Consider the following 46114-nt stretch of genomic DNA (forward strand, 5'->3'; position numbering starts at 1 on the left):
CTCCGTCCCGCTAACGCGAATGGAAACAAACAGAATGCTATCGCTGCATAGTTGAACAGTGATGTTCAGCAGTGTTCAGCGTAAATGTATCAGGGACTTCCCTTAGGGCCAATCCTGAACGCAAACCACCTGCTGGGTTTGGGCAGATCGCTCGGCTGCCTCGGCCACCGCCAGGGCGTGGAGCATGTTTTCAGTATGGATATAGAGGGGTCTGCCGTGGCGCAGGTGATCCAGCACCATGCGGGTGTCTTGCTCGAACAGGCCGTGGCGGGATCCCGTCTCTAGAGGGTGGGCGCTGCCGGGCCGCAGCAACGTTGCCTCTTCGCCGTTGATCAATAGGCCCCCCCGTTGACCGTGGAACTCCAGTAGCCGCTGCGAGCACCACAGGGAATCCCCCTTGCCATAGGTCAACACCGCCAGCAACCCACTGGCAAAACTCAGCTGGGCTGTGCAGTAGCAACTGCTGTAGCGGTGGGGCAGATCCGGCCCGTCGTAGCGCAGTTGGCAGCTCACCCGTTCTACCCTGCCCAACAAGTCCACCAAGCGGTGGATGCGAGAAACGGCCCCCATGAGGGGGAAGCCAAACAACTCAGGCCGATAGGTCCAGCGATCGGGAGCGGGGTGGGTGGCGGTGAGAGTGATGTAGCGAACGGCAAACAGCTTGCCCAACCCTTCCAGCTCTTGTTTCAGCAACCGGTGAACGCCGCTAATTAGCTCGATGTGTTCGACGTGCAGCAGCACTTGCCGCTCGGCTGCCAATTGCACCAAAGAACGTGCTTCGGCAGCGCTCAAGGCGAGGGGATATTCCACGACGGTGTGGATCCCTGCCTCCAGAGCAGCACGGGCAATGGCGGCATGATCCCGATTGATGGTGCTGACAAAAACCAGATCCAGCCGCTGCTCGCCCAACAGAGAAGACCAGTCCGAATAGGCGACGGCCCCCAACTCGGCGGCAAAAGCATCGCTCCGGTCGGGAGCTCGACCGGCAACAGCGACAATCTGCACTTGCCCATCTTTGCGCAAGGCCTCGGCCCGTGAGCGAGCTGCGTAGCCGGTGCCGATGATCCCCACCCGCAAGGTTTGTTCCCTCCCCTAGCCTGCCTCTGTCTGTAGCATCACACAGGAGGGATCCTTTGTACCACCCGGCAATCCGGATCTCGCTCCGCCTAGGTTTGCCGGAAAACTCCTGCTGCACCCTTTGATTTTGTGCCTACCTCACAGAGCTGTTCGCCGGTGGGGATCCCATGGGCGTTAGGAAGAAGCTGCTGCTTCAACCTCTTGGGGTTGCGGCGAGGAAAGCGGAAAATGCCGCTCCAACAAAGCCGGGATCCCCTGGGGGGAAACGCCGCTATAACGAGCCTTGTCGGGCATAAACACCACATGGGGGCCCCGTTTGCAATCTTTCATGCAGCCCACCCCCTGCACGCAAATCGAACCAGAGTAGGCGGCCAAGTGGGCGTTCAGGGCTTGCATCACCGCTCCGGCCCCACGCCGATAACAGTCGGATTTCTGGCAGACCAGCACCTTACCTTTGATGTCTGTACCTTTGATATCTCCTTTGATATCTGTGATGTTTGGAGCAACCGGTTCGGAAGCTGCCTCAGCCCCAGAAGCCGAAGACATACCCCCCGCCCTCTCTCCGAGGGGAACCACCCGGTAAAGCACCCACTTCTCTCGCCCTTTGTGCGGATCCACCTCCCGCTCCCCACAGATCTGCACGGTGTCTCCAGGTTTGAGGGTGCGGTAGAGGGCAGAGCGCAGAGACTTGGGGATCTTGCCGGAAAAAATGTCAGCCCCAGCCTGCCAACGCAGGTACTTGAGCTTGCCATCCTTATCGGGAAGAAATCCCAAAAACTGGCCCTCCGACTCAAACGGGATTCCTTGCTTAGGGAACTTGCTCATCTTGACCCCCAGCCTCTGTGTTGAGCTGCCAACAAACCTCTAGGCCATCCAATAACTCCTGTCGCCGCGCTGTGTGCTGACGGATCACGCTGCGCACCTGTAGAACAGCCAACGGAGTACTCACCTCCACCCGCAGACGACCATCTCCCGTACAAACTGCCGGGATCCCCAATTCCACTAACCGCCGACCGATGCGCCAGCGCTCGCCCAGAGGAATGTTCAAGAGATAGCCGCGCTCAGAGTCCAGAAAGACGGGGTTCATGGCCGGGATCAGCACCTCAGAGTAAAGAAGAATAGTGAAGAGATGAAACAAATTCTCAATAGCCTTCCAAAAAAAAGCCAGAGGTCGGAAACCAGGCAGGCTCAAGCCCACCTGTGGACCTTCTGGCTAGGCTCTGCCGTTCATCAAGCCGAACACCAGGCTGTCGTTGGCCAGGAAGTGATGGAGATGGAAGGCGCGATCCTCTGTCTTCAACAGGATCTGCTCGTAGAGGTAGCGAGTGGCCCGATCCCCAAGGCTCTCCGCCTGGGCTGCCTGCCGCCGCAGCAGATCGATGATGGCCTGCTCTGCCGCCAGGTCGTTCATCAACATTTGCCGCGCCCCAAAAGCTCCATCCGGCTCAGGGGTAAAGCAGCAAAGCTGGGCCAAGGTGGCAAAGCTGGCTACCGGCACACCTCCCAGCCCTTCTAGGCGTTCTCCCAGGTCGTGGACATGCTCCCTCGCCTGCTCGTAGTGATCTTTGAAGAGTTGGTGCAGCGGATAGAACTCAGTGCCTTCTACCACAAAGTGATGCTTCTGGTACTGCAAGTACAGCCCCTGGAAGCTGGCCAGCAGGGCGTTCATCCCCTCGCAAACCGGCTGGGTTATCTCAGTGCCAAGCAAGACAGAATTGTCGCGCACGCTGTTGAAAGACTGGCGCAGGGTTGAAGTTTCGGACATAAAATTCTCCAGCACAAGTTAAAAGGAGCTGTGAATCCTAGAGCGCCCGCCACAACGGGCCTGGGATCCCTGGGTATTTGCCTCCAAGTCTAGCATAGTGCAGAAAATGGCTCTTGTGAATAACTCTCAATAAGCCCGTTGTTGCAGATCCCTTTGGAGTGGGATCAGGGCGCAGACAGATTGGCCCTTGGCTAGGTCAGTCTCCGGTATCGGAAGAAACTTGGCAGTAGGATCCGCCCTGAACTACCTTTGTGGGGCTATCGGCCTTAGGGGAAGAAGCAAGAAGCATGTCTCAGAAAAGCCCATCCTTCTTAGAGAAACTGACTGACCTAACCCGCCAAATTGTTGACCGTGCCCGAGGCATCCCAGAAGCTTCTGAATCTCTCGAGAAGCCAGAAGCCTTTAAGTCTTTCTGGAATTCGGTGTCTCAGATACTACAGAAGGACCTCCCAGAGGCGCAGACAGAGTTGGGCCACTGCAACATCCTGGTCATTGGCAAAAACGGGGTGGGCAAGAGCACCTTGGTCAATGCAGTGTTTAGAGATGAGCTGGCCCGTACCGGTGTTGGCAGCCCCGTCACCCGCCACATTCGTCAGTATTCCAAGCCAGGTTGCCCAATCACCATCTACGATACACCTGGCATGGAACTAGACGGTGAACAGAATCAGCAAGTTCGCCTGGAGGTTTCCCAGCTTATCGAGGAGCTGCGCTTTAAGGATCCTGAACATCACATCCATGTTGTTTGGTACTGCCTCCACCACGAACTGAAGCGGTTGGAGGAAGTTGAACGCAAATGGCTAAAGGAGTTGGAACTCAAAGACGTTCCCGTCATCTTGGTCTTAACCCAATGCTTGGAATATCCCAATCCTGAAGAGAGCGAGTTTTTCCGGTATTTGCAGCATCAAAATTTGCCTGTCCGCTACATTGTTCCCGTTTTGGCCCGCAACAAGGCGATTAACCGGCAAATTACCATTCCTGCCCACGGGCTGGAGCACCTAATTGGCTGCACGCTAGAGCTTTTGCCGGAAGTGGCTCGCCTTGCCTTTATCCGCCAGCAATTGCTGCGGGTGGATCTCAAAGCCGAGGCTGCCTTTAAGTACGTATCAGGCTATGTGGCCAGTGCAGCGTTTATCGGGGCAGTGCCCCTTCCCTTTGCAGATGCCCCTCTGTTGGTTACAGCCCAAGCAGGCATGATTGCCAATATCAGCTTTATTTTTGGCTTCGAGGCTTCCCCTTCTTTTTACTACTCTTTGATAGCCGCTTTGGCAGGCACTACAATTACAACAGCAATCGGGCGAACGATTGTGTCCAACTTGCTGAAGATGATTCCCGGCCCGGGGATTGTAGGCAGCGCTATCCAATCCACTACGGCAGCCACCCTCACTCTCTCTCTGGGCCTGGCCTATATCGAGCTGATGAAGGCCATCGCCCGCGCCAAAATCCAAGGGATCCAGCTATCTCCAGAAGAGATGAAAGATATCTTTATACGCGAGTACCAAAGTTATGTTGCCTCGGGATCCAAAACTCTGAAAGATGACTTTTCATCCTAGCTTTTGCGTAGGTACTGAATCTAGGGCAGGGGAAGGTCGTGGGGTCTCAAACCCAAAGGTGCCATCGACCAGGTAGAGGGGGCGGCCTTTCACTTCTTCAAAAACGCGGCCTAAATACTCGCCAATCACGCCCAAGCTGATCAGCTGGATCCCGCCCAAAAACAAGATCATCACCGCTAAAGAGGCATAGCCAGGTACATCGGAGCCAAAGAGCAAGGTGCGGATGATGAGAAAAAGGCCATACAAAAAGGCTGGAACCGAGATCGCCAACCCTATGTAGCTCCACACCCGCAACGGCCAAGAGCTAAAAGAGGTGATGCCTTCTATGGCTAGGTTCCACAGCCGCCAGTAGTTCCACTGGGTTTTGCCGCGAAAGCGGGGGGCGCGATCGTAAAAAATGGCCGTTTGCCGGTAGCCCACCCAGGCAAAGATCCCTTTCATAAAGCGGGTGCGCTCTCGCAGCTGTTTAACTGCCTCCACCACCTGCCGATCCAGCAGTCGAAAATCCCCCGTATTGCGCGGGATCCGCACCTGGCTGAGTTGATCAATCAACCAATAGAAGCCGTTGGCTGTAAAGCGTTTTAGCCAGCTCTCCCCGCGGCGGCTGCGGCGCACCGCATAAACCACCTGATAGCCCTGCCGCCACTGCTGCAGCATCTCCGGGATCAGCTCCGGCGGATCTTGCAAGTCGGCATCGATGGGAACAACAGCTCGACCAGAGGCGTGATCGAGGCCGGCAGTAAGGGCGATCTCCTTGCCATAGCAACGGGAAAGGTTCACCACTTTGATACGGGGATCCCGACGATGGAAGGCAATGAGCTTTTCCAGCGTGTTGTCTTGGCTGCCATCGTTGACGCAGATAATCTCGTAGGGGATCCCCAGCGGCTCCAAGGTAAGTTGCAGGCGTTCGAACAGGTGTTCCAGGTTGTCCGCCTCATTTTTGCAGGGGACAACAACCGATAATTCAACCAACTCAACCGGGGGCTCAGACAACATCGAGAGGTGTCAGAATCGGGATCCCGTAGTTGGCCATCATTGTGCCATCAGGGGGTGGCCGACATCTCCGCCACAATCGAGCGCAGCTCGTCTTCCGAGATGCGGTAGACCTCGTTGCAGAATTGGCAAACCGCTTCTGCCCCCTTGTCGGTGTGGATCATATCGAGCAACTCGTCCCGCCCCAGCATGCGCAGGGCCCCCTTCACTCGGTCGGAATTGCACTTGCAGTAGAAGCGGATGGTGCGCATTTCCGGCGCAATTTTCAGATCCAAGTCGCCCAGGCAGATTTGCAACAGCTCCCGCAAGCCGCCGCCGCAAGCCAACATCGGGCTAAACTCTTCCACTTTGGCCAAACGGGCTTCCATCTCCGGAATCAGACTGGCCGGCGCCCCTGGCATCAGTTGCAACAACACTCCGCCGGCGGCGCGTACCCGCTGTGAGTCGAGATTTACTCCCAGAAGGACTGCCGAGGGAATCTGCTCTGAGGAGGAGAGGTAGTAGGTGATGTCGTCTCCCACCTCTCCCGAAACCAGCTCCACCGCGCTGGTGTAAGGCTGGCCATACCCCAGATCCCGCAGCACATGGAGGTAGCCATAGCGCCCAACGGCTTGGCCCACATCCAACTTGCTCTCGGCAGTGAGAGGAAGCTCAATGGCGGGGTTGCTCACATACCCGCGTACCGTGCCATCCAAGCCGGCATCTACCCAGATGTTGCCCAAGGGGCCATTTCCTTTCAGTTGCAGGTTAATCCGCGCCTGGCGTCGCTTCAAGTTGGCCGCCAGCAACAGGGCTGCGCTCATGGCCCGCCCCAGAGCCACCGTCGCGACATAGGAGAGCTTGTGCCGCTCCCTTGCCTCTTGTACCGCCTGGGTGGCCACCAAGCCCACCACCCGAATTTTGCCTTCTGCCGCCGTGGCCCGGATGAGGTGATCCGGCAGAGATGAGGGCGTACCCTCAGAAATACCTTTCGCTCGCTTCAATCGTTCTGACCCAGAGGCATCCGTCATCGCAACCTCAACGCATGTCTTAAACCAAGCCTGCAGGGATCCCCTGGCAACTCAGCCTTCATTCTAAGTGAGTCTAAGTGAGATTGTAGCCCCTCTCTTGCCGGACTTTGGGGAGGGAACTGCCCTGTCGGGGCGGGAATGGGACTGTCCCTTTTCTGGGAGAGATTTTAAGAAGTGTGAAGATCTGAGATGGCAGACGGCAAGCATATCGGAAAATAGCTTGCGGGTATGCTCGTCATACTCTTTAAAAAATCGACTTGAGGATGGATATCCATGAGTGTTGTTACGAAATCGATTGTGAACGCGGACGCGGAGGCCCGCTACCTCAGCCCGGGGGAACTGGATCGGATCAAGTCCTTTGTTGCCTCGGGTGAGAAGCGGTTGCGCATTGCTCAAGTCTTAACCGAGTCTCGTGAGCGCATCGTCAAACAAGCTGCCGACCAACTCTTCCAGAAGCGCCCTGACATTGTCTCTCCGGGGGGCAATGCCTACGGGGAAGAGATGACGGCGACTTGCCTGCGGGATATGGACTACTACCTGCGCCTGATCACCTATGGTGTCATTGCCGGCGATGTCACCCCAATCGAAGAGATCGGCCTGGTGGGTGTCCGCGAGATGTACAACTCCCTGGGCACACCCATTCCGGCGGTGGCCGAGAGCATTCGTCAAATGAAGCAGGTGGCCATGGGTCTGCTCTCTCCTGACGATGCGGCTGAAGCCGGCTACTACTTCGACTTTGTGGTGGGGGCAATGAGCTAATCCCTCATTGTTTTTGCCGCACAACCTTTTGCTGTTCACCGATTTGGATTTAGGAAGCTCATCATGCAAGACGCAATTACTGCTGTAATCAACAGCTACGATGTTCAAGGCAAGTATCTGGACAGCTCGGCCATGGAGAAGTTGAAAGCCTTCTTCGCCACAGGCGAGCTGCGGGTGCGGGCGGCTGCCACCATCGCGGCCAATGCCTCCACCATCGTCAAGGATGCTGCTGCCAAGGCGTTGCTGTACTCTGATCTCACCCGTCCTGGCGGCAACATGTACACCACCCGTCGCTATGCTGCCTGCATCCGCGACATGGACTACTACCTGCGCTACGCCACCTACGCCATGCTGGCCGGGGATCCCTCCATTCTGGACGAGCGGGTGCTGAACGGGCTCAAGGAGACCTACAATTCCCTGGGAGTGCCCATTGGGGCAACCATCCAGGCCATCCAAGCCATGAAAGAGGTAACTGCCGCTCTGGTGGGTGCTGAGGCCGGCAAGGAAATGGGGGTGTACTTCGATTACATCTGCTCTGGCCTGAGCTAACTCCCGGCGTCATTGCCTCAGGGGAGGTGCATTCTTCAACGAGCACGGCGGGCGATTTGCCACAGGGATCTGGTGTGCTAGCTGAAGTACGCGAGCTTTCTGGGGTGAGTCGCCTGTTTTGCTGGTCAAGATAGCCCATTTTGTTGTTGAGCGGGGATCCCATATCATGCGCATGTTCAAGATCACGGCCTGTGTGCCCAGCCAAACCCGAATTCGCACCCAGCGGGAGCTGCAAAATACCTACTTCACCAAGCTGGTGCCCTATGAGAACTGGTTTCGGGAACAGCAGCGCATCCAGAAATCGGGTGGCCGCATCCTGAAGGTGGAGCTGGCCACGGGTAAGCCTGGGATGGACGTAGGACTGCTGTAGTTCCCCTATTCGTTCGTTGCTTTCCCTCGGATACTGAGAAATAGCCCTCTGCAGATCCGGTATGCCCAGCTCTGGAAGCTCTGTTCTTGGGGTTGGGGTAGCGGATCTGGCCGTTTTGTAGGGGTGGGGGTAGATGTTGCCTGATGTGCCGACCCGGTTGGAGCCAATCATCGCTGCCCACAACCTGAGCAAGGTTTACCCGGTGGCCGTCAAGGATCCCGGAGTGGTTGGCACCCTGCGCCACTTTTTTCGTCGCACCTATCGCTACATCCCGGCGGTGCAGTCCGTGAGCTTTCAAGTTCAGCCGGGGGAGATGGTGGGATTTTTGGGGCCCAACGGGGCGGGCAAGACCACTACCCTCAAGATGTTGACCGGTTTAATCTATCCGTCCGGCGGCACGGTGCAAGTGGTGGGTCATGTGCCTTACCGCCGGGAGCCGGCGTTTTTGCGGCAGATCACCCTGGTGATGGGGCAGAAGCAGCAGCTCATTTGGGATCTGCCGGCAATGGACTCTTTGCGCATCAACGCTGCCGTTTACGAGATCCCTGAGAAGGAGTTTCGGGAGCGGGTGGGGGAGCTGGCGGAGCTGCTCGACCTAGAAAGCAAGCTGAAGCAACCAGTGCGCAAGCTTTCCTTGGGGGAGCGGATGAAGGCGGAGCTGTTGGCGGCTCTGTTGCACCGCCCGCAGATCTTGTTTTTGGACGAGCCCACCTTGGGGTTGGATGTCAACGCCCAGGCCGGCGTGCGGCAATTTCTGCGGGATTACAACCGCCGCTATGGAGCAACGGTGCTGTTGACCAGCCATTACATGGCCGATATTACTGCGCTGTGCCAACGGGTGCTGGTCATCAACGCGGGGCAGCTCATGTACGATGGCGACCTCGAGGCATTGCTGGAGCGCTTTGCCCCCTACCGAGAGGTGAGGTTGAAATTGGCTCGCCCTTGCCCTGTTGCCCAACTGCAGCTCTATGGAGAGGTGCGCACGGACGGGGATCCGGGCAGCTGTGAGGCGCGGCTGTGGGTGCAGCGGGAGCAGCTCACCCAAACGGTGGCCAAGCTCTTGGCAGAGCTGGATGTGCTGGATCTAACGGTAACCGACCCGCCCATCGAGGAAGTGATCGGGCGGGTGTTTGCGGATGGGATCCCTTCGGCCAGCCCATAGGGTCATTTGCAACAGGGTTAGGTTGAGCGTGGGCTCCCTTCTTCCCCAAGAGGAGAGGGGCTGGGGGTGAGGGTCAGCAGCGAAGGATCCCAGCTTTGTTGGAAACGACTGGGATTCCCTAACCCTTCCCTCAGATCTTCTGGGCAGCAGCCTCGCGCTGGTCAGCCGTCGAGCGTGCCGCGTGCAGCGCAGAGTAGAGCTTGTTGAGGGCATTCATGTAGGCTTGGGCCGAAGCGACGATGATGTCGGTGTTGGCGGCATGGCCGGAAAAGATGCGGTCTTCGTGGCGCAGGCGGATGGTGACTTCCCCAATGGCGTCGATGCCAGCGGTAACCGATTGGACGGAAAACTCGATCAGCTTGTTGGGGATATTGACGATGCGGTTGATGGCCTTGTACACCGCATCCACCGGGCCTGTGCCCACAGCAGCGTCCACCCGCTCTTCTCCTTCCGGGGTTACCAGCCGCACCGTGGCAGTGGGAGCCTCTCGATTGCCACACACCACTTGGACATGCTCCAGGCGGTAGAGTTCGGGCACCGGGCGAGTTTCGTCGTTAACAATCGCTTCCAGATCCAGGTCGGAGATTTCTTTTTTCTTGTCAGCCAGCTCTTTGAAGCGCAAGAAGGCCTTGTTCAGATCCTGCTCCGACAGCTCGAACCCCAGTTCTTTGAGGCGGGTGCGAAAGGCGTTGCGGCCCGAGTGCTTGCCCAACACCAAGGTGCTCGATTGCAGGCCGATGGTCTGGGCATCCATGATCTCATAGGTCTGGCGGTTCTTCAACATGCCGTCCTGGTGGATGCCAGATTCGTGGGCAAAGGCGTTGGAGCCGACGATAGCCTTGTTGGGCTGCACCAACATGCCAGTGAGGTTGGAGACGAGGCGCGAGGTGCGATAGATCTCCTGAGTTTTGATGTGGGTGAGGGGCTTCTCGGAGTCCACCGGCAGGCCGAAGTAGGGGTTGAAGTAGCTGCGCCGCACATGCAGGGCCATCACCAACTCTTCCAGGGCTGTGTTGCCGGCCCGCTCACCAATGCCGTTGACCGTCACTTCCACCTGACGGGCGCCCTGCTTAATCGCTTCCAAGAAGTTGGCCACCGAGACGCCCAGATCGTCGTGGCCGTGCACAGAAAGGATCGCTTGCTTGATGTTGGGCACGTTCTCGCGGATGCCCTTGATCAGTTGGCCGAACTCCTCCGGCATGACGTAGCCGACGGTATCGGGGATGTTGATGGTTTTGGCCCCTGCCCGAATGGCCGCCTCGATGACCTGGTATAGGAACTCTGGGTCAGAGCGGGTGGCATCCATCATGGAAAACTCCACATCCTCCACGAAGGACTTGGCGTAGGCCACCATCTCTTCGGCAATTTGCAGCACCTCAGCGCGGGTTTTGCGCAACTGATACTTCAGGTGAATGTCGGAGGTGGAGATGAAGGTGTGGATGCGGGGCTTGGCAGCGGGCTTTAGGGCTGCAGCGGCTGCCTCAATGTCCGGCTTGAGGGCGCGGGCCAGGCTGCAAATCACAGGGCCATCGGGGGTTCCCACCTGCTCGGCCACCTTCTGCACGGCCTCGAAGTCACCAGGGCTGGCATAGGCAAATCCCGCCTCGATGATATCGACGCCCAGCCGGGCCAACTGCCGGGCAATGGCCAGCTTCTCTTCGGTGTTGAGGGTGGCGCCGGGGCACTGCTCCCCGTCTCGCAGGGTGGTGTCGAAAATGAGTACATGATCCAAAGCTTGGCCATCAAACCCGGCGACCGCGGCAGCATCCATAACGGTTACTGGGATAACGAAACACTACCTCATTATTCTGACATTAACTGGGACATTAACTGGCAGGGGTTCTAGCCTTGTTTGGGGAAGATTTGGGTGGGCTCTGTTGAGACGTCATTGGGCTTGGGTCTTGCAACCTTTCCCCTGGGATCCCCAGCGGCGGCAGGAGATGGGGGAAGGCAGATCCCGAAGGCGCAGGCGAGCAGTTGTTCATACTCTTTCTCATCCCTGAGAGGGCGTTCCCAGCGGCCTTCTGGGGTGGTCTCGATCCACTTAAAAGAGCCATTGGCGCGGGCGGTGAGGGTGACCCGTCCGGTCGGAGTGGCCAGGGTGCAAAGGCGCAGCCGGGTAAACATCGATTCTGGCGAAGTTTGGTGAAAGTGGCACATGGGCTCGAACTCCTGCAGGGAGCGTGGGATCCGATCCAGAAGAAACAGAGTTTTCCAGGTGCGATCCGGCTGTTCCTGCTGAATGAGCCAATAACGGCAAGCAGTGGGATCCCCTGGCCAAGGGGTGAGGCGGTAGCGTCCTTCAGCCTGGGCTTGAATCCCGGGATCCCCCAGCCGCAGCGGCTCGCGAAAGGCCTCCCCATACCCCACATCTGCCAGCCAGGCTGTATCGCCAATGTTCACCTGCACAGCCAAGTGGTCGCACTCAGGTCCAAAGCGGACATCGGACTCCGTCGGAGTAGCGCGAACGGCGCGGCTCACCTGTCCTGAGAGCAGGTGTACCGAAAACCCCATTCCCTGCAAGGCAGCGGCCAGCAGGCTGTTCAGCTCAAAGCAAAAGCCGCCCCGCCGCTCTCGGACGATTTTTTGGAACAAGAAATCCCGCTCCAGGCGAATGGCACGACCCCGATGAATGTCCAGATTTTCAAACGGCACCCGCAGCAGGTGGGCTAGGTGGATCTGGCGGAGGGCTTGCAGGGTGGGCTGGGTGGGGCCAACGTAGCCGATCCGATCCAAGTAGGCCCTGATTTGGGAGGGGGTCAGTGGCTCTAGCATCAGCACAGAAGCCGGTTGGCTGCCAAGCAAGCTTTTGGCCTACCCTAGCCTTGCCCCGGATCCCCGGCCAGAGCCAGAAGAACAGTTCACTGGAATCTGAAAGACGGCATCTTTTCCCCGGAGCCGATTTTTCTGTGGCTGTAGGGATCCCTGATGAGTAGGAGATGGGCAGAGGATTCTGGTGGACGGCCAGGCCCAAGCTTGCCCAAGATGGTTTACAAGACCGTCCAAAGCAGGTGGGAGCGCTACCGATGGCTGCTGCCCAAAATTTGCCCTCCGATGAGCTTTTTCCCATCACGCTGAAGCTCTTTGCCGTCTATCAAGAAGTGATCGGACAAACCGAGATGCGCCTGCAGGTGAGCCCTGGTACCACCGTCGGGCAACTGTGCGATCAACTGATCCAGCGCTACCCCAGCTTGTCTCCTTGGCGCTCCCAAACGCGCTTCGGTCTCAACCTCAATTTTGTAGCTGCCGACACTCCCCTATCGGCGGGAGACGAAGTCGTCCTGATCCCTCCGGTCAGCGGGGGCTGAAAAGGCACAGAAGGAGAATGCTACGATAGCGGCAAGAAAAAAAGAAGGCGAAGCGTTACATGGCAGAATACACTCGGTCGATTTCCTTTTATGGGCGGGAAATTGACATCAATATTGGGCTGATGGCCCCCCAGGCAGGGTGTGGGGTTTGGCTGACTTCGGGCGAAACCTCGATTTTGGTTACCGCCACACGGCAGCCAGGCCGGCCTGGCGTTGATTTTATGCCCCTGTTGGTGGATTACGAAGAGCGCCTCTACGCAGCGGGGCGGATCCCAGGGGGATATCTGCGGCGAGAAGGCCGGCCACCGGAACGGGCCACTTTGATCTCTCGCTTAATAGACCGACCCATTCGTCCGTTGTTCCCGGAATGGCTGCGGGATGATGTGCAGGTGGTGGCCACCACCCTCTCGGTGGACGATACGGTGCCGCCCGATGTGTTGTGTATTTTGGGAGCCTCGTTGGCCATTCACGGCGCTCGCATCCCCTTCAATGGCCCGGTGGCGGCGGTGCGGGTGGGCTTGGTCAAGGATGAATTTATCCTCAACCCCACTTATGCCGAAATTGAGGTGGGCGATCTGGATCTGGTGGTGGCCGGCTGTGCCGATGGCGTGATCATGGTGGAAGCCGGGGCCAACCAACTGCCGGAAAAGGACGTGGTGGAGGCCATCGAGTTTGGTTTCGAGGCCATTCAGGAGCTGCTCAAAGCCCAACAGCAAGTCCTGGCGGATCTCAACATCACCCCGGTAGAGCTGCCCCCTCCCCCCAAAAACGAGGAGCTGATTGCCTTTGTAGAAGAGCAGGCTCAGGAGGGCATTCGCTCCATTCTCAGGCAGTTTTTGGACAAGACCAGCCGGGAACAGCAACTGGAGGAGCTCAAGGCCAAGCTGGAGGCCCAAATCCAGGAACGGCCAGAGGGGGATCCCTTGCGGCTCTATCTTCTGGAAAACCCCAAAGAGTTGGACAACCAGTTCAAGGCTCTGCTCAAGAAGCTGATGCGCCAGCAGATCCTGCAAGAGGGGGTGCGGGTGGATGGACGCAAGCTGGACGAGGTGCGACCGGTCTCTTGCCGGGTGGGTTTGATCCCAAGGGTGCACGGCAGTGCCTTGTTCAATCGCGGCCTCACCCAAGTCCTTTCCATCACTACCCTCGGCACCCCCGGCGATGCCCAGGAGCTGGACGACTTGCACCCGGTGGATGAGAAGCGCTACATGCACCACTACAATTTTCCGGGCTTTTCAGTGGGAGAAACGCGGCCTTCACGCTCCCCGGGGCGGCGGGAGATCGGTCATGGGGCGCTGGCGGAGCGGGCCTTGGTGCCGGTGCTGCCCAAGGAAGAGGAGTTTCCCTATGTGGTGAGGGTGGTCTCGGAAGTGCTCTCCTCCAATGGTTCCACCTCGATGGGATCCGTCTGTGGCTCTACCCTTTCTCTGATGGATGCCGGGGTGCCGATCAAAGCGCCGGTCAGCGGGGTGGCCATGGGTCTTATCAAGGAGGGGGACGAGGTGCGCATCCTCACCGACATCCAGGGGATCGAGGACTTTCTGGGCGACATGGACTTCAAGGTGGCCGGTACGCGGGCGGGGATCACCGCTCTGCAAATGGACATGAAAATCACCGGCATCACCGTTGACGTGGTGGAACAGGCCATCCGGCAAGCCAAGGCCGGACGCGAGTTCATCCTCGACAAGATGCTGGAGACGATTGCTGCGCCTCGACCCCAGTTGGCCAAAACGGCTCCTCGTCTGCTCACGTTCAAGGTGGATCCGGAGGACATCGGCAAGATCATCGGCCCCGGTGGCAAGACCGTGCGCGGCATCACCGAAGCGACAGGGGCCAAGGTGGACATCAGCGACGACGGCACAATCACCGTGTCTTCCTCGGTGGGCGGCCAGGCGGAGGCGGCGCGGGCGATGATCGAAAATCTGGTGCGGCGGGTGGAAGAGGGGCAGGTGTATTTGGGCAAGGTGACCCGCATCATCCCCATCGGCGCTTTTGTGGAGTTTTTGCCCGGCAAAGAGGGCATGATCCACATTTCGCAACTGGCGGAGTACCGCGTCGGCAGGGTGGAAGACGAGGTGGCTGTGGAAGATGAGGTGGTGGTCAAGGTGCGCAGCATCGATCACAAAGGCCGCATCAACCTCACTCGCCTCGGCATTAGCCCTGAGGAAGCAGCGCGGGTGCGCAACCATCACCACTGAGGCTGCGGTTTTCCCCCAGCAACGGGGGGGCCAGGGATCCCCTCGACAGCCGCCGGCAGCGGCCAAAATGGCAGAGAAAACTCCATCGCGACAGCGGTGCGGAGCGCTTTTTAGCTGGCTCGCGTCTGCACTGCCGTTCGTGTGGTCGCGTCAGCGGTGCAAAGCCCTTTGCAATATGCCGGATCCCGTCCCTCCCTTTCTCGTTGGCCAAGGCTATACTTCTCCAGCTCGACTGTCCCCCTCCCGGCGGCGGCTGGGCTGGGCGTTGGCTTGGGGCTTGGGTTGGGCTGCTCTGCTTAACCTTTCCGCTCAGCATCCTTTGTTGGTGCGGATGGAGAGCGACGCCCAGGAGTGGCTGTACGCTTGGCGTGGCCCTCAGCAGCCTTCTCCCGAGGTGGTGATCGTCGGCATTGATGGTCGTATAGGACTCGATCGCGACAGCGGTGCGGAGCACGTTCCCGCTAACGGGAACAGCGGACAGGGGGAAAGCAATGGCCGCACCAGTGGTGCAGAGCACCTTGGCCAACATCAAGTTGACTTCCTTCTGGAACGGGCCAACTACGCCGGCCTGACGTTGCGTCTACTGGAAGAAGCTGAGGCCAGGGTGGTGGTGCTAAACCTGCCCAGCAGCTTTGTGGTACCTCAAAACCTGGGCAACGAGAACTTAGATGCCCCTCTGCGTCAGGTGGTGCAGCGCTACCCAGATCGCTTGGTCCTGGCCACCCGCAGCAGCGAGAGCTTTGGCCGCTCCGAGATTAACATCTACAACCATTTTCTGCCCTTCTCTTCTCTGCGGCTGGAGTACTTGGTGCCGCCAGAACATGTGCAGGGGGTGGTGCAATATCGGGTGGATAGGGCCGGGATCCTGCGCCAGGCCCAGCTGCGGGGGCTCTACCTGCGCCGCGACAGCCAAGAGGAGCAGATGTTCGCCTCGGTCGAGGCTCTGGCTTTTGCCAAATACGACCCGGAGCGGGCCAGCCGCTGGTTTCGAGAACGGGGTTTGCAGCCGATTCAATTCAACCCCCTCGGCTCCCAGCACGGGATCCCCATCATCCCCATCGAACGGGTTTGCCCTCCAGCTGTTCTCCAGGCAGGATCCGGGTCTGTTGCCCCGATGATCAACCCCAGCCAAGCCTGCCGCGGCCAAGAAGGGATCCCTCCCCTCGATCCCGAAGTTGCCGACCAATTGCGGGACAAAATTGTCCTGGTGGGTTTTGTGGGCGGCTACCCCGAAACCTTCCCAGTGCGGACTGCGGATGGATCCCAGATTGCGGCGGTGGAGCTGCAGGCGCAAGTCCTCTCCAGCCTGCTCACCGGGGAGGTCTACCAATCCGTGCCGGGGGGGGTGGCGGCTGCGGTGGTTTTGCTGCTGGGAGTGGGAACGGGACTGCTTTTGGTGCTTTATCGTCCCCCCCTACGTTCGCGTCAGCGGTGCGGAGCACTTTTGAGCCATTGGGGCTGGAAGCAACAGCAGTTTCTCCTGCGACCCATGGTAGGGCTTGCCGTTTACGAAGGGTGGGCTGTGGCCCAGTTTCTGCTGTGGCGTTGGGTTTGGCCTCTCGTCTTGCCGGCCCTGGCCAGTGGGCTAACGGGGGTGAGCCTGCTGCTCACTTTGGTCATTGTGGAGAATCAAGAACGGCTCTTGGCCCAGCAACAGGAACTGGAGCGCCTGCGCCGAGCCGAACAGGAGGCCGCCATTGACCAGGCTCGCAAGCTGCTCTACCGAGTAGCCACCGACATTCACGATCGCGAGCTGCAGGAGTTGAAGGTGGTGATGGACGACTTGGAGAGCTTGCAATGGCAGCAGCAGCAAGGCAGGTCGCCCGACCCCGCCGTCTACGATCACCTGCTCGAACAACTGGAGAGGATCGGACGCGGGATCCGGAATCAGCTCAACGATGTGCGCACCCTAGCCGCCAAGCTGCGCATCTCCCCCAGCTTGCGAGAGGGGTTGCATCGCGGCATCGAGATCTATCTGGACGAGCTGATCCAAGCGGGCAGCCTGACGCTGTCTGTGGAGCGCCAACTGCAACCTCTGCAGGAGCCCAACACCGGTGAGTGGTTTGATCAGCGAGAAGACATCTTGCGCTTTTTGCGGGAGGCCATCGGCAATGTCATCGCCCATGTACAACCCCCCAAAGGCAATGCTTCCTTTGTCAAGGTGTCGCTGGCCCAAACGGAGCGCCACTGCTGCCTTTCCGTGGTCAACGATGGTATCGAGTACGCTCCCGGCCTCAGCGGCGGCTACGGCAGCAAGGCCATGAACACCATCGCCCGCTATCTACCCAAGGGATCCTGGCATCGCACCCGCACCCCAGAAGGCCATACCCATGTCGAGCTGCACTGGGAGATGCCACTCTGAAAGACCTACACAGCACTGAACAGAACAGATTTTTGCTCAGCGCTGTTGCTTTCTTCCTGCTTCAGCAACCCTTGACTAGCGGTAGGTTTTAGACCTACCACCCCGCCAGAGGAGTCTCCACAGGCGTTAGCTTGTCGGGGTGTGGGGTTAGCTAAGCCCCGCACTGTACCCGTAGCGTCAGTGTCGGGATACAGATACCCCCACATGGTGTATGGTGAGAGTAGTTGCACAAAACGGCTTTTGCCGGAATCTGGTGCAGCTACGCGGTGGGACATCCCGTGTCTGCTCGCAGAGGGTTCTTGCGTAGGCTCCCCAATGAAGCGAGAAGCCCACACTGTACCCGTAGGGTCAGTGATGGGAGTATGTCACTTCCCCCAGAGCTTGGGGTACATTTCAAACGGTAGCTGGGGTCTAGAAACATAAACCTAACCACCCGCTCCCTGCACACTCGCACAACTGCCTAGCGTTTGCACATCAGGTTGTAGAGAATTGTGCAACAAAGTGAGGACTCCGTCCCACTATCGCGAACAGTCAATCGGCGATTAGAGACAGCCCTCTTCCTAGGAAGCGTTCTTTGGCTTATCGGCCCAGGGATTGCAGCCAGCCGAGCAGGGTGGTACCGGACAGAGCTTCAAACAGGATCAGGGCAACAAAGCCGATCATTGCCAAACGCCCGTTCAAGCGCTCTGCATATTCGGTGAAGCCCACGCGGGGGGTGCTGTCCACATACATTTCCGGCTCGATGGCGTAGTTGTTCAGCCGACCACCTTCTTCGACGACAACGGAGCGATATCGGGTCATAGGGTTCTCCTTGTGCTTTCTTCACCAGCGTAGCTCGCTTTGCATAGGATTGTAAAGTTTTATTTACAACGTTGTTGACGCCCAATGTTCCGAGCTGCCGGGCAGAGTTCAACCAGGCCAGGAACAGCCTGTAAGCAGGGTTGTGGCTCTTGTCCCAGTACAGGGGAGCTGATAATAGCAAGGGGACTGGAGGACAACCATGTCGGTGCTGGAACAGTTAAATATGCTGCTGGATGGCCAGCCGGTGGCCAGCTTGGCGGTGCTGGAGCAGGGATCCCCGGCGGTGTCGTTGGTGCCTTTTGTGGTGCAGCGGGATCCCTTGCGCTTTGCCATTGTCATCAGCGATCTTTCTGGCCACACCCAGGCTTTGCGGGCGGATCCCCGGGCCGCGCTACTCATCCACGAGCCGCCTACGCCAGGGGATCCCCGCAGTAACCACGCCCTGCCGCGGGTGATGGTGAGCGGAGAAGCCCAGTTTCTCAGCCGCGAGGAGGCGCAGGCGCAGGGGTTTGAGGCCCTTTATCGCGCCAAGTACGAGATTGCCGAGATGATCCTAAGTTTGGCGGATTTTCACTTCTGTCAGATCATCCCCAAAGCTGGCAGCTTCATCCAGGGGTTTGGCCAGGCATTCCGGCTGAGCGGCCCCAACCTGGATCAACTGGAGCACCTTGGTCGGGCGTAGATTATGAGAATTCCAAGGGCAGCCCGCGCCATCCTTGAGCCCAGGGAAGCTCTTGCTGCGCCGCTTCCTAGCTCCCCTCTTCTGGGGGGAGAGAATGGGGTCCTTTCTCAGGTTTTCGGGTGGGATCCCGGATCCAGTCCAACAGCAGCGGGTTGACCAGCTCGGGGGCTTCATCCTGGGGGCAATGGCCGACCCCCGGCAATGGGATGAACCCCACCACGCAAGGAAACTCTGCCAGGGCCCGCCCCAGAGCAATGGGTTCCCAGGGATCCGCTTCCCCCCACAAGATCAAGACGGGACAGGTGAGCTGAGGCAAGAGATCTTCAGCCAAAGGCCCCTGAGAGTAGCGCACAAAGGCCAAAAAGACCTCTGCCGCCCCCGGCTCCAAAGCGGGTTTGAGCAAAAGCTGGATCAGCTCCTCGGTAACCGCTTCTTTGCGCCCGTAGGCTTGGAGGAGGATATTGCGAATGGCCCTAGCCTGGGCCACCTGAGCAAAGAAGAAACGACCAAAGGGGGGCCACCCCAGCAGGGATTGCAGCAAAGGGGTAAACTGGCGGCGCAGCCAGGAGACCTGGCCCCGTTTCCGCTCGTGCAATAGCCGCAGCGAGGGATCCAACATCGCTACCCCTAAAACCTGGGCTGGATCCAGAACCGCCGCCTGCAAAGCCACAATGCAGCCAATCGAGTTGCCCACCAGATAGACTGGCTGGCCCACCACCTCTCGGACAAAGTCTGCCACCAGGGATCCCCAGGTCTCGAAGGTGTAGGGCAAAGGGGATCCCGGCAGAGGCTTGGCGGATCCCCCAAACCCCAACAAATCGACCGCATACACCTGACAGTGCTGCCCCAGCTCCGGCAAATTTTTCCGCCAATGGTCGCTGCTGGCCCCAAAGCCATGGATGAGCAACACGGCTGGGCCTGTGGATCCCGACTGTTGGTAGCGAATGGGCTGGTCACGCCAGAGCCAGCGATGCTCTGTGTTCGCGTTGGCGCTGCATGGCAACATGGGGGTGCAGTGTAGGTTTGAGTCAGCGTTGCGATCCTAACCGTTCGCGACAGCGGGACAAAGTCCTTGTGATCGGGGCAACTGAGAGTACTGGCGGAGGGTGGCCCCCTTCCACCCGTTGGCGCACTTGAATCGAGGAACAAGGATCGGCCTTCCTCTGAGTTGGGTGATCCCAAGGGGCACCACCAAGCGGCTACAACATCCCATCTCAAGCTTCCGGGAGAAAGTGGGGAATACTGGCAGTTGAGGGTTTTGCGGTGGGTCGGCTTTGGTTTGGCTAGTTGGCCTCAGCTTGTTTGGTAGCGCTTTTTGCCTCTTCTGGGGACAGTTGTTGGTGGGCAAGTTGCTGCTGCCGCTGTGGGGGGGATCCCCCCTGGTGTGGAATACCTGCCTGGCCTTTTTTCAGGCCACCCTGCTTTTGGGCTACCTGTGGGCAGATCGGCTGGGGCGCGGCCTCAATCCCAGGATGGGGGTGCTGATCCACGGGATCTTGCTGCTGGTCGGGCTGAGGCTTCTGCCCTTTCAGCTGGGGATCCCCGGCCAACCGGAAGGATGGTGGCCCCCTCTCGCTCTGTTGGCAAACTTGACTTTGGGAGCTGGGGTGCCGCTGTTTCTCCTGTCGGCGACGACGCCGTTGCTGCAACGGGGGTTGGCGGCAAGAGGGGTCGCGGGGCAACGGGAGGCTTTGGATCCCTATTTTCTCTATGTGGCCAGCAATGCCGGCAGCTTGGGCGGGCTGCTGGGGTACCCGCTGGTGTTGGAGCCTCGTCTGCCTTTGGCTTGGCAAACTCTCCTGTGGACGGGATCCTACGCGCTGGTGGCAGCCCTGGTGCTGCTGAGCGGGGTGGGTCTGCTGCTCAGTTGCAACGGCGTTGCCGAGCCACAAGAACGTGGGGCGGATTCCCAGGGATCCGGCGCTGCTCTGGGGAATTGGGCTGTTTCCTGGCGAGAGCGTTGGCGCTGGGCGGGGCTGGCTTTTTTGCCGGCGGGCCTGTTGGTGGCGGTCACCACTCTGTTGACCACCGACGTGGCGGCAGTGCCCCTGTTGTGGGCCATTCCTCTGGGGATCTATCTGCTGACACTCATGCTGGCTTTCGGGGGGATCCACCCCAATGAGTGGGTTTTGGGAACGACAGCTCTTCTGGCCTGCGGGGCGGTGGGGACACAGGTCTTGGGCTGGGTGAGGCCGGGTTTTTTGCTTTTGCCGCTGCATCTGACCACCTTTGGGCTGGTGAGCTGGGGCTGCCACAGCCGGTTGGCTTGCCGTCGCCCGCCGGTGGAGCAGTTGACGCAGTTTTACCTGTGGCTGGCTTTGGGGGGGAGCTTAGGGGGAATGTTCTCTGCCCTCTTGGCACCGCAGGTGTTTGAGACAGTGCTGGAATATCCCCTGTTGCTGGGGATGTCGCTGGCCGTGCTGGGGGCGCAGGGGGGGCGGGTGGGCCTGTGGCTGGGGCTGGGGCTGCTCCTGCCTTTGCTGCTGTTGCACTTTCAACCGCAGGCGTTGCTGCAGGTGGGCGCTGGGGTGGGTTTGGCGTTGGGCTGGGCGGTGCTGGCGCTGTTGGTGTCAGGGGAGAGCCGTTCACAGCAGCAGAGCGGAGCCCCTGGCTGGCAGGCCAAGGTCGGTTGGGTGGGAGCAATGGCGGGGTTGGTTGTGCTGCTGGGGCAACCCTGGCTGCAGCCGGGACTGCAGGTGATCCACAGCGAGCGCAGCGCCTTCGGCCTCAACCGGATCGTGGAATACCAAACTGAGCAGGGATCCTTTCGTGGCCTTCTGCACGGCACCACCCTACACGGCAGCCAAAACTTGGACCCGGAAAAAGCGCTGGAGCCGCTGACCTATTTTTCTCGGTCTGGGCCGGTTGGGCAGGTGTTTGCGGCGTTCAGAGCCCAGACTGTGGATCCCACGCCCGCCATTGCGGTGTTGGGGCTGGGGATCGGCACGTTGGCCGCCTATGCCGAGCCAGGGGATGAGTGGACGTTTTTCGAGTTGGATCCCACCGTGGTCGATTGGGCGAGCCGCTATTTTTCCTATCTCCGGTGGGCTCAGGCACGGGCGCGGGTGCAGGTCATCCTCGGTGATGCCCGGCTCAGCCTCAAGGGGATCCCAGAGGGCAGCTATGACCTGATGGTGATGGACGCCTTCAGCTCTGACGCAGTGCCGGTGCATTTGCTCACGCAAGAGGCTTTGGCCCTCTACCTCAGCAAGCTCAAGCCCCACGGCTGGCTGCTCTTCAACATCACCAACCGCCACCTCGACTTGGCCCCGGTGTTGGCCGGCCTGGCCGGATCCCTGCAGCTTCACGCTTGGCACCAAGACCACCGGGATCTCTCCCCTGAGCAACGCCAGGCGGGGCTGGCCCCTTCCCACTGGGTGCTGTTATCGCCGCGCGACGCTTCGACGACCGCCTCAGCAGGGCGGAGCCCTTTGGCCCAAAACTCTGGAGTCCTGCAGGAACTGGATCCCTGGCAGCCCCTTTTGCCCCAGGCCGGGGATCCCGTCTGGCGGGATGATTTTTCCAACCTGCTGCAGGTGATCCGTTGGCCTTGGATCCCTTTGCCGAGAGGTATTCAGATCCCCAGTTCTGGATAGGAATCCGGCTGCTATCGCTACGCGACCCTTCGGCAAACGTGTTAGCGTTGCGGAGCAGAAAAGTTAAGGAAATCTTTACAACTCGAAGTTGGTATGAGTTATGATTGTTTGCAACGTAACTGATGTCTGCTCGGGAGTCCGGCCCATGTCTCCTCTACAAGCCCTCACTGGCAATCCTCAAACCACCATGGCTGAAACCTCTGCGGCTCGTTTCGTGGCAATCGGGGGCAGCTTGCGGCCCAATTCCCTGACGTACCAGGCGCTGGAGGTGGCGCGGCGCGAGTTTGAGAAGTTGGGGATCCCGTTGCACATCCTCGATCTGCGGCAGATGAAGTTGCCCTTTGTGGATGGCTCGGAATCCTATGCAGATTATCCCGATGTGGCAGTCCTACGAGCAACCATGAAGCGGGCGGATGGGATCATCCTAGCCAGCCCGGAGTACCACGGCGGCATCAGCGGCAGCCTGAAAAATGCACTGGATCTGTTGAGTTTTGAGCAACTGGAGGGTAAGGTCTTTGGGTTAATCAGCGTTTTGGGCGGCGAGAGCAACAGCAATACCCTGAACCAGATGCGCTTGATTGTGCGTTGGGTGCATGGCTGGGTGATCCCAGAGCAAATCGCCATCGGTCGGGCTTGGAACGCTTTTGACGAGCAAGGCAATCTCAAAGACGAGAAGCTACAACAGCGCTTTCAACACTTTGTCCAGAGCTTGGTGACCCATACTCACAAGCTGCGAGGGATCCCAGTGGTGAAGCCTTCCTGAAATTACAGTCATTCCAAACTAGATTGAGACACTCTGATACATTTACGCTGAACACTGCTGAACATCACTGTTCAACTATGCAGCGATAGCATTCTGTTTGTTTCCAAACAGAATGGCGGTATCCCGCAAAGCTTTGAGTAGAATACCCAAAGCGCAGTTTCCGTGTCGTCTTACTACCAATTTTCTGCTTTGCTTTGGCTACCATGTTGGCAGACTCGAAAGTAAACAGAAAGATCAACTGGTAGTAATCCGTACTGAACATATTATACATTATTTTCAGTATAGTTGAGCTTATTATTGACTAGAGTCATGCTCCAAGCGTTCCGCGACCAACCCCAGGGAAGTTAGGAAGCCATGAAGGACGGCTGCAGACAGACTACACTGGGGCTGGGTGAGAGATGAAAACCAAATCTTTCACTGCGTCGAGGATGGGGCGAACGCCCGACGTCGAGAATCCCTGCCCCTTGGGGCGGAGAGTATGCCAAAGTTGTTCCAAACAGCAACAAGTCCGGGCTCTCTTCTTCTCACCTGTTGCCTCAGCGTTGCCCAGCAACAAATAAGGCTCAGATCCGACGGAGATCTGGCTGAGAGGGCATTGACTTGCAGAGGAACCCGCAGAATAGCTCCACACAGGTATGGTTCAGTCTGTTCCCCCTCATTCCGATAGAGCTGGGCCAATATCTCCCCTGGTGGCCCTGCAAGCAACCTTGCAGCAGATGCGGGAGCAGAGCGATGCCAACACCCTCGTTCAGCTCACGCTGGAGTATGTCAAGGCGGCGTTTGGGGCGCCGCTGATCTGGCTGGCCTTTTACGACTATCCAAATCACCAGTTGGTGGGTCAGGGGGGAGTGACCCTTCTTGAGGATCAAACCCTACTGCGGGCGGTGCATCCTCTACAGCCGGGGGAGATCCTGGAGCAGGTGGTGATCGAGCAGCGACCGATCAGCCTGCCTGACCTCTCTCAGGAGCCGCGCATGGGCATTTGGCAGCGGGAGGCCAGGCGACTGGGCGGGATCCAGGGCTGTTTCATTTATCCCTTCTCGGCCTACGGCCCGCTGTCGCGAACGGCAGTAGGACGGCGGCGCTGCTTGGGGATTCTGATGCTGGGATCCCAAATGTGGGGGGTTACCACCCGTGAGGACGAAAAGGCTCTCCTGGGGATTTTGCTGGGGCAGTTGGCAGCCTCTCTGCAGGAGTTGGAAAACGCTTGGCAGCAGCAGACCGAAAAGCGCCTTGAGGATCCACTCCTGAGGTTGGGAACGGCGATGCGCCAGGCGGGATCCCTGCAGGAACGGGTCAGCTGGGTGAAGCAAGAGCTACAGTCTTTCCTGGGCGCCGTCCACATTCAGGTGTATTGGCACGAGCGCGGCCAGGGTCAGTTCGTTCCCCACGGGAGCGTCCCCAAAGCTGTTCGCGACAGCGGGGCGGAGAAAGTCGGAGCAGGGCCAACAGGGGAGGTCAGCCTTTCGCTGCGGGAATTGGGGGACATGTACTACACCCTCGCCGATGGCCAGGTGGTGGTGGGCGGCACAGGGACGGCTCGCTCTGAGGTTCCCCCCAAGCTGATGCAGCAGTTGCGGGCCCAGGCCGTTTTGGCGGCCCCGATTTTGCTGGAAAAGGATCTGCTGGGGTTCATCTGGGTGCAATCGGATGTGCCCCGTACCTGGCAAGCCGCTGAGCGACAGTTGGTAGCTGCTGCCGCCAATGGGTTGGCCTTGGCTGCCCCCCTAGAAAATCTGGATCGCCGCATTCGCCAGTTGGCCGATGACCAAGAGTTTGTGCAACAGGTGGGCCGCTCGCTTTACAACCCGGCGGAGCTGCAACAGGCTCTCCAGCAAGCCGTTGTCGGCCTGGCCCAGCGCCTGAAAGTCGGTGCAGTGGCCGTGTTGACGGTGGATCCCGACAGCCCCATCCCCCGCCTCTTCTACGAGTACCGCAGGGAAGGCAAGCAGACTTTGCCACAGCAGCTCAGCCCTCTGAGCGACCAGGACTGGCAGGATCTCATGCGCAGCGAGGTGGTGGTGGCAGAAAACTACGACCAAGATCTGCGCCTGCTCTCTTGGCGGCAGGAACTGGCAGGGGTTCGTTCCTTGATGCTGACCCACACCGGGGTCGGCGGTACCGCCACCACACCTGTGGAAGGGCTGCTCTTGGTGTTGCATCCCCAGCTACGGACCTGGAGCCGGGAAGAGCGGCAACTGCTGCGGGGGATTGCCCAACAGGTGGGGGTGATCCTGCGGCAAATTCGGTCAGAACAACGCCGGCAACGACAAGAGCAATTGCTCAAGGGCCTGATCGCCACTTGTTCAACCTTGCCAAACTTGGCCACCTTGTCAGATCTGTACACCACTACCACTCGACAGACGGCCCAATTGCTGGGGATCCCTCTGGCGCTGGTGGTCAGCTGGCAGCCGGGGGAGAGCCGGGCTCAGCTCCAGGGGCCTTTTACTACCGCTGCCGGGACGGAGACCGGCCCTACCGAGATCGACCTGCAAGATCCCCTACTGGCCTACGCGCTGCAGTCGGCAGAACCTCTCCCGCTCACCCAGGAGCAGATCCCCCCTGCCAGCCGCACTTGGCTCAGTCGCGTCAGCGGTGCGGAGCACTTTGCTGCCGGCCTGGGATCCTGGCTGCTGGTGGCGCTGGGGGAGACAAACTCCTCGCAGGCGGGAGCTTTGGGAGTTTTGATCTTGGGGGCAGAAGCGGGCAAGGTTTGGGATCCCGACGAGCGGGCGGCTGTGATGCTGATCGCCCAGACCTGCGGCTGGACGCTGCGGCGCTTGCTCTGGATGCAAACTTTGCAAGAGCGGCAGGAGGTGCTCAGGGAGTTGAACTGGTACAAGCACCGCCGCCTGCTGGATATGCAGAATGTCCTTCTGGACAGCCTGCACCGCCTGGGTCAGGTGCCGGAGATCCCCGGAGACGAAGCCACCCGCTGGCAAAAGGTGGTGGAGATCGGCAGAGGGCTGCGGGATCTGACCGTCTCCACAAGGCCGTTGTTGCAGTCGGAAACTTGGCAGGTGCAGCCGCAGTCGCGGTCGGTGCCCTTGGCAACCTTGGTGCGCAAAAGCCTACGCCGAGTGGAGGCCCTGACCCAAAAACGCAAGTTATGGCCGCGGGCCCATGGGGACATGAGCCTTACCATCCAGGGGGATCCCGAACGACTGGAGATGGTGCTCTGGGAGGTGTTGACAGCCGCTATTTTGCGCAGCCCGGAAGAGGGGCGGCTGGATCTGTGGAGCCAAGCCAGCGTTCGCGACAGCGGTGCGGAGCACTTTGGGTATGCAGAGCTGCTGGTGGTGGATCAGGGCAGCTTCGACCCTCACCTGATGGCCGCCCTTCAGTTGGGGCCAGAGCAGGTGATCTACGCAGATCCTCTGCTCAAGTCGCCTCTATCGGTGAGTCCTGGTCTGGAACTCAGCCTGTGTCAACGGGTGGTGCAGCGGATGGGGGGCCAGCTCTCCTTTTACCTCTCTTCCGATGGGCGTTGTGTCTCTCGGCTGCTCCTGCCGATGGGCAGCGACGAGCCCCATCCCCCTGGGTAGGAAAAAGCTGTGTTGCCGGTCACCTTAGGGGGACAAGGTTCTGAGCAGCCAAAACAGGGGCAGTAGAGCCAGTAGGCCGCGATCCAGCCGCCGCAGTTGTAGGCGGTGCCAGCGCAGGGGATGGTCTGGGCCGATCAGCCCACGGGCTTGCATCGCCATGGCCGTCTGTTCCGCACGCAGGAGCAAGTTTTCAAAAAAGCGCTCCACCAAAGCCAGCAGGGTTTGCATCCCGCCCCGGAAACTCAGGGATCCCCAGCGCACATCCCGAGTTCGCACCGCCCGCGCCAAGTTTTGCACCTCTTCCATCACCAAAGGCAGAAAGCGCAGCGCCAAGGTGAGGGTGAGAATTACTTCGGCAATCGGCCATCTCCAACGCTTGAGAGGCTGCAACCATTGGCCGATCCCTTCGGCAATTTCTTCGGGGGCCGTGGTCAACAAAAACAAATGGGTGGCGTAGAGCAACGTAAAAATGAGGGTGCCCAGCCGCAGCGCCACCGATAGAGAACGGCGGGAGACCTGAAAGGTTCGTCCCAATAGGGAAAACTGAACCAGGCGGTAGCGATAAGGAGTTTGCCAGGCACGGGTTTGCGCCCGCCAGGCACGGTCTGGGGATCCCTGTTCTACGGCCAAGTCGAAGTGCCCTGCACCGCTAACGGGAACAGCGGGGATCCCGGTCAGCCCATAGCCCACCACCTGCATATCCTGCCGTTGCGGTTGGGGAAAAACCCCCAATCCATCCGGCGCCAAGCTGGTGATCCCAAAGGTGAGCAGGCTCAGGGCCAGCACCAGGGAGAGTTGGCCCGACCAAACCCGGCGCGGCAGACGGGCCGCCACAGTTAGCAGCAGAAGAGCCACCACCACGGCCAAGCGCCAACCATTGCCGGCCAAAATGGGGCTGAGGAGAAAGCTGAGCAGCCAGGCCAGCTTAACCCGCGGATCCAGGCAATGTAGCCAGGTGCGAGGCTCTTCCAGATAAATCCCTAACGGGGCATTGCGCAGAATATCCACAACAGTTGAGAAGGAAGCAGACTATACCCCTTAAAAGGGCGGGACCGAGAACTCCGTCCCCGTAGCGCGGTCGCAGCAGCGTTGCGGAGCAATAACAGCTGGCAGCAAGGGAGAGCTAGAGCCGTTCCACCAGACGGGTAGAGCCCGACTGGGCAGCGACCCATCCCCCGGGCGCGCCATCTCGCTCAATGCGCAGCCAGACGGGCACTTGTCCCTCACCGGCCTGCACCTCTACCACCCGCAGCAGGGCTTGGCGTGGGGCTGTCCCGACAATGGCTCCTGTCAGGCTGGGTTGCTGGCGAATGTTGATGCCATCGTTGGAGACCACCCGCACCTGTTGTACTCCTTGCCACTCCGCCAGAGGGCCGGTTAGCTCAGGCGGGGGAGTGAGTTCCGTCTGGCCGGGATTGTCGTTCGCGGAGGCGTCGCGTAGCGATATGTCAACCGGCGGCTGCTCAATTTGCACCTGGGGTTGCTCCAGCGGTGGTGCCGGCGGCGGCGTGAAGAGGCCCCGCAACATTTGCCAGATGACCAGCAGGGAGAGAATGCCCACACCAACTACCCCGGCCACTCGCGTCAGCGGTGCGGAGCCCAAACGAACGCCAGCGGGAAGGGCAGGACGCTTACGGGATCCCAAGCGGCTGCGGCGGTAACGTTCCACTTCCTGCATTCCGCTCACGCCAGCTCCCTCCCGCTGAGGGGAACGGTCTTGGGCGCGTTCGCGACAGCGGTGCGGAGCACTAGAACTCTCATCGGCAAGAGAAGAGACGCCTGCTTTGGGGGTGCTGCGGTAAGAGGGCAAATCCGAGAGGCGCGGGGGTTCTGGCACCCCCTGTTGCCAAGGGGCGGGTGGGCGATACAATTCCTGGGTTGGCTCAGGACCCACCACGGCAGGCAAATGAGGTGGGGGATGGGGGGCTTGTTCGCGACAGCGGTGCGGAGCACTGGGAGAGAGCATCCCTGCCGGCGGGTCTTCGCGGCTGGGCATTTCGTCCAGGTAAGCTTGTACTTGGGGGTTGTCGAAGTAGGCTTGCAACGTCACTTGGGCGGCTTCCAGACCGCGGAACTCCGGGAACACCTCCTCCTGAAACCATTTTTCTGTGAAGCGGCACAGACCCGGCAGATGGTCGGGAGAACCGGCGGAGTGTTCTTCGATAAACTGCAAGGCCTCTACTTCTTGGGTGGAGCGCAGATGGGCGAGCGCGTCTTCGGTCTGCCCCAGCAACAGACTACAGATGGCCTGCTCCAGATGCACATCCTGCCGCTGCGCCAGACGAGCCAGGTAGCCGCGAGCACGCCGCACCAGAGCCGGGCGGTTTTCCAGATAACCTGCCGCCAGCAACACCTGCACGGCCAAGTAGGCGGCCACCATCGAGGGACGCTCAGCCTCCCGCTCGAACAACTCCTGCTGTTCTTTGAGGGTGAGGTGGCGACGTACCCGTTGGATAAAGCGCAGGAAATCTTCGGTGCTGAGGCCAGAGCCATCTTGCCCCATCCCCTCGATGCCGCCCCGTTCGTCCAGCATGGCTTTGAGGAGAGCCAGTCCCTGCTGTCGCTCCCCGTTCCCATCAGCGGTGTGTCTTCCAGCTTGGGCGGGAGCACTTTGGCTGAGGAGTTGCAAAATGCGATAGGGACGCAGCTTGCCCAAATCGATACGGATCTCCGCTTGCATCTGCGGAAAGGCCTGATACTCCTCCAGCTCCGCCAAGCCCGCCTGTAGGGAACGCGCCGCCTCTTCGTAGGATCCCTGTTGCCAGGCTTCTCGACCCAGTTCCAGACGAGCGATGGCCCGCGCCAAAATGGCATCGGAACGAGCAGGGTGGCCCTGCTCCAACAGGTGTTGAGCCAAGTCCAACGCAGCCTGGTACTCTCCGGCTTCGCAATACAAGCACAGCACTCCCGGTAGGTGCGCCTCCTCCACCGTCAAGGTGGGATCCGTTGGCATGAGGTGTTCGTCGTAGTTTCGCCGTGCCTCAGGGTTAAGCAGCACAGAAGCTGCCTCTTGGATCATTTGAGCGCGAGCTTCCACAGCCTGTGGCGAGAACTCCAGCAGCCAGGAGCGCTCGCCCGGCTTGAGATCGATTCGCTCCCGGTATGCCTGCTCAATCTGATGCTCATCTGCCCGTGCCGACAGCATCAAAACCCGATAATAGTCGAGGGGCACCCGCACCGTCATGGTTTTTGTCCGCGCTCTCCTGTTCGTGCCAGCGGGACGGAGTCCTTGGACAACTTACCCGCATCGACTTAACTGTAGTCCTTTTCGTGGGTAAAAGGGATCCCCCCTCGGGAATCGCTGCTCCGCCCCTACCAGTTCCAGCTACCCGGCTCTCCTTTGAAAGGGCCTACGACCTTTGAGGTGATCCAACCGCCGTAGAAATCTCCGGGTTGAGGCCGGACTCGTTCTCCACCTACCCGGCACTCCTGCACACGGCCTGGATAAAAGGCAAGGTAGTCGCGGATGGGCAAAAACGCCGGGCTGGGATCCGGATAGCTCCAGGCGGCATCTACGGCTGTTTGGGATCCGACCTGAACTGTCCAGTAGCAGGCAGCCCCTTTGAACTCACAGAAAGAGGTGCGAGAGCTGGGGCGGAGATACTGCAGTCGAACGTCGGTGGGGGGAATGTAGTAGGTGGGCGGGTGGCTGGTTTCCAGGACGCGGTAGCAACGGCGGCTTTGGGCAATGAGCTCGCCATTGAAGAGAACTTCCACCAGTTCTGCGGTGGGCTCCAGACGAGGCGGGCGCGGATAGTCCCAGACAGATTCTTGTCCTGGATGAGGAGGAATGGGTTGGGGAGGCATGCGTCGATAGATTAATTAATCTAAAGCAGACGGGTGGCCTCTACCAGTTTGGCGTACTGGATCAGCAGCAAAGACTGTTGCTCCGGCAGCGGCTGAATAACCCCCTGCTGCTGCAGACGGCTCAGTACCGCCAGGGCTGTCTCCCGGCTAACTTGGCTGATATCGGCCAAATCCTGGGGGGGAGGGTAGACAATGCGCATCCCCTGGGGGGTCTTCTCGCCAAAAGCTTCCGCCAGTTGCACCAGCGTATGCACCACTCGCAGCGGGGGGCTCTGCTGGTCAAGATCCGCCTGCAAGTTGGCCAGGCGCAGGCGACGGGAGAGGCTGCAGGCCAGCTGGTAACACAGTTGCGGCTCCCGCAACATCAGCGCTTTGAAGGTTGCCGCCGGGATCCCGGCCACCCGCAGCGGGGTTAGGGCCAGCACATCTCGCGAGCGGGGAGCTTCGTCCAGTACCGCCATTTCCCCCACCCAAGCGCCCGGCCCCAGCAAGGCAAGGGTTTTGGTGCTGTCTTGCGCCCGCAAAGCCCGCCGCACCTTAGCCCAGCCGGCGAGGATCAGATAAACTACGCTGCCCCAGGCCTCTTGCATAAAGAGCGCCTGTCCCGCCGGGATATCCCGCAGCTTGACCTGGGATCCCAACCATTGCAAGGACGTTGCCGAAAGTTCGGCCAACATTGGCACCGCCTTGAGCTCGGAGAGAAGGGCAACAGGAGCATCGGAAGTCATGGCGGGTCGGACGTTTCACCATACCGCAAGCCCACTGTAGCCCAGTTACCAACTCAAGAGCTATCCTGCAATCCACCACCCCGCCATGTGCGCCAAGATCTAGTGAGGAGGTGGTCTTGCTGTGGAGTCTTGCTGGTATGGCCCTCAGAGCCTCTAGAGCTACCCTGCGGTTGAGGGTGGGGGGAACCCAAACTCTGCCATTTCGTCTGGGCAACAGAGGTTCTGTCTGGGAGGGGATCCCTCCGCTGTTGTTGTTAGAACTTATGGATGCCTATGGATGCTGCCCTCAGCGACATCAGTGGCCAGCGCTGGTCGGTCTTGGTGAAGAACGTGCCTGTGCGGCCCGAAAAGCTCGCTGATGTGGATCTGGTGCTGATCTGTCAGCAGGGATCCCAGCCCCATCGGGAGGCTTTTGCCGAGTTGATGCGTCGCCATCAGGCCCATGTGGACAAGGTGCTCTATCATCTTGCCCCGGACTGGCAGGACCGGCATGACTTGGCCCAGGAAGTTTGGATCCGGGCCTACCGCCACCTGAAACGCCTACAGGAGCCGGCAAAATTTCGCAGCTGGCTGGGGCGGATCGCCACCAACCTGTTTTACGACGAGCTGCGCAAGCGCAAACGACAGCAGCAGCCCCTTTCTCTGGATGCGCCGATTCAGATGCGGGATAGCGAGATGGAATGGGAGCTGCCCAGCGAGAGCCCCAGTCCCCATGAGCACCTCGCCACCTGCGAGTTCTACGAGCGATTGCACCAAGCCGTCCGCGACTTGCCGCAGGCCTTTCGCCAGACAATCCTGCTGCGGGAAATTCAGGGAATGGCTTATGAGGAAATTGCCGAGATCACAGGGGTGTCTTTGGGCACTGTTAAGTCTCGCATTGCGCGCGCCCGCGCCCGCCTACAATCCACCCTAAAACCCTACCTTAATGGTGAATGACCATGGTTCGCGGCAACCCCAACCCCGACCCCAGGGATCCCCAGCAAGAGCTGCCGGTGGTGGATGAGCGCTTTGAACAGTTGAGCGCCTACTTGGATGGGGAATTGTCGTCTCAAGAGGCGCGGCAGGTGGAAGATTGGCTGGCCAGCGATCCTCAGGCGCGGCAACTGTACAGCCAACTGGCAGCTCTGCAGGCCGGTTTGGCCAATCTCAAGGCCCCCACCTTGGATCCCATCCAGACGGAGCTGTTGATCAGCCGTGTGTTCGCTGAGCTGGATCGGCGGCCAATGCTCGACCTGGGCTGGCGGCGACGCAAGGGCACCCCTTGGGGACGAGTGGCAGCGGCTGTGGTGGCCTTGGCAGGGGCGGGCTGGGCGGGATGGCGTTGGTCTCATCCCCAGCCTTTGGTATCGCTGGAAGATCCGCCGGTGCGCGTGGCCATCGTGCCTGCCTCTGCTCGTGTTGCCCAACGCTATCTTTTCGAGACGGGGCAAAAGCAAGATGCCTACTCGATTTTGTTTGAGACAATCCCCAACCGTGGATCTCGCTCCGCCAACGCGACCAGGGCCGAGGTGGGCTGGGAATGACCTGAGCAGGCTTGAGAAAGACTGAGGAGCGCAGGGTGGAAAAAGCAGTTCGCTGGGCTTGTGGGCTAGGAGTCTGCCTTTGGCTATGCAGTCTGGGATCCCTGTCGGCCCAGGCAGATCCCAGCAGTAGCCATCTGGCAACGCCGTCCGCGCCGGCGGGACGGAGTCCGAAGCAGTTGCACTCCTCTCCCAGTGGACAGGAGCCTGCCCCCCAGCCCACAAACCTGCCTTCACCCGGATCCCGTCTCACCCCTCCGGTGGCTCGCCCTCAACCCCCCGCCCCCGATCAAACAGATCCATTGCTTTTTCCGGATTTCCCCCTCCTCAAGGAGTTGGATCCGCCCCCGCCAAGCTTGGCCGACCTGGGCATCCATTGGGATCGCTTGGCCCTGCTGCCGGATCCCGAGCTGGCAGAGGAAATGGATGTGGAGTTCAGCCGCCGCCTAGCCCGCCTAAACCGGCAAATTGCCGACCAACAAGAGCGCCTCTACCGCCTTTTGCAAACCTGGGACTCCGACGAGGCCGATATCCGCCAAATTCAGGCCCAACTGAGCCGGCTGCGGACAGAACGGGATCGCTTGGCCCTAGAGCACCTGTTGATGCTGCGGCAGTTGCAAGAGAACTTCGCCCTACCTCTACCCGACCGCTCGGCTGCCAGCTCTCCCTGAGGATCCCTTGGGTTCAGGCTATGATTGAGCAAGGGCAGACGCAACCCCCAACGGAGCTGAGCGATGGCCAAAGTGCCCAGCAACCCAGACATTGAGCAATTAGCTGCTGCCATTGGTAAAGAAGTTTACATCGATGTGGCCCGCTGGCATCTTTACCTGCGCGATGCCCACCTGCATACCCTTTTGGCGGAGCGACTGGCACCCCAGGTGATGGCAGGCAAGGTGGATGAGGACGCCGTCACAGAGATCTTGCAAGGGATCCCGGTGAAAGTGGGGGGTGGGCGCAAAGAATTGCCCCTGGCCGATCTCCTGCCGATGCAAAGCCTGCTTAACCTGCTGGACGTGCTGGAGGAGTTCAGCCGCAAATGGGCCCAATAGAGACCAATAGAGAAAGGTAGAGCGGTGCATCATCAGTCTAAACCTATGCGGCCCGGCCCCTGGCTCAAGCTCGGCAGCCTTATTCCGCTGCTCTGGCTGTTGTCGGCCTGTCAGGGAACCGAGTGGGGAGAACGGCTGGAGCGCGCTGTACGCCCAGTGGGCCCGCCCACAGCCCAATCCGAGCCGCTGGCACCTCCCTCGCCTCAACCTTTGCCGGGATCCATCCCACCCTCTATCTCGATCCCCACTGCTCCCGCCCCCTCTTCACCTCTGCCCAGCCCGGACAGCAGCCGCTTTACAGACTTGGAGCCCGGATCTCTGGTGGCCCGTTCGGTGGGATACCTGGATCGGTTGGGAGTTTTTGCCGATATCCCCGGCAGCGAATTTCAGCCGCAGCGCAGCGTTCGTCGCGGAGAGTTTGCCCGTTGGCTGGTGTTGGCCAACAACGCCATCCACGCCGATGAGCCCAGCCGGCAAATCCGCCTGGGATCCCCCTCGGAACGCCCCCTCTTTTTGGATGTGCCGGAGGAGGATCCCCATTTTCGCTACATTCAAGCCCTGGGAGCTGCTGGCTTAATTACCGGGGATGCCAATCGAGAGTTTCGCCCCAACAGCCTGCTGTCCCGGGCGGAGTTAATCCGCATGAAGGTGCCCCTGGACTTACCTCCCGGCCAGATCAAGGGATCCCGAGCAGAGCTGGAAGAGCGCTGGGGGTTTACCGATGCGGCGCAAATTCCTCCTGAAGCCATTCCTGCTCTGGTAGCCGATCGCAGCCTAGAGAATGCCTCCACCGTGCTGCGCACCTTTGGCCCCATCCGCACCTTCAACCCCTTCGAGCCGGTTAGCCGCGGGGAAGCCGCCATCGCCCTGTCGGCTTTTGGGGAACGAACGGCCCAAGACGCCATACCCCAGCCGCCAGCCTTGCCAGACCCAACCCCTGAGCCTCAGCCTTCTCCCCCTGCCGCAGAACCGCAACAAACGGCCTCTCCTGAGCCGGATCCCACCCCTGCCTCTCCCTCGGATGCTGCTGATGAGCCCCCTGGGCAGACCCGACCCAACCCCCCGGAAGTCGCCCCAGGAGAGGGTAGGATCGTCACGCCGGGTAAGCCCTAACCCTGAAGTGAGCGGGGATCCCATCGGCGTATACTGTCCAGGTTTTATCAGCAGATGGAACACCTCAGAGCTCCAGCAGGGATCCCTGCTACGGCTCTTACAAGGAGCAAAAGGAGCCATAACAATAAAAACTATCCCTAACTCCCTTCGGGAGAGGGGCTGTACAGCGCAGAGGACTTCCGCCCCCATTCCCCAGGCGGCTCTAGCTCTTGCCAGTCCCCTGAGCGCCCCTCTGCTGGGGAAAACCCTTGCCGCCCATAGCCTATAGAATGGGGGAAGCCAGCCTTGGAAAACCTGCAGGGATCCCAACTGTGTCCGCCATTGTTCCTGAAATCCGTTCTGCCGATCTGCTGCGCTACACCGTGATTGGGTCGCGGCGGCCCAGCGTGTACTTTTGGGCGGTGGCGCTGACGGGGGGAGGGCTGGGCTTTACCTTGGCCGGCCTTTCCAGCTATCTCCACCGCAATTTGCTCCCCTTTTCCGATCCCGCCAGCCTGGTGTTTATTCCCCAGGGCATTGCCATGCTCTTTTACGGGGTGCTCGGATCCCTGGCGGGGCTATACCAGTGGCTGAGTTTGTATTGGAACTTGGGAGGCGGCTACAACGAGTTCGACCGGCGCACCCAGAAGATAACTCTGGTACGGCGAGGCTTTCCGGGCAAAAACCGCGAAGTTCGTCTGGAGTATGACTTTGCCGAGGTGCAAAGCCTGCGGGTGGAGCTGCGAGAAGGCCTCAACCCCCGCCGAGCCATTTACTTGCGGGTGAAAGGACGTGGTGACATCCCCCTCACCGGAGTGGGCCAGCCTCCCCCCCTGATGGAGATCGAAAACCAAGCAGCCGAGATCGCCCGCTTTCTCAACGTCAGCTTAGAGGGCATTTGATTCCCTGGGGCATCATGCGCTGTGATCGCACCCTGATGGCCGCGTGAGGGATGTGTGCCCTACTACGAATAGGTGACCAACTACATTGCTGTAATCGGTGGGCGCTAATGCGGAGGCCTTGAAGAGATCCCGGATCCCTTTGGGGTGGGGAGACCCTCTTCTGGATTAGAGTCCTTTCAAATTAGTTCAAATTAGATTGAGACTAGGTTGAGACGCTCCCCAGGTGTTTCGCGCTGCAGCCCTTCTTCCAGAGGGAGAAATGACCATATCTGCACAAGTAAACTACCCGACTCCGACCGCTAAGCGGTACGGAGCGGGCTTTCAGCAGCCCTGAGCCTGCTTTGCTCTACCAGAGAACAAAACAGGCCCGAACCTCTAGGCTGGTTTACGACAGCCCCCAAAAGCGCAATCACATTCGCACCATTAAAGTCCGCATCCCCTTCCCATCCACAGTGTCCACACTTGAACGACTTACCACTGCGGTAGGATTGCGCAGGGTCGGGATGGATGTGCAGGCACTTGTGGCAGGTCTGGCTGGTGTAGGCGGGCGGCACCAGCACCACAGTCACCCCCGCAACTCTCGCCTTGTATTCCAGAAACTGCCTCAGTTGGTAGAACGCCCAACTGTTGGCCCGCCTACGCTCTGTCTTGCTGCGTGGCTGTTGATTGACCCTTTCCCGGATCCTCGTCAGGTCTTCCAGAGCGATAGCGCTGTTGGTAGCTTTTGCCCTAGAGACAACGGCTTTGGAGATGCGATGATTGACCCACGTTTGAAAGCGCCTCTCCTTGCCAGACAGCCGTTGCAACAGTTCTCTGCATCTGCGCCGCGAACTGCGTGTGCCCTTACTGGCTTTGCGTTGGAGTACCGCCCTCAACCGGGAGTAGTGGTCGCGGACTCTGTTCAACTGCTGTCCATTCCAGTTGTCCCCTTCTGAGGTATGAGCGATATCCGTCCTGCCCAAATCCACCCCGATCACCTTGTCGGTATCTTGTTGCTTGGGTGGCTTTTTCTCTACGCAAATCTGGATGTAGTAGGAGCCATCTTTGCGCTTGACCAGGGTGGCAGCTTTTGGGTTGGAACCAGCCAGCATTCCCCTCTGGTAGTTACCAATGACCAGTTCAAAGCGTTCTCTCCCTTCAACCGTGGTGAGCGACACCGTCCAGTCTTTTTGACGGAACGAAAAGATGCGAGCGTCGTAGGTAACAAAGCCGCTCTTAAACTCCTTGACGGGACGCTTTTTCTGCTTAGCCACTTTGCGGGAACCCGCTACCCGTCTGCACACCTGTTGAGCCAAGTTACTGGACAAGCCAAACCGGGCTCGAGTCTCGTAGTAGCAAAGGGATTGCAGTTTGACCGCGTTGACGATCTTCTCCGGCGTGTTCTGGTTGACCCAATTCAAGGCTTGGCCAAAAGCCTCCAAAGTCGCGTCCAATTTGGCGGCTTGCGACGGGGACACCTTGAGCTTGCAGGAGACGGTCAGGACTTGGGTCATGGTTCTATTGTAACCTCGCATTCCTCCCGGCACTGACCCTACGGGTACAGTGCGGGGCTCCTGCGCTAGTAAGCTGAAGCGCGTGCTGCCGAGCGTCGCTTTTTAAAACCTCGGGATGGAGAGCATCTCAAAAACTAGCCTTCGCCAGCTTGAGGAGAGGAACCCAGGGATCCCTTGACTGCCACCTGAAGGCTCGCCGACTCCGGAATGAATGCCTGTGCAGTCGGGAACCCCAAGAAGGGGCTTTGCTCTACCGCCTGGGTGGAGAGGGTAAAGAGGGGATTGGAGAGGATCCCGGCAAAGATGGTGGCCACCAAAGTGAACACCAAGCCCACCCGCAGAGCCTGCATGCCTTCCGCCTGCCAGTTGGTCTCGGGGTAATTCCGCACCGAAACCGACATCTCTTGCGGCTCTTTCACCACGATGGTTTTCACCACCCGCACGTAGTAGTAGATGGAGATGACGCTGGTGACCAACCCCACCAACACTAGGGTATAGGCCCCTGCCTGCCAACCGGCCCAGAACAGGTACAACTTGCCGAAGAAGCCTGCCAGAGGGGGCAACCCACCCAACGAAAGCAGACAAATGCTCAAGCAAAGGGTGAGGAAGGGATCCTTTTGGTAGAGGCCGCTGTACTCGCTAATTTCATCGGTGCCGGTCTTCAGGCTGAACAGGGTGATGCACAAAAAGGCCCCCAGGTTCATGGCCAAATAGACCATCAAGTAAAAGATCAAGCTGGCATAGCCTGCCTCGGTGCCCGCCACCAAGCCAATCAAAACGAAGCCCGCCTGTCCAATGGAAGAATAGGCCAGCAGCCGTTTGAGGCGGGTTTGGGCAATGGCCACCACATTCCCCAGCACCATGGTCAAAATGGCCAGCACCGAGAGCACCGCCCGCCACTCTTCCGTCATGGCCGGAAATACGGTGGCCAGAAAGCGCACCGCCAAGGCAAAGCCTGCTGCTTTGGATCCCACTGACAAAAAGGCCACCACCGGCGTTGGGGATCCCTCGTAGACATCAGGAGTCCACTGGTGGAAGGGCACCGCCGCCAACTTAAACCCGATACCACCAATGCAGAGGACCAAAGCGATGATCCCTGCCAAGCCGGCATCCCCCATGGATGAGGCGATGGCTTCCAGCTTCGTTTGCCCGCCCGAAAGGCCATAGAGTAGGGACATGCCGTAGAGGAAAATGGCCGTGCTGCTGGCCCCGATCAAGAGATATTTCAGGGCTGCCTCCGAAGAACGGGGATCCCGCTTGGTATAGCCGGCCATCAGGTAGCTGGCGATGCCCAGCGTTTCTAAAGATACAAACACTAGGATCAAGTCCGTCGCCCCGGAGAGGAACATGCCCCCCAAGGTGGCCGTGAGCAGCAACACATAAAACTCGCCTGTGGGGGCTCCCGACTGGGCGATGTAGCGTTCTGCCATCATCACCGTCAGCACCGCCGTCCCCACCACCAGGCCACGGAAGAGAATGCTGATGGGATCCGCCGCAAAGCTGCCCAAGAAGCTCTCCAACTGGGGCTGCTGCCACTGCAACACCAAGGTCACCAAAGCCCCAATCAAGCCAAAGATGGAGAGGGCCGGAAGACTTTTGCGCGCCGCCGAACCACCGACCAAATCCACCACCAAGACGAGCAAGAGGGTGAGGGTAACCACCACTTCCGGCCAAATGGCACCGGCATACAGGTTTCCGGTTGGGGCAAAGACATCCATAGGAGAAGACTATGAAGAGAGATTAAGGGGATCCACAGCCAGCATACCGCGATTTCTGGTCTCTCTCCCCGCTTCAGGCATCTCTTCTCCCAATCGTCTCCATCAGCGCTCTCAATCTACAGGCTCAGTAGAGCTTGGCGCTGGAGGTGAGCACCAACTTCAGGCGGGCGTGGATCAGATCCAAGTCCGCCAGCCCCAGGTCGATCTCCCCATCGATGACGATGCCGGTGTGGATCAGGCGATCCAACAGTTCCAGCAGGGATCCCTCGCGGTGGGGTTGTCCGGGGTAGTAGTCCCCCTGGCGGGGCAGGAGGGTGCCCAGATCTCCGAGATCCAGGTTTAAATCCGCCGGGTCGATCTCCAACAGGCTGCAGATTTGTCGAATTTGCTCCCGCAGGGCCTGTAGGCTGCTGCCGGCCCGCTCAATCTGCTCTGCAGAAAGGCGCTCGGCCTCCATTTGCCGCACCACCTGCGCCTCCATCAACTGCCGCAACAGCTCCACCAAGGTCAGCACCAGAGAGGCCAAACCAGCTTCCGGGCGTTTCCGGCCAGGGGTGGGCCGAGCCTGGCTCAAGTCTTCCGAGCTGGCGGGACTGATAGAAAAGCGCGGCGGGGGAGAAGGGGCAATCCAACGGTCAAAGGGCTGGCAAAGCTGTTCCAGGCTGAGCAAATGGAGACGGGGATCCCGCGCGACTTCTTCCCTTTCCTCCGGCAGGTTGTAGCCCCAGTCGGCCAAAAACAAGAGAACCTGCTCCAGCTCCGGCACCCTCTGCACCTGGCGCAGCGTTTGCAGGCGATCCTCCACAAACCACAGCTCCTCAGCCGGCAGTTGGGCGGCAGCCAGTAGCCGCTGTAAAGTGGTGGCCTTGGGGGCGCGCACCTCCTTGCCCAGAATGCGGTGGCGTGGCAGTTGGATCCCTGCTCGGCCCAAGAGCTGCTGGATGAACCGTCCCTCTTTGGTGCTGAGGATGGCCAAGCGCGGCTCCCCTGCAGCCTGAACCTGGCGTAGCCAAGCCGCCACCCCCGGATAAAACCGGTGCAGCCCCAGCCACCCCTGCAGATCCTCTGCAATCCAACGATCCCGCACCCGATCCAATGCTTGGATTAGAGAGAGGGCAGGGATCCCTGACTGCTGCAACAACTGCTGACGCCAGCCCGGCCAGTCTTGGCGCAAGTCCTCCTCCCGGATCCCTTCCTGTAGCCCCCACAACAACAGAGGCATCTCCCAGCCGGTCTCGATCAGCGGGCGCAGACGGTCAAAAGCAGGACGCAGCGGCTCTAGCTGAGCAGGAGCCAAGCCCCACACCTGAGCACAAACGCGGCAGGAAGAGGCAAAATACTCCGCCCGCCCATCGCAGAGCACACCATCAAAATCCAGAACCAGAATGCGGGGGGACATTCGCCGGGGCCTAGCGAACTCCATACCTGAGTCCCCCTGAGGGCAAGTTGCAAAAATGGGGCCAGAGGCCAAGTTAATTTAACCAAACTGTTCCACCCGATTGGCCCAACCTAATTGGATTCCAAGATGCGAACCGACTTGATCTCCACCGGTTTCAGCGGGCGATCCTGGGGGCCGGTGGGAGCCGTTGCAATTTTATCCAACACATCCTCTCCCTCGATCAATTGCCCGAAGATCGTGTAGTTGGGAGGCAGCGGATAGTCGGCGTGCATGATAAAAAACTGGCTGCCGTTGGTGTTGGGGCCAGCATTGGCCATCGCCAAAGTGCCACGGCTGTAGGGACGTTGCACCGGCTCATCGGGAAAGCGGTAGCCCGGCCCACCCCGCCCTGTACCCGTGGGATCCCCACCTTGGATCATGAAGCCCCGAATCACGCGGTGAAAGATGACACCATCGTAGAAGTGGTCGTTGGCCAAAAAGACGAAATTGTTGACGGCGAGGGGAGCTTCTTGCGGGAACAGCTCCAGAACCATTGTGCCGGCGGTGGTCTCCATCGTGGCCGTGTAGGACTTGGCCGGGTCGATCACCATCGGGGGGGGATTGTTGTAGGTTTTCACGGGTTTGCCCAAGTGTTGTGCCAGGAGCAAATCGCGAGAAGAATGCGGGCGGGCCAAAACAGGGAGAGCACTCAACCCCACCCAAAGCACCACCATCAGCACAGCTAACTTCACCAGGCTGGCCAACTTAGATCGCGCACGCACAATTCTTGCAGGAAAGCTCCATCCCCATCGTACCAGGATTCTGTCCTAGCCTAATTTTCCCCGGACTTGGATGGAGGCTTGGCTCGCCGCACCAGCCAATAACTCACCGAGAGGGCCAACGTCGCTGCCCCCAAGCCAATGAGCTCCAACCCCCCTAGCTTCTCGAAATCGAAAATGATGATCTTGCGGGCCACCGCAATCAAAGAGGTGACGATCACCAGCTCCACCTGCACCACCTGCTTTTGCAAGTAGGCGGTAATGTTCTCCAGAATTTCCAGCGCAATCAGAATATTTAAAAAGAGGCCGAAGATCTCGATTAAAGTGGTGGAGAAAAACCCAGTTGGCTCGGTCAGCAAATCTGCCACCAAGAACCGGGCCAAGTCCACCACTGCTACTGTGATTAGCCCGATCATCAAAATTGACAGTAGCTTCGAGATCAGGCTTTCCAGGCGGGTGATGGCCCGCAAAAAGGGATCCTCCTCTTCTGTCTCGTGGGGATTGTGCAACAGCCACTTGAGAAACCGCATCGCCAACCCCGACAGATCCAAACCCTTATGTCCTGATCCTGAGACAACATTATCCGTCCCAACCGTCTTGCCGGGAAGCAGGCAGGGATCCCTTGGGGCGATGATTGCGACACCGCTCAGAACAGTATTTCACCTCCGACCAACAGTCGGCCCACTTTTTGCGCCAGGTGAAGGGTCGCTGACAGGTGAGACAAATCTTGCTGGGCAAATCCGATTTCTTCCGTTGGCGTGGCATGGTGCACTGCAAAACAAGGTCAACTCTGTAGTCAGTTTAACAAACCTACCGGATGCTGACCGTTACCATCACGGGGGTGCTTGGCCTGCGCCCCACCTTAGCAAAAGCTGAAGTCTGAACCTAGAGAAATCGAGTAGCCTCTTGAAATCCGGCGAGATCTCTGCCCTGTGTCTGCAGGGAGCTGGGTTTGCTGAAGGGTCAACCGGTTCTGTCCTGTATCCAAGCAAAGTTTCCAACATCCGCTTGTGGATGTGAGTTTGTATGAAGTCTCAACCGAATGGGATGGATGTAGCTGTTCAGAATTGTCCCCCCCCACCGAAACGGGTTGAGGTACGGCTCAGCAAACCCGGCAATCGAGCGACCCAAGCCTCGCTGTCGGGAGACTCGGTGGGCGTATTTTTGCGGGAAATGGCTCGCTACCCACTCCTCAGTGCCGAGCAGGAAGTGAAATTGGGGCGGCTGATCGCAGAGGGGGGAGCCGCCGGGGAACGGGCGAAACGGGAATTGGTTAGGGCCAACCTGCGCTTGGTGGTCTCGATTGCCAAAAAGTATTTGAATCGCGGTGTGCCGTTTCTGGATTTGATTCAAGAAGGCACCATTGGCCTGATCCGAGCCGCAGAAAAATTTGAGTACGAACGCGGCTACAAGTTTTCCACCTACGCCTACTGGTGGATTCGCCAAGGGATCACCCGCGCCGTTGCCAATCAGGGGCGCCTGGTGCGGATCCCGGTGCACATGGTAGAAAAGCTCAACCAGGTGAAGCGGATCCGGCGAGATCTGACCGAAGCCCTAAACCGTCGCCCCACCCAAGCAGAGATTGCCAAAGCTCTGGAGATTTCCCCCGACAAGCTGGACGCTCTCTTAACCCTCTTGGAAGCCGGTCGCCAAACTCTTTCGCTGCATACTCCGGTCGGCAAAGAGGAAGATACGGAGCTGATGCAGCTTATCGAGGACGCCAACAGCCTCACTCCCGAATCCCAAATGGACTTGTACCTGCTGTCTGCCCAACTGGAAGAAATGCTGGAGCAGCTCAGCCCCCGAGAGCAAGAAATCCTCAAGCTCCGCTATGGGCTGAAAGATGGCCACCTGCACACTCTCTCCGAAATTGGTCAGCTCTTCGGCCTGTCTCGAGAGCGCGTCCGACAAATTCAAGCACGAGCCATGCGCAAACTGCGCCATCCACGCCGCCAGGAAATTTTGGCAGATTGGATGACCTCGTTTTAGGCAGTAGGCCACGGCTGCTCCACAGGCGAAACTCAGGATTCCGCAGCAGTTTATGTTCAGCAAAGCTCTGCAGAACCAGGACCAGAGGCGTGCCCCCACTTTTGGACAAGGGATCTGTCAACTAGCCCATCTTCTGCAACTGCAGGGGGTGAGGCTGAGGGCGGCTGCGCAGGGCAGCTTCGATCAACCCCAAAAAGAGGGGGTGGGGGCGGTTGGGGCGGGAGCGAAACTCCGGATGGAACTGGGTGGCGATGAAAAAGGGGTGGCTGGGCAGCTCGATAATCTCCACCAAGCGGTTATCCGGCGAGACTCCGCTGATGATATAACCAGAGTCCAGAAAAAGGCTGCGGTAGGCATTGTTAAACTCATAGCGATGGCGGTGCCGCTCGTAGATGATGGCCTCACCGTAGAGCTTGGCCGCTAGGGTATTGGGCATGATGCGACAGGGATAGAGGCCCAGCCGCAGGGTTCCCCCCAGATCCTCTACATCTTTCTGCTCCGGCAGCAGGCTGATGACAGGGTGGGGGGTATCGGGATCAAACTCATAGCTATTGGCCCGCTCCAGATGGGCAATGTGACATCCCCAGTCGATCACCGCGCATTGCATGCCCAGACACAGGCCCAGAAAGGGAATGCCCCGCTCCCTCACGTAGCAAATACTGGCCACTTTGCCCTCGATGCCGCGATTGCCAAACCCCCCTGGCACCACCACTCCATCCACGCCGGAAAGCAATGCCTCTGGTCCCCGCTCTTCGATCTCCTCAGAAGAGATCCAGCGCAGCGTGACGCCGGCATTGAGGGCCAACCCGGCATGGCGCAGGGCCTCGGCCACCGAAAGATAGGCATCCGTAAGGCGCACGTATTTGCCGACAATGGCAATCTCCACCTGCTCTTGGGGGTGGTGCAGCCGCTGCACCAGGAGCTCCCACTCCCGTAGGTCGGGCTGCTGGGGATCCAGGTTGAGAATCTCCAGAACCCGCTGCGCCAACCCCTCCTGCTCGAGCACCAAAGGCACATCGTAGATACTGGGGGCATCCTGAGCCTGAATCACACATTCCACCGGCACATCGCAAAACTCGGAGATCTTCTCCTTGATCCCGCGGGGCAATGGCTGTTCGCAGCGGCACACCAACACATCTGGCTGGATGCCAATGGAGCGCAGCTCCTTGACCGAGTGCTGGGTGGGCTTGGTTTTCATCTCCCCTGCCGCCTTGATCAAAGGCACCAGGGTAACATGCACATAGGCCACGTTGGCCCGGCCCACGTCCTTGCGAAATTGGCGAATGGCCTCCAAAAAGGGCAGAGACTCGATATCCCCCACCGTGCCCCCCACCTCCACCAGCACCACGTCGGGGTTGGTCTCGCGGGCCACCCGCCGGATGCGCTCTTTAATCTCTTGGGTAACATGGGGGATCACCTGCACCGTGCTGCCCTGATAATCCCCCCGCCGCTCTTTGTGGATCACCGCCTGGTAGATGGCGCCGGTGGTAACGTTGTTGAGCTTGGACATGTTGGTGTCGGTGAAGCGCTCGTAGTGGCCCAAGTCCAGGTCCGTCTCGGCGCCATCGTCGGTAACAAACACTTCCCCATGCTGGTAGGGACTCATGGTGCCGGGATCCACATTGATATAGGGATCCAGCTTCAAAATCGACACCGTGTAGTTGCGGGATTTGAGCAGGCGACCCAAGCTGGCCGCTACAATGCCTTTGCCGATGCTGGAGACCACTCCACCGGTGACGAAGACAAACTTGGTCATAGCTTGGATCCCTTCCCTTTTGCCTTTTGATTATGCCAGGGATCCCTCAGCGCAGAGAGCGGATGGGGCCGTTGTAGAGGATGGTGGTTTGAAAGGTGCGCCTGTCCACCCGCACCTGGGTTTCAATGCTGGGCTGGACAAAGCCGGGCTCTCCCCCCCGGAAGGTGAAGATCCAGGCGTCTTCAAACTCTTCAAACGGCGAGTCAATGGCTGCCCCGTGCATGGAAGCTTCGGCGCGATAGCGCTGTAGGCCCCCATTGGCGATCTCGGCAGCTTGGCGGGCCAGGTTTTTGGCGCGGTTGAGATCGCGGAAGTAGCGGCTGATCTCCTCAAAACTCCCCCTGGGCAGCGGTCGCTGGGGAGCAGGGGTTGCCGGCACAGGTCGGGGATCCGGCACAATGGGCAGGGTGGGAATATCGGGACTGGGGGGCAGCGGGGTTTGGGAAGGTTCGGGAAAGAGGGGCCTAATCCCCTGGGTCTGGGCGGGCAGCGAGGATCCCCAGAGCAGCGCTCCGGCCAGGCAGAGAGGGAAAAGGGATCTCATAGGCAGTTCCTCTACCAGTGAGTGATCTAGCTGGAATCACTACTCTACTGAGCCTCTCTCCCCAACAAGCAGAGGAAAAAGCCTGGTTGCTGTTTCCCAAGGCAGCTAAAAGAGGGAGGTCGTTGGCGCAAGGGGGACTGCCCACCTGCTGACGGTTGCTAGCATGCGGGAGGAGACCGCCTCGCAGAAGTTGCCATGGAGTTCATCGATCTTGCCGAGACGGGGCTAAAACTAAGCCGCGTGGGGCTGGGCACCTGGAGCATGACGGGGGATTGGTGGGGGCCAGCAGATCCTGAGGAGGCCTACGCCACTCTCCGCAAGGCCATTGACCTAGGCATCACCCTCTTTGACACCGCTCCGGCCTACGGCCGCGGCCTTTCGGAAGTGCTTTTGGGACGGGCCATCCGGGATGCCGGCTGCCGGGATCGCCTAGTCATTGCCACCAAGGCCGGCCTGCAGTGGGTCAACGGCAAGGTGGTGCGCAACTGCAGCCTCAGTTGGCTAGCTCAGGATTTGGAAAACTCCCTCCGCCGCCTGCAGACGGAGGTCATTGACATCTACCAGGTACACTGGCCAGATCCCCTAGAGCCCCTGGAGGAAACAGCCGCCTTTTTCCAGCGCCTGCTGCAGGAAGGCAAGATCCGCGCCATTGGGGTCAGCAACTTTTCCCCAGAACAGATGGATCGGTTTCGCCAGGTGGCTCCTCTGCACACCGCCCAGCCCCCCTACAACCTGTTCGAGCGGCAGATTGAAGCAGAGGTCTTGCCCTACTGTCGAGAGCATGACTCTAGTCAATAATAAGCTCAACTATACTGAAAATAATGTATAATATGTTCAGTACGGATTACTACCAGTTGATCTTTCTGTTT

42 protein-coding genes are annotated in these 46114 nt (G+C 59.4%); 20 read left to right on the forward strand and 22 right to left on the reverse strand.

The annotated features are described in order from the left end of the window. Window positions 1-102: 102 nt before the first annotated feature. The 4 genes from ACVW0B_RS09645 to dpsA all read right to left on the reverse strand — a co-directional run bounded on the left by ACVW0B_RS09645 (window position 103) and on the right by dpsA (window position 2842). A complete protein-coding gene (locus tag ACVW0B_RS09645; RefSeq protein WP_011433046.1) occupies window positions 103-1077 on the reverse strand; it encodes a Gfo/Idh/MocA family protein in 975 nt (324 codons plus the stop codon). A gap of 174 nt (window positions 1078-1251) precedes the next feature. Then, on the reverse strand, window positions 1252-1902 hold the full coding sequence (locus ACVW0B_RS09650) for a (2Fe-2S) ferredoxin domain-containing protein (RefSeq protein WP_457491558.1): 651 nt from the start codon (window positions 1900-1902) through the stop codon (window positions 1252-1254). After that, complete coding sequence (locus tag ACVW0B_RS09655) at window positions 1886-2164, reverse strand: Asr1405/Asl0597 family protein (protein ID WP_414424268.1); 279 nt, start codon at window positions 2162-2164, stop codon at window positions 1886-1888. Before ACVW0B_RS09655 ends, ACVW0B_RS09650 begins: the two co-directional genes overlap by 17 nt. A 126-nt stretch (window positions 2165-2290) precedes the next feature. After that, entirely contained in the window at window positions 2291-2842 is a 552-nt protein-coding gene (gene dpsA / locus ACVW0B_RS09660; protein WP_457491559.1) for a DNA starvation/stress protection protein DpsA, read from the reverse strand. Window positions 2843-3309: 467 nt separating this feature from the next. Here dpsA and ACVW0B_RS09665 point away from each other — a divergent pair, with 467 nt between their 5' ends. After that, window positions 3310-4392, forward strand: coding sequence for a YcjF family protein (locus ACVW0B_RS09665; protein ID WP_457491560.1), 1083 nt, complete (start codon window positions 3310-3312; stop codon window positions 4390-4392). Here ACVW0B_RS09665 and ACVW0B_RS09670 read toward each other — a convergent pair. Next, window positions 4384-5388 (reverse strand): glycosyltransferase family 2 protein, encoded by a 1005-nt coding sequence (locus ACVW0B_RS09670; protein WP_414349686.1) that lies wholly within the window; start codon window positions 5386-5388, stop codon window positions 4384-4386. The two genes, ACVW0B_RS09665 and ACVW0B_RS09670, sit on opposite strands and share 9 nt — an antisense overlap. Window positions 5389-5435: 47 nt before the next feature. Continuing rightward, window positions 5436-6326, reverse strand: a complete 891-nt coding sequence (gene hslO / locus ACVW0B_RS09675; protein ID WP_414406715.1) for an Hsp33 family molecular chaperone HslO — start codon at window positions 6324-6326, stop codon at window positions 5436-5438. Between the two features lie 342 nt (window positions 6327-6668). On the opposite strand from hslO, the gene ACVW0B_RS09680 reads away from it, so the two are divergent. The 4 genes from ACVW0B_RS09680 (at window position 6669) to ACVW0B_RS09695 (ending at window position 9235) form a co-directional block, all read left to right on the forward strand. After that, a complete protein-coding gene (locus ACVW0B_RS09680) occupies window positions 6669-7154 on the forward strand; it encodes a globin family protein (RefSeq protein ID WP_414331342.1) in 486 nt (161 codons plus the stop codon). A gap of 63 nt (window positions 7155-7217) precedes the next feature. After that, on the forward strand, window positions 7218-7703 hold the full coding sequence (gene apcB, locus ACVW0B_RS09685) for an allophycocyanin subunit beta (protein ID WP_011433054.1): 486 nt from the start codon (window positions 7218-7220) through the stop codon (window positions 7701-7703). 166 nt (window positions 7704-7869) lie between these two features. After that, window positions 7870-8073 carry a phycobilisome linker polypeptide gene (locus tag ACVW0B_RS09690; protein WP_011433055.1) on the forward strand — a complete coding sequence of 68 codons (204 nt, stop codon included), beginning with the start codon at window positions 7870-7872 and terminating at the stop codon, window positions 8071-8073. Window positions 8074-8206: 133 nt separating this feature from the next. Next, entirely contained in the window at window positions 8207-9235 is a 1029-nt protein-coding gene (locus ACVW0B_RS09695; RefSeq protein ID WP_457491561.1) for an ABC transporter ATP-binding protein, read from the forward strand. Between the two features lie 130 nt (window positions 9236-9365). Here ACVW0B_RS09695 and ACVW0B_RS09700 read toward each other — a convergent pair whose 3' ends face one another. Continuing rightward, on the reverse strand, window positions 9366-11006 hold the full coding sequence (locus ACVW0B_RS09700; RefSeq protein ID WP_414349687.1) for a 2-isopropylmalate synthase: 1641 nt from the start codon (window positions 11004-11006) through the stop codon (window positions 9366-9368). Between the two features lie 71 nt (window positions 11007-11077). After that, window positions 11078-12010: an arylamine N-acetyltransferase family protein gene (locus tag ACVW0B_RS09705; protein ID WP_457491562.1), complete on the reverse strand. Its 933-nt coding sequence runs from the start codon at window positions 12008-12010 to the stop codon at window positions 11078-11080. A gap of 251 nt (window positions 12011-12261) precedes the next feature. Here ACVW0B_RS09705 and ACVW0B_RS09710 point away from each other — a divergent pair, with 251 nt between their 5' ends. From ACVW0B_RS09710 to ACVW0B_RS09720, 3 genes are all read left to right on the forward strand, one after another. Beyond that, window positions 12262-12543 (forward strand): MoaD/ThiS family protein, encoded by a 282-nt coding sequence (locus tag ACVW0B_RS09710; RefSeq protein WP_457491563.1) that lies wholly within the window; start codon window positions 12262-12264, stop codon window positions 12541-12543. A 59-nt stretch (window positions 12544-12602) separates the two neighbouring features. Continuing rightward, entirely contained in the window at window positions 12603-14741 is a 2139-nt protein-coding gene (locus ACVW0B_RS09715) for a polyribonucleotide nucleotidyltransferase (protein WP_457491564.1), read from the forward strand. Window positions 14742-14916: 175 nt separating this feature from the next. Then, complete coding sequence (locus ACVW0B_RS09720; protein WP_457491565.1) at window positions 14917-17103, forward strand: CHASE2 domain-containing protein; 2187 nt, start codon at window positions 14917-14919, stop codon at window positions 17101-17103. Window positions 17104-17682: 579 nt separating this feature from the next. Here ACVW0B_RS09720 and ACVW0B_RS09725 read toward each other — a convergent pair. Then, a complete protein-coding gene (locus tag ACVW0B_RS09725) occupies window positions 17683-17904 on the reverse strand; it encodes a high light inducible protein (protein WP_414349692.1) in 222 nt (73 codons plus the stop codon). 199 nt (window positions 17905-18103) lie between these two features. On the opposite strand from ACVW0B_RS09725, the gene ACVW0B_RS09730 reads away from it, so the two are divergent. Then, on the forward strand, window positions 18104-18586 hold the full coding sequence (locus ACVW0B_RS09730; RefSeq protein WP_457491566.1) for a pyridoxamine 5'-phosphate oxidase family protein: 483 nt from the start codon (window positions 18104-18106) through the stop codon (window positions 18584-18586). Window positions 18587-18653: 67 nt separating this feature from the next. On the opposite strand, the gene ACVW0B_RS09735 is transcribed toward ACVW0B_RS09730, so the two are convergent. Next, window positions 18654-19592: an alpha/beta fold hydrolase gene (locus tag ACVW0B_RS09735; protein WP_457491567.1), complete on the reverse strand. Its 939-nt coding sequence runs from the start codon at window positions 19590-19592 to the stop codon at window positions 18654-18656. 268 nt (window positions 19593-19860) lie between these two features. Here ACVW0B_RS09735 and ACVW0B_RS09740 point away from each other — a divergent pair, with 268 nt between their 5' ends. The 3 genes from ACVW0B_RS09740 to ACVW0B_RS09750 all read left to right on the forward strand — a co-directional run bounded on the left by ACVW0B_RS09740 (window position 19861) and on the right by ACVW0B_RS09750 (window position 26490). Further along, window positions 19861-22182, forward strand: coding sequence for a fused MFS/spermidine synthase (locus ACVW0B_RS09740; RefSeq protein ID WP_457491568.1), 2322 nt, complete (start codon window positions 19861-19863; stop codon window positions 22180-22182). A gap of 187 nt (window positions 22183-22369) precedes the next feature. Next, complete coding sequence (locus ACVW0B_RS09745; RefSeq protein ID WP_041437310.1) at window positions 22370-22945, forward strand: NADPH-dependent FMN reductase; 576 nt, start codon at window positions 22370-22372, stop codon at window positions 22943-22945. A gap of 635 nt (window positions 22946-23580) precedes the next feature. Beyond that, window positions 23581-26490 (forward strand): GAF domain-containing protein, encoded by a 2910-nt coding sequence (locus tag ACVW0B_RS09750; protein ID WP_457491569.1) that lies wholly within the window; start codon window positions 23581-23583, stop codon window positions 26488-26490. A gap of 24 nt (window positions 26491-26514) precedes the next feature. Here ACVW0B_RS09750 and ACVW0B_RS09755 read toward each other — a convergent pair whose 3' ends face one another. From ACVW0B_RS09755 to ACVW0B_RS09770, 4 genes are all read right to left on the reverse strand, one after another. Continuing rightward, window positions 26515-27498, reverse strand: a complete 984-nt coding sequence (locus ACVW0B_RS09755) for an energy-coupling factor transporter transmembrane component T family protein (RefSeq protein ID WP_457411127.1) — start codon at window positions 27496-27498, stop codon at window positions 26515-26517. Between the two features lie 115 nt (window positions 27499-27613). Beyond that, a complete protein-coding gene (locus tag ACVW0B_RS09760; RefSeq protein ID WP_457491570.1) occupies window positions 27614-29674 on the reverse strand; it encodes an SH3 domain-containing protein in 2061 nt (686 codons plus the stop codon). 128 nt (window positions 29675-29802) lie between these two features. Further along, window positions 29803-30297, reverse strand: a complete 495-nt coding sequence (locus ACVW0B_RS09765) for a DUF427 domain-containing protein (protein ID WP_457491571.1) — start codon at window positions 30295-30297, stop codon at window positions 29803-29805. Window positions 30298-30317: 20 nt separating this feature from the next. Further along, window positions 30318-31025, reverse strand: a complete 708-nt coding sequence (locus tag ACVW0B_RS09770) for a Crp/Fnr family transcriptional regulator (RefSeq protein WP_457491572.1) — start codon at window positions 31023-31025, stop codon at window positions 30318-30320. Between the two features lie 273 nt (window positions 31026-31298). Here ACVW0B_RS09770 and ACVW0B_RS09775 point away from each other — a divergent pair, with 273 nt between their 5' ends. From ACVW0B_RS09775 to ACVW0B_RS09800, 6 genes are all read left to right on the forward strand, one after another. Then, window positions 31299-31961: a sigma-70 family RNA polymerase sigma factor gene (locus ACVW0B_RS09775; RefSeq protein WP_414343224.1), complete on the forward strand. Its 663-nt coding sequence runs from the start codon at window positions 31299-31301 to the stop codon at window positions 31959-31961. 2 nt (window positions 31962-31963) lie between these two features. Beyond that, window positions 31964-32548: an anti-sigma factor family protein gene (locus ACVW0B_RS09780; protein WP_457491573.1), complete on the forward strand. Its 585-nt coding sequence runs from the start codon at window positions 31964-31966 to the stop codon at window positions 32546-32548. Between the two features lie 35 nt (window positions 32549-32583). Then, on the forward strand, window positions 32584-33216 hold the full coding sequence (locus tag ACVW0B_RS09785) for a hypothetical protein (RefSeq protein ID WP_457491574.1): 633 nt from the start codon (window positions 32584-32586) through the stop codon (window positions 33214-33216). Window positions 33217-33279: 63 nt separating this feature from the next. Continuing rightward, window positions 33280-33594 carry a DUF3181 family protein gene (locus ACVW0B_RS09790; RefSeq protein ID WP_011433076.1) on the forward strand — a complete coding sequence of 105 codons (315 nt, stop codon included), beginning with the start codon at window positions 33280-33282 and terminating at the stop codon, window positions 33592-33594. Between the two features lie 45 nt (window positions 33595-33639). Continuing rightward, window positions 33640-34707 (forward strand): S-layer homology domain-containing protein, encoded by a 1068-nt coding sequence (locus ACVW0B_RS09795; protein WP_457491575.1) that lies wholly within the window; start codon window positions 33640-33642, stop codon window positions 34705-34707. A gap of 311 nt (window positions 34708-35018) precedes the next feature. Then, the gene (locus ACVW0B_RS09800) at window positions 35019-35588 is read left to right on the forward strand and encodes a photosystem I assembly protein Ycf4 (protein WP_457403169.1); all 570 of its coding nucleotides are present in this window, start codon (window positions 35019-35021) and stop codon (window positions 35586-35588) included. Window positions 35589-35887: 299 nt separating this feature from the next. Here the strand turns inward: ACVW0B_RS09800 and ACVW0B_RS09805 are convergent, their stop codons facing one another. From ACVW0B_RS09805 to ACVW0B_RS09830, 6 genes are all read right to left on the reverse strand, one after another. Then, entirely contained in the window at window positions 35888-37081 is a 1194-nt protein-coding gene (locus tag ACVW0B_RS09805; protein ID WP_457491576.1) for an RNA-guided endonuclease InsQ/TnpB family protein, read from the reverse strand. Window positions 37082-37215: 134 nt separating this feature from the next. After that, complete coding sequence (locus tag ACVW0B_RS09810) at window positions 37216-38799, reverse strand: NAD(P)H-quinone oxidoreductase subunit N (RefSeq protein WP_457491577.1); 1584 nt, start codon at window positions 38797-38799, stop codon at window positions 37216-37218. 124 nt (window positions 38800-38923) lie between these two features. Continuing rightward, the gene (gene gvpJ, locus ACVW0B_RS09815; RefSeq protein WP_457491578.1) at window positions 38924-40198 is read right to left on the reverse strand and encodes a gas vesicle protein GvpJ; all 1275 of its coding nucleotides are present in this window, start codon (window positions 40196-40198) and stop codon (window positions 38924-38926) included. A gap of 110 nt (window positions 40199-40308) precedes the next feature. Further along, entirely contained in the window at window positions 40309-40788 is a 480-nt protein-coding gene (locus ACVW0B_RS09820; RefSeq protein ID WP_414356714.1) for a peptidylprolyl isomerase, read from the reverse strand. 221 nt (window positions 40789-41009) lie between these two features. Further along, window positions 41010-41486: a phosphate-starvation-inducible PsiE family protein gene (locus ACVW0B_RS09825; RefSeq protein ID WP_457384368.1), complete on the reverse strand. Its 477-nt coding sequence runs from the start codon at window positions 41484-41486 to the stop codon at window positions 41010-41012. A gap of 49 nt (window positions 41487-41535) precedes the next feature. Beyond that, the gene (locus tag ACVW0B_RS09830) at window positions 41536-41721 is read right to left on the reverse strand and encodes a DUF2256 domain-containing protein (protein ID WP_041437321.1); all 186 of its coding nucleotides are present in this window, start codon (window positions 41719-41721) and stop codon (window positions 41536-41538) included. Window positions 41722-41982: 261 nt separating this feature from the next. Here ACVW0B_RS09830 and ACVW0B_RS09835 point away from each other — a divergent pair, with 261 nt between their 5' ends. Continuing rightward, entirely contained in the window at window positions 41983-42945 is a 963-nt protein-coding gene (locus ACVW0B_RS09835; RefSeq protein ID WP_457491579.1) for a sigma-70 family RNA polymerase sigma factor, read from the forward strand. A 121-nt stretch (window positions 42946-43066) separates the two neighbouring features. On the opposite strand, the gene ACVW0B_RS09840 is transcribed toward ACVW0B_RS09835, so the two are convergent. Further along, window positions 43067-44701: a CTP synthase gene (locus ACVW0B_RS09840; RefSeq protein WP_457491580.1), complete on the reverse strand. Its 1635-nt coding sequence runs from the start codon at window positions 44699-44701 to the stop codon at window positions 43067-43069. A gap of 46 nt (window positions 44702-44747) precedes the next feature. Then, window positions 44748-45245 (reverse strand): hypothetical protein, encoded by a 498-nt coding sequence (locus ACVW0B_RS09845; protein WP_414382123.1) that lies wholly within the window; start codon window positions 45243-45245, stop codon window positions 44748-44750. 195 nt (window positions 45246-45440) lie between these two features. Here ACVW0B_RS09845 and ACVW0B_RS09850 point away from each other — a divergent pair, with 195 nt between their 5' ends. Then, window positions 45441-46043, forward strand: a complete 603-nt coding sequence (locus ACVW0B_RS09850) for an aldo/keto reductase (protein ID WP_457403462.1) — start codon at window positions 45441-45443, stop codon at window positions 46041-46043. Window positions 46044-46114 lie beyond the last annotated feature (71 nt).

The organism is Thermostichus sp. MS-CIW-23 (assembly GCF_054059455.1).

Excerpts from the sequence above, each read along its gene's own strand:
- ACVW0B_RS09650 (WP_457491558.1), bottom strand. The coding sequence starts at position 1,902 with ATGAGCAAGTTCCCTAAGCAAGGAATCCCGTTTGAGTCGGAGGGCCAG.
- ACVW0B_RS09655 (WP_414424268.1), bottom strand. The coding sequence starts at position 2,164 with ATGAACCCCGTCTTTCTGGACTCTGAGCGCGGCTATCTCTTGAACATT.
- dpsA (WP_457491559.1), bottom strand. The coding sequence starts at position 2,842 with ATGTCCGAAACTTCAACCCTGCGCCAGTCTTTCAACAGCGTGCGCGAC.
- ACVW0B_RS09670 (WP_414349686.1), bottom strand. The coding sequence starts at position 5,388 with ATGTTGTCTGAGCCCCCGGTTGAGTTGGTTGAATTATCGGTTGTTGTC.
- ACVW0B_RS09680 (WP_414331342.1), top strand. The coding sequence starts at position 6,669 with ATGAGTGTTGTTACGAAATCGATTGTGAACGCGGACGCGGAGGCCCGC.
- apcB (WP_011433054.1), top strand. The coding sequence starts at position 7,218 with ATGCAAGACGCAATTACTGCTGTAATCAACAGCTACGATGTTCAAGGC.
- ACVW0B_RS09690 (WP_011433055.1), top strand. The coding sequence starts at position 7,870 with ATGCGCATGTTCAAGATCACGGCCTGTGTGCCCAGCCAAACCCGAATT.
- ACVW0B_RS09695 (WP_457491561.1), top strand. The coding sequence starts at position 8,207 with ATGTTGCCTGATGTGCCGACCCGGTTGGAGCCAATCATCGCTGCCCAC.
- ACVW0B_RS09700 (WP_414349687.1), bottom strand. The coding sequence starts at position 11,006 with ATGGATGCTGCCGCGGTCGCCGGGTTTGATGGCCAAGCTTTGGATCAT.
- ACVW0B_RS09705 (WP_457491562.1), bottom strand. The coding sequence starts at position 12,010 with ATGCTAGAGCCACTGACCCCCTCCCAAATCAGGGCCTACTTGGATCGG.
- ACVW0B_RS09710 (WP_457491563.1), top strand. The coding sequence starts at position 12,262 with ATGGCTGCTGCCCAAAATTTGCCCTCCGATGAGCTTTTTCCCATCACG.
- ACVW0B_RS09715 (WP_457491564.1), top strand. The coding sequence starts at position 12,603 with ATGGCAGAATACACTCGGTCGATTTCCTTTTATGGGCGGGAAATTGAC.
- ACVW0B_RS09720 (WP_457491565.1), top strand. The coding sequence starts at position 14,917 with ATGCCGGATCCCGTCCCTCCCTTTCTCGTTGGCCAAGGCTATACTTCT.
- ACVW0B_RS09725 (WP_414349692.1), bottom strand. The coding sequence starts at position 17,904 with ATGACCCGATATCGCTCCGTTGTCGTCGAAGAAGGTGGTCGGCTGAAC.
- ACVW0B_RS09730 (WP_457491566.1), top strand. The coding sequence starts at position 18,104 with ATGTCGGTGCTGGAACAGTTAAATATGCTGCTGGATGGCCAGCCGGTG.
- ACVW0B_RS09735 (WP_457491567.1), bottom strand. The coding sequence starts at position 19,592 with ATGTTGCCATGCAGCGCCAACGCGAACACAGAGCATCGCTGGCTCTGG.
- ACVW0B_RS09745 (WP_041437310.1), top strand. The coding sequence starts at position 22,370 with ATGGCTGAAACCTCTGCGGCTCGTTTCGTGGCAATCGGGGGCAGCTTG.
- ACVW0B_RS09750 (WP_457491569.1), top strand. The coding sequence starts at position 23,581 with ATGGTTCAGTCTGTTCCCCCTCATTCCGATAGAGCTGGGCCAATATCT.
- ACVW0B_RS09760 (WP_457491570.1), bottom strand. The coding sequence starts at position 29,674 with ATGACGGTGCGGGTGCCCCTCGACTATTATCGGGTTTTGATGCTGTCG.
- ACVW0B_RS09765 (WP_457491571.1), bottom strand. The coding sequence starts at position 30,297 with ATGCCTCCCCAACCCATTCCTCCTCATCCAGGACAAGAATCTGTCTGG.
- ACVW0B_RS09770 (WP_457491572.1), bottom strand. The coding sequence starts at position 31,025 with ATGACTTCCGATGCTCCTGTTGCCCTTCTCTCCGAGCTCAAGGCGGTG.
- ACVW0B_RS09775 (WP_414343224.1), top strand. The coding sequence starts at position 31,299 with ATGGATGCTGCCCTCAGCGACATCAGTGGCCAGCGCTGGTCGGTCTTG.
- ACVW0B_RS09780 (WP_457491573.1), top strand. The coding sequence starts at position 31,964 with ATGGTTCGCGGCAACCCCAACCCCGACCCCAGGGATCCCCAGCAAGAG.
- ACVW0B_RS09790 (WP_011433076.1), top strand. The coding sequence starts at position 33,280 with ATGGCCAAAGTGCCCAGCAACCCAGACATTGAGCAATTAGCTGCTGCC.
- ACVW0B_RS09795 (WP_457491575.1), top strand. The coding sequence starts at position 33,640 with ATGCGGCCCGGCCCCTGGCTCAAGCTCGGCAGCCTTATTCCGCTGCTC.
- ACVW0B_RS09805 (WP_457491576.1), bottom strand. The coding sequence starts at position 37,081 with ATGACCCAAGTCCTGACCGTCTCCTGCAAGCTCAAGGTGTCCCCGTCG.
- ACVW0B_RS09810 (WP_457491577.1), bottom strand. The coding sequence starts at position 38,799 with ATGGATGTCTTTGCCCCAACCGGAAACCTGTATGCCGGTGCCATTTGG.
- gvpJ (WP_457491578.1), bottom strand. The coding sequence starts at position 40,198 with ATGTCCCCCCGCATTCTGGTTCTGGATTTTGATGGTGTGCTCTGCGAT.
- ACVW0B_RS09820 (WP_414356714.1), bottom strand. The coding sequence starts at position 40,788 with ATGGTGATCGACCCGGCCAAGTCCTACACGGCCACGATGGAGACCACC.
- ACVW0B_RS09825 (WP_457384368.1), bottom strand. The coding sequence starts at position 41,486 with ATGCGGTTTCTCAAGTGGCTGTTGCACAATCCCCACGAGACAGAAGAG.
- ACVW0B_RS09830 (WP_041437321.1), bottom strand. The coding sequence starts at position 41,721 with ATGCCACGCCAACGGAAGAAATCGGATTTGCCCAGCAAGATTTGTCTC.
- ACVW0B_RS09835 (WP_457491579.1), top strand. The coding sequence starts at position 41,983 with ATGAAGTCTCAACCGAATGGGATGGATGTAGCTGTTCAGAATTGTCCC.
- ACVW0B_RS09840 (WP_457491580.1), bottom strand. The coding sequence starts at position 44,701 with ATGACCAAGTTTGTCTTCGTCACCGGTGGAGTGGTCTCCAGCATCGGC.
- ACVW0B_RS09845 (WP_414382123.1), bottom strand. The coding sequence starts at position 45,245 with ATGAGATCCCTTTTCCCTCTCTGCCTGGCCGGAGCGCTGCTCTGGGGA.
- ACVW0B_RS09850 (WP_457403462.1), top strand. The coding sequence starts at position 45,441 with ATGGAGTTCATCGATCTTGCCGAGACGGGGCTAAAACTAAGCCGCGTG.